Source organism: Pontibacillus sp. ALD_SL1 (assembly GCF_017355605.1).
The window spans coordinates 2823077-2880747 of the sequence record NZ_CP062974.1 but is presented as its reverse complement, the minus strand read 5'-3'; the positions used below and the strand labels follow the sequence as shown (position 1 = coordinate 2880747).

Sequence of the window (57671 nt, the reverse complement as noted above, 5' to 3'; positions counted from 1 at the left end):
CGTAGCGTATTACAAAACAAACCAAAACCGTGATCGTTCAGCTCAAATTATACTACCGCAACCTCACTTGTTTATTGGATTTGCTGAAACGGCTACAGCTTTAGGTCAGTCAGTATTTGAAAACTTTCAAAACGCTCATTATATCCATTCCACAAGAGAAGTGTTAGATGGTGTTGAACCTACTTTTGAATTCCAAGAAGAACATTCTCATGCCACAGATCAAATATGTTACGGGAATGAGGAGTTGTTCCAAAATGATGACCCGATCGTTTTAGTGGATGACGAAATTACGACTGGTAAGACGGCTCTAAATATTATCGAAGCCCTTCATAAGACTTTTCCTCGCAAGGAATATACGGTTCTCGCTATCTTAGACTGGCGCTCTAAAGAACATAGACAACGATTTCTTAATTTAGAAGAAAAATTGGGGATTACCATCCATGTTTTAAGTCTTGTCAGTGGTACGATTGAAGTTAGTGGTGTATCCAACCTAGCATCTATATCAGAAGAGTTTAACCATTTAATTGAAGCCGATGTTCGAACGTTAAAAGTGAAGCCAACTTTTCCATATCAATCTGAAGAGTACACACACGCTATCTCCACAAAAGGGGAAAAAACAGAGCGTTCCTACCTAACTCATTCAGGACGATTTGGGTTAAGTAGTGATGGTCAATATGAACTTGAAAGGTCATTAAAGAGACTAGGAACTTATCTATCAATGGTACGCAAAGGAAGATCGACCTTATGTCTTGGTACGGGGGAGTTTATGTACATTCCTATGAAAGCAGCCTCTTTTATGGGGGAGAATGTTCGTTATCAATCTACCACTAGAAGTCCGATTCATGCACTACCCCGGGAAGGATACGGTGTCCGAAATGCTTACCATTATCCAAGTCCTGATGACGAAAGTATTCCACACCACTTTTATAACATTCCATACAAGCACTATGATGAGATCTTTGTGTTTCTAGAGCATGGATTAAGTGGAAAGAACGATCAAGCCTTCATCGACCAACTAAAGAGAACAGGAGCTTCCGTTATTCATCTTGTCGATTTCAGTTCATAGGAGGAGCAAACATGTCCCAAATCAATAATAGTACCGCCGAAGCATTTGGAAGTTATGCTCGTGAAGATGTGCAGTTTCTTCTTAAAAACTTAAACGGTCAGGTGGAAGAAGAAGGGTTAGAAGTCAGGGAGAAAGCTATACAATCGGGTGTTCATTACTCTGAGATGCTTCCTATAGAGTACAAGCCGACCAAAGCCTATTTGAACTTATACAAACGAGCGTTGGACCATAATAAAGGTAAAGTTGCACATGCGGTTAGCGTTGTGGCTGAGCAAATATTGAAGCGGAACGGAAATGATCTTGTGCTTGTTTCATTAGCTCGTGCAGGAACTCCAATTGGCATACTAGTAAAACGTTATCTCAAGTTATTTCATCGGCTAGATGTTCCTCATTACAGTGTGTCAATCATTCGGGGTAGGGGGATTGATGAAAATGCAATTCATTATATTAGACGAAGTCATCCTGAAGAACAGATACAATTTATAGATGGTTGGACAGGAAAAGGTGCGATCACACAAGAATTACATCATTCGTGTGAAAAATTAAATGAACAAGGTCTTTCTATTAATCCTACCTTAGCGGTATTGGCGGATCCTGGACATTGTTCTCCTCTCTATGGAACGAGAGAAGATTTCTTGATTCCTAATGCATGCTTAAATTCTACGGTATCAGGCCTTGTAAGTAGAACCGTTTTGAACAAAAACTATATTAGCGAAAATGATTTTCATGGAGCGAAGTATTATACAGAGTTATTAGATGATGATCGTTCAAATGAGTATATTGATGTAATCACAAAAGAGTTAGAAATGGTTAAGGGAATAAGTGAGTTTTTGGATAATCAAGAATCAGCTCCATCTTGGCAAGGACTCGAGGAAGTTAGAAGTATTCAAGCCAAACAGGGAATTGAGCAGATCAACCATATAAAACCTGGAGTAGGAGAGACAACAAGAGTGTTGCTTCGAAGAGTTCCGTGGAAGGTACTCGTTAAGGATCAGGAAGACCCTGCACTAGGACATATTCTTCAACTTGCCAAAGAGAATAATGTACCGATTGAGGAATATAAGGAAATGTCTTATGCGTGCTGTGGCTTAATTAAAAAAGTATGAGGGGATTATGATGTTATTTGTAAGTGATTTAGATAGAACCATTATTTTTTCCAGTCGCTTTATGCAATCTGTGCAAGAAGAAAGAAGTTATCAGGTGGTTGAAGTGGTAAACGGGACACATCGATCTTTTATCACGGAAACAGCTCTTCACCTTCTGAATAAAGTTCGTTCTTCTGTCATGTTTGTTCCTGTAACAACTCGTACTAGAGAGCAATATGAAAGGATTCAGTTGTTTCAGGGGAACGGGATCCCACCTTATGCAGTAGTCGGAAACGGTGCTACGATTCTTAGAAATGGAAAAGTGGATCAAGAATGGCATCATCATATCGTAAGAAGATGTAGTCAGGAATGTGTGAGCAGAGAGGCCGTTCGTGATAAACTAAAAGAAAGCTTTCCAAAAGATTGGCTAAAGGAAGAACGAGATGCAGATGGATGGTTCTTCTATTATATTGTTGATCAGGAGAAAACAGATTATGAGGCTCTTTATTCTTTCCAGAAGTGGTGTAGTACACAAGGATGGAAGGCAACTTTACATGGTAGAAAATTTTATCTAATTCCTACCCCCATTAACAAAGGGGATGCCGTGACTTATATACAAGAGAAAGAAGGTCAAACATTCTCTGTTTCAGCAGGTGATTCTTTACTAGATCTTCCCATGCTTAAGGCTACGACGATTGCCTATACCGCAAAGGAGAGTGATCTCGATGTGAGTAAAGAGGACCTTCCCACACTTCGTGTCACTGAAAAGGGCGGTATTCTATCAGCAGAGAGCCTCCTGCTAGAAGTTTTATTACTTAGTTCCTCGAACCTTGATAAACCAGAGATCCTTAGTTCAAAGGCAGCATGTACATTGTGGGGAATTGATTCTTCAACTTTACGTAAGCGAAAAGGTGACTTTCCTCCGGGTACCATCCGGAAATTTGGCTCATCCTATGCTGTTACTGTGAGCGGGATGAAAGCGGTCTTTGGCTCGCCGTTACCATCCACATCTTCAATTGAAAGGAGGGTTACCCTGTGACAGAGTTTCAGAATCTTCATTCTACATTAGTAGAAGGGGTGAAGGAGTATAAATGGAAAGAACCCATACAGCAACTTAATGAAGAGCGGGACGGCTATGGTGTCGAAGAAAAGACACTATATATACCCCAATATGTAGCGCAAGTATTGGGGATTACAGAAGACGAAGATGAGTATTACAATGAAATCTATGATCTTACCCATGACGAAGCCTATTCGCGATTGCATTCGTTGAACGTTGAGTTAAATAAGCAAATTGATTCTGATACGTTAAAATCTTTGCAAGAGTTAATCAAGATGCATCAGCAAAATCCATTAACTCCAAACCGATTCGTAGCCTTCCTAGACGGAAAGAAGATCCTCCCAAGGCTGACGAATACGATTTATAATAAACATATCCGGAAAGTGCTAATGGAAGTATTGTCTCTTTACGGGGATAAACATGCCGGGCAGTTAAAAGACCCTGACTTTCAGCGCGTTATCGTCGATCTAATCAAATGGACCAACAATCATGTTCAGCCGTGGATGGACGAGAGTGTTGGGGAAGGAAACTTACCAAAAGTATTATGGTACGGAGATGCAACAAAGAGTCAAACGTATTTCTTGTATTATTTGTATAGACTAGGGTTTGACTTAGTTCTCTATCATCCTGCTAAATTAAATATCTTTGAACGCTTTGACCTGGATGTCTCAAGGTCGATCGTCGTGGAGAATGCCTACTCGGCAGATCCATTGCCTTTTCCAACTGAGCGTAAGAAACGGAGTTCGACGGTAGCTTACAAGGCATCTAAGCAAATTGAGCGAGCGATTAATCATGATAACTCTCAAATCTACAAACCATGGCAATTTAGAGAGTACATTCCTGCTTCTGTTACAATGAAGACAACATATGATGAAATTTTTATTCTATCTAAAGAAAAAGCATTTGTTCGTCCAAATTTCTACATTGAAGATCAAACAGTCCACATTCCTTCGATCTTTGCGAAGGTAGTGGGCGTAACGGAAAATCGAAACGAATATTGGTCTAGAGTGCAACAATTACTAGAAGAAGAGAACGCACATCTTGTTAAACAGTTTCCATTTACAGATGAAATAAAAGGAAACTATCTCTATCACTATCGAAATTCGTTAAATGGAGAAGGGAAGTTAGATGCATCTAAAATAATGGAGGGAAACTTCTGGCAATACAAGCATTTGCCTGATGGATTGCAACGTGGTATTGCACAAGCGATTATTCGCTTATGTGAACAAAGCAAACTTCTCTCACACAGTGGAGAGAGGGCTGAGGATGTCTCCCTCTATTTGTTTAAGCAAGGCACCCAAATGCCAGATGTGTTTATGCGTCTATTGCAGAAGTTCGATTATTCTCAAGATGTTCCAAAAGTGATCCTTTATAATAACGAATATAACGGAGAGTTAACGAGAAGCGATGCTGTACTCCTGCTTTTGTTACATGAGCTAGGAGTAGACCTTGTTCTCTACAGTCCAACAGGAAACAAAGATTTAGAACAGTATGTCGATGATGATGTATTTGACCTCCATATGCTTGATGATATTGTGTTTGACTTAGAGTTTAAGCAAAGCTTTGGTATAAAAGATAAATTGAAATCAAGATTGCTAAAATTATTAGGAGAGTGATCAGATGGTACAAGGAACTCAAACAGAACAGGACTTACAACCTGTAGAAGAGAAGTTAACGGAAGATAAAGCGAACGAGATTAAGCAAGAGTTATCAAATGATCCACAAGTTCTTCAATTAAAAGAATCCATTGATGAGCGTCAACAGACAGAGCTATTAGCATTTGGTAAAGAACCTGCCGATGAGATCTCAAAGTTCTCTGACCAAATTTTAGGAACGATGAAAAATTCAAGCATGGAAGATTCATCTGAAATGTTAAAGCAGCTTGGTAAAGTGATGGACAAGTTTGATAAGAAAGACTTTGAGGACTCCAAAGGTGGCTTCATTGGAAAGTTCTTCAATCGTAGTAAAAAGATGATTGAAAAAATCTTTGATAAATATCAAACATTAGGTGGCGAAATTGAGAAGATCAATATTGAAATCTCGAAGTACCGTGATGAAATGGTTGATAATACTCATACACTAGAAGATATGTATGAGAAGAACTACGAATTTTACCTTGAATTAGATAAATATATCGTAGCGGGCCAATTGAAAGCAGAAGAATTAAAGAATGAAGTCATGCCAAAGCTTGAGCAGCAAGCGGCTGAAGGTAATCAAAGGGCTTCTATGGAACTTGAAACGGTTCGAAATGGAGTGGAGCTTCTGGACCAACGAATCTATGACTTACAGATGGCTCAGATGGTAGCGTTCCAACAAGCCCCTCAGATTCGTCTTTTACAACGAGGGAATACGAAGCTTGTGAACAAAATTAACTCAGCCTTCGTTACAACGATTCCAATCTTTAAGACGAGTGTCATTCAAGCAGTTGCTGCTAAGCGTCAAAAACTAGTAGCGGACGGCATGAGCGAGCTTGATCGTCGCACAAACGAAATGCTTCAGCGTAATGCTCAAAATGTGGCTCAGCAGAGTACGGAGATTGCCAAGCTGGCTGGTGCACCGAGTATTAAGATCGAAACCATTGAAGAGTCCTTTAATACGATTCTTAAAGGGATGGAAGATACAAAAGCAATCGAAGATGAGAACAAACAGCTTCGTGATCAAGGGCGTCAACGTATACAAGAATTACAGAATACGTACAATAAGAAGAATGATCAACTGAACTCTCCTTCCTAGGTTTTGCTTGCTAGAAGCAGGGAATCATATAGTCATACGAAAAGAAAGATCGTCTCGAGGTCAGAGGCGATCTTTTTTATGATGCATAAGATGCAATATGTTTCCATAATTCTGATTGGTTTAGTATGATTTGAGTAGATCACACCATGGAGGGATCTCAAGTGTTTAAAATCTATGAGCCGTTTATAATAAATGATCGACATGAATACATTTATCAAAAAGCAGCAAAAGTAGCTCATCTTGCTAAGTCCAGGCGAAAGCAAGGAGATGAAGAAGCAGACTTTCAAATAGAAACACTTCAGGATTTAAAAGAGAATGATTATATAACGTTAACACTATCAAAAGAATATGGGGGCGAAGAGGTTTCGTTATATGAGCTTCTTCTTGCACAGGAACGATTGGCTATTGGTGACGGAGCAACAGCACTATCAATTGGTTGGCATTTAGGCGTTATGATGGAATTAAATGACGAACCAATATGGGATGAAGATGTATATGACAAATTAGCGAAAGAAGTATCTACAGAGAAAAAAATTGTGAATCGGGCAGCTTCTGAGCCAGCTACAGGAAGCCCTACAAGAGGTGGTGTCCCTGAAACGAAAGCTGTTCCAACAGAATCTGGATATAAACTGACTGGTCGCAAGACATTTACTTCTATGGCCACTCTCCTCGATTACTATATTGTTTCAGCTTATGTAGAAGACAGAGACGCCGTTGGCTGGTTTTTAATAGATTCTAGCAAAGAAGGTATTGAGGTCGATTACACATGGGACACTGTTGGCATGAGGGGGACAGGTAGCCACGATCTTGTACTCAACGAAGTAATGTTATCATCTAAGAATTTAGTAGAAATGCAAGGTGATAAGAAGGGCGGACCTAAGGGCTGGCTTTTACACATTCCAGCGGTTTACTTGGGTATTGCTATAGCGGCTAGAAACGATGCGATTGAATTTGCCAAAGGATTTCAACCAAATAGTCTAGATCGCCCAATCTCAGAAGTTTCTCATATTCAAGATAAAATCGGAGAAATGGAATTGAAGTTACTTCAGGCTCGGAACTTTATGTATTCTATAGCAGAGCAATGGGATCAATACCCAGAAAGAAGAGAAATATTGGCTTCTTCTCTTGGGGCGGTGAAGACGGTAGCGACCAATACAGCAAATGACGTAGTTGATTTAGCTATGCGTATAGCAGGGGGGAGAGGGTTATCAAAATCCTATCCGTTTGAGCAGTATTACAGGGATGTTCGAGCTGGGCTGCATAATCCGCCCATGGACGACATGGTGATACAAAGTATGGCGGAAGCAGCTATTAAGGAATTATAGTCATAAGACTCTTGGCAAGGATAGGGAACTAGCCTGCTCTTTTGCCCACGGTTAGTCTCGAAGTTTCCAAACCCACATTTTAAGAATTGATTGAAATGGAATCAGGCCGCATATAACTTCGAATGTCTTAAACAAAGCTTAAATGAAAAGAGGGTGTCTCGCTCGTCGCGAGGCACCCTCTTCGTCTATAATAATACTATTGGTATGAATCATAAGCGGCATAAGTGCCGGCAATTCGACCTGTTACAAGCGCTGAGGTAATGTTATACCCGCCCGTATAGCCGTGTATATCTAAAATCTCTCCACTAAAGTATAACCGATCCGTTTTCTTTGAAGCCATCGTATTTGGAACGACTTCTTTTACAGAGACGCCTCCTCCTGTAACGAAAGCTTTTTCGATAGACTGTGAATCTTGAACATGGAAAGTGAACTGTTTAAGGTCTTTTACAAACCCCTGAAGCTTCTCGTTCGACGTATTCGTTGCACGGTCTTCAAGGCCAATGTCGTTTTGAGTTAATAGCAGCTCGAGATATCGTTCTGGGACCCATCCTTTAAATATGTTTTTCACACTCTTCTTTGGGTTGTCATCCATTAACTTCCTTGCTTCTTCAAAGACTACATGTTCCTTCTTATCTGGAAAACAGTCAATTTGCATAGGAACTGGTCGATGCCCTTTTTTAAATTCTTTAACTACGTACTGAGAACAACGTAGCACGGCCGGCCCGCTAATACCGAAGTGTGTAAACAGCATGTCCATTTTGTGTGTTACAATAGTCTTTCCTTTTTGATTCAGGACGGATAGAGCAACGTCACGCAAGGCTAAGCCTTGTAGTTCTTTACTTTGGATAAATGGCTCTTGACTAAGAAGTGGAACTTCTGTTGGATAAAGGTCTGTGATTACATGCCCAGCTTTCTCTGCCCATGCGTACCCATCTCCAGTTGAACCGGTATGAGGGACAGATTTACCTCCGACCGCAATGACAAGAGACTTCGTTTCGATCTCCTCTTTAGAAGCCAAGAGGACTGTGTGGTGACTCTCTCCATAATTTACCGTTTCGACTGGTGTATTTTTCATAATCGTAATATTTAGCTCATCCATGCGGGTTAGAAGGGCATTGACGACATCTTTGGCTTTATTGCTTGCAGGGAACATTCGGCCGTGGTCTTCTTCTTTCAATTCCACCCCTAGATTCTCAAAGAACTCGATGATATCGTAGTTATTAAATGTCGAAAAAGCGCTATACAAGAAGCGTCCGTTACCAGGAATGTGTTTAATAACCTCATCTTGGGGTAAACGATTGGTTACGTTACAACGTCCTCCACCAGATATAGCGAGCTTCTTTCCGAGTTTCTTACCTTTATCAATTAAGAGGGTATTGGCTCCGTATTCGGCAGCGGCAATGGCTGCCATTAAACCGGAAGGGCCTCCCCCTAGTACGGTTACATCATACATATAAGTTCGTCCTTTCTATATACAATCTGATTTTGTAATCAGAATGAAATCGATGTTCACTCTATCTATGATAAAATAGATCCATTGCAAACTACAATAAATGCAGGTGAAAATATGTCAGGATCTACACTTTTACGTGGCACAATGCTTCTTACAGCAGCCACATTTTTATCGAAACTTCTTGGAATGATCTATGTCATTCCCTTCGAAGCGCTTGTTGGGGATACAGGTGGTACCCTTTTAAGCTTCGCTTATATCCCGTACACTATTTTTATAAGTATATCAACGATTGGTGTACCATTAGCTGTTTCGAAGTTCGTCTCAAAATATAATGCTCTTGGTGATTATTATACAGGCCGACGGGTTTTTAAAGCTGGTATGAGCTTAATGGCGATTACCGGAGTTCTTTCTTTTATTATTATGTACTCTAGCGCAGGATTGTTAGCAGAATTATCTATATCCGATGACGCTAAAGGGATTACGAAGGAAGATGTTACTCAGGTTATTCAAATGATTAGCTTTGCTTTGCTTATTATACCTGGTATGAGTATTGTTCGTGGATTTTTCCAAGGTTATGAATACATGGAGCCAACTGCTTTCTCGCAAGTGGTTGAACAACTCGTTCGTATTGCTTTCTTATTGATCTCTGTGTACGTTGTGATGGAATTGGGGTCTGGTGATATTCCGACAGCCGTAAACTTTGCATCCTTTGCTGCCTTTATAGGAGCCATTGCTTCTGTGGCTGTGCTATGGTACTTCTGGCGTAAACAAAGACCAATGCTAGATGAGCGTATTGAACAACAACAAGAAACTGTAGATATTTCGATGCAATCGTTGTTTAAAGAATTATTAACTTATGCAGGTCCGTTTGTTTTAGTTGGGCTTGCGACTCCTCTTTATCAGCAGATCGACAGTCTTACCTTTAATAGGGCGATGGCTGAAGTCGGGAATGGAGAAATTGCAGAGAAATTATTTGGGATTGTAAATTTATATAGCCATAAACTAGTTATAATTCCAGTTACACTTGCTACAGGGTTATCACTAGCCTTGTTGCCAACGATTACAAAATCATTTACAGAAGATCGACGTCAACAATTAAATAATCAGTTGAATCAGGCTTTACAGATTATTGTCGTTTTAATATTTCCAGCTGTCGTAGGGATATCGATACTATCCTATGAAGCATATGGAACATTTTTTGGGGTTACTATAGGTGATAGTGAAACTGTTGGTATAGAGCAACAAGGAGCCTTGCTACGTTGGTATGCACCTGTTGCTATGTTTTATGCTTTATTTACTGTAACCTCTTCCATATTGCAAGGGTTGAACAAACAGCGTTTTGCGGTTATTAGTTTAGGGGCAGGCGTTTTACTGAAATTAATCCTCAACATTCCTTTTATCCACTGGTTCGGGGCTAAAGGGATCATTCTGACCACTGGGATTGCTGCTTTCACAGCTGTTGCTCTAAATTTATGGAAGATCAGATCAGCTGCAAACTTTTCTTATAAACAGGTCTACAAAAGAAGTTTGTTTATTATAATCTTGACAATCCTGATGACAGTCATTGTGCTAGTCGTTAAATGGTTGTTAAGTTTAACTGGTTTAAGTTATGAAAATGGTCGTTTCCAAAGTCTCACTGTGTTACTTATAAGTGCAGGTGTTGGTGGAATATTCTACCTGTGGGTAGCATATCAGACGACCTTATTAGAAAGAGTATTAGGAAACCGTGTTAAAGTGCTTGATCGCTTCTTGAAAAGGAAGTAAGGAGGAAATAGTGTGAGAATTGATAAATTGTTAGCGAATATGGGTTATGGAACCCGTAAAGAAGTAAAGAAAATTCTTAAATCAGGTGTTGTGCGAGTAGACGCTCAACCTGTAAAAGATGCTAAAACGCATGTTGATCCAGAGCAACAGGAAGTGACTGTTTTTGGGGAAGCTGTTGATTATAAGGAATTTATTTATTTGATGATGAACAAGCCTCAAGGGCTTATCTCGGCTACGGAAGACCAGCATGATACGACAGTGATCGATATTCTGCAACCTGAAGACTCCGTATTTGATCCATTTCCTGTGGGGAGATTGGATAAAGACACAGAAGGCCTTCTATTAATCACAAATGATGGAAAACTGACTCATCAGCTTCTTTCTCCTAAGAAAGATGTTGGGAAAAGGTATTATGCTTTAATTGATGGGGAGGTAACAGAAGACGATGTGTTGGCTTTCCAAGCTGGTGTTACGCTAGATGATGGTTATAAAACAAAACCGGCAGAATTGACGATTCTTCAATCAGGAGAAGAGTCCGAAATTGAACTTGTCATTACAGAAGGGAAATTTCATCAGGTAAAGCGTATGTTTCAAAGTGTTGGAAAAACCGTTACCTACCTGAAGCGAATGAGCATGGCAGGCCTTGAACTAGATGAAGATTTAGAGCCAGGTGAATACAGAGAATTAAATGACGAAGAGATTCAATTCTTGTATGAGCAAACTGGTCAAAAGAGTGAATAAGAGATAAAAGAGACCCGGATATACGTTCATCCGGGTCTTCCTTTAGAGAATTATGTTTCCGATTACTGACTATGATATCTTGACTTTTTTTCTCGTTATAGCCCACTTTCCTCGATTCGGACTTTCAACCAATCCATTGTATTGCAAAACGTGCAGGTCGCGTTGGACCGTTCTGTGTGTAATACCAAACTCTTCTGATAAGTCTGTTGTTGATACCGTCCCGTGCTCTCTAATAAATAAATAGACAGCCTTTACTCTACTTAGCATACGGGTAGTTGAACGATTCAAAAAACCACTCCTTAGAGATTGTTTTAGATGTGGTGCCTGTGAATCTTGGAAGTTGACTTAATTTTACTACATTTCGTTATATAATAGCTAGTGTATCAACTTAAATTTACAGAACCTTCACTTTATTAATAAAGTGTAACCAGGGTGTAAAAAAGAGGGAGGTTTCCATGATTTTGATAAGAAGAATTATATTAAAAATGATTAAGATTAATAACCAGCTATTGTTCTTTAGCAGTGTTGCACTTGTGTTTCTCTCGTCTCTCCTAATTAGATGGGTAGAGCCTGAAACGTTTCCGACATTGTTTGATGGATTTTGGTGGGTGATGACAACTGTTACAACAGTAGGGTATGGTGATTTATATCCTGTCACTGTTGGTGGGCGACTGATTGCAATCTTTCTGTACATTGTAGGTATTGGGCTGATTGGTGTCGTCATTGGGAAAGTCGTTGATGGTTTAACAATGTTTAGAAAAATGAGAGAGGATGGAACGATTGTGTACAAGGAAAAAGGTCATTACATTATTATTGGGTGGTCTCAAAAAGCCGCATTTGCAGTAAAAGAAATTTTGGCAACAAAGCCTGACACGGAGGTTGTCATCATTGATACAATGGAAAAAGCACCTCTGTTAGCAGAAACCATTCACTATGTTCGTGGTAACGCTGCTTCCCCTAGTACGCTACATCAAGCAAATATAATGGAAGCGAAAGCGGTCCTTGTATTTGCAGATGATGAGATACATAATTCACAATTAAAAGACGGAAAAACACTGCTAATTTCTTCCACGATTGAATCGTTAAATCCAGACGTACACACTGTAGTAGAAGTGATGGAAGAACATCACATTCGAAACTTCGAGCATGTGAATGTGAATGAGTTTATTTTTTCTCATGAAACGATCTCATCTTTAGCAGTTCGATCTGCATTTATCAAAGGGATATCCGGTGTGTTTAGTCAATTGCTTCATCGTACGCAAGGGGATGATTTGTTTCATATTCCCACCAAGTCTAGTTGGCAGACCTACCGAGATGCATTCCAGGACTTGCTTGGCTACGGTGCCACATTAATTGCAGACCGTCAAAACCTCAGTATCAATCGAATGTTGGATGAACAAATTCCAGGGGATGCAGAATTATATGCCATTTGTGATTCTGAGACGTATAAACAGATTCTTAAGGAGGTTACCGAATGACGATGTATTTTGAGAAAGAACATTTAGAAACGCTACAGCCTTATTTCCTTGAACACTTACAAGAGTTATTAAGATTCCCTAGTATGTATGACCCAACTACGATTCAAACAGGCGCACCATTTGGAGCATCCATACAAGATGCCTTACAGTATATGCTTCAATTGGGTGAATCAGAAGGGTTTGTCACAAAAGATGTAGAAGGATATGCTGGTCATATTGAGTGGGGTCAAGGTGAAGACATCGTAGGAGTTCTAGGACACCTTGATGTCGTACCTCCTGGGGAAGGATGGTCTCATGACCCATTTGATCCTTACTTGAAAGAGGGGAAATTATTCGCACGCGGCACTCAAGACGATAAGGGCCCAGTTATGGCTGCTTTCTTAGCTATGAAGTGGTTGAAGGATATGGGAGTTGAGCCAAGGAAACGAGTTCGTCTTATTCTTGGAACGGATGAAGAAAGAGGCTGGGCATGTATGGATCACTACTTCAGTAAAGAGGAAATGCCTATAGTAGGTTTCTCACCTGATGCTATGTTTCCCGTTATTCATGCAGAGAAGGGACTAATAGACATGGAGGTCACGAAGCAGATTGACGTGGATCATTCCGCTTCTCTTGATCTCGTTCAATTTCATGGGGGGGAACGTTTGAATATGGTTCCTTATAAAGCAACGGCCCGAATAGAAGGTGAATCAGAAGAAGAGATTGATGCTTTATTTGAAGAGTTTCTTCTACAATCCAATTATGATGGTTCGATTGTTGAAGAGGACAACGGCTATTCCCTTACAGTCACAGGTGAATCCGCTCACGCAATGGAACCTAGGAACGGTATAAATGCGATTGTAGGTCTAGCAAAGTTTCTAGAAACACTTCCATTCTCTCAATCAGTATTAGAGCTTATGAATTGGATCGTATATCACTTTGAAGATGGACGGGGAACGGCCTTTTCAATCAACTGCGGTGATCAAATGTCTGGACCATTAACCATGAATTTGGGCACTCTATCATTTGGAGATAGTGTTTGTAATTTAGGACTAAACACGCGCTATCCTGTAGCCGTTCCATTTGATGAATGGTTCCAAGTGTTTACCAAAGCATTAGATAAAGACGGAGCTTCAGTAGATATAAAAGAACACCTCGAACCTATTTATCTACCTAAAGACCATCCGTTTGTCCAAAAGCTGTTAGCGATCTACGAGAAGCATACTGGTGAAAGTGTTGAGCCACTTGCCATTGGTGGAGCAACCTATGCGAGGGCATTGAACCAAGGGGTAGCTTACGGGGCAATGTTCTCTCATAGCCCTGATACGGCCCATAATGCAGATGAACACATTTTTATAGATGATTTACTACAAGCAGCTGTAATTTATGCAGAAGCATTGTATGAACTTGTTACAAGTGATGAAGATTAAAGAAGGGAAATGAAACAACTATGAATGTTACCTCACCAAATCGGACGTATCGATTTTTCCAACTATTCTATGTGCTAGCCTTTTTTGGGTTTGGATCCTTGTTTCCTCTGCTTTCTGTTTACTTAGAAAATGAACAGGGATTAGATCATACCCAAATTGGGCTTATCGTAGCTACTATTCCAATTGTGACCATTTTCATTCAACCGATTTGGGGAATGATCAGCGATATTACAAGGCGTCCTAGATTGCTCTTGTTCATAGCTGTCCTGATGGCAAGCGCAATGTCATTACTTTATACACAAATGGATACTTTTTTAACCTTATTTTTAGGGATTGTAGCCATTGCAGTCTTTCAATCAGCTGTCGTTCCATTATCCGATAGTTTATCTCTCCACTTTGTTCAACAATACAATAAGGAGTATGGCAATATCCGCTTGTGGGGAGCGGTTGGTTTTGCCATTGCAGTCTTTATTGTAGGGCGGGTCACAGATATTACTCAGGATTTAACATGGGTGTTTTATGCGTTTAGCTTTGGATTAGTACTTTCTGCAATAGCTCTTAGTGCCTTTCCAAAGAGAGGTCAACATGTAGGTGTGAGTTTCAGGTCAGGCTTTAAAACATTAGTTAAACAAAAAACGTTTCTTTTATTTCTATTATCCAACTTTTTAATATTTGGCCCTGTACTTGCTAATAATTATTACTTCGGAACGTTCATTCTTACCGTAGGTGGTACTTTGTCTGGTGTTGGGATTGCCTTTTTACTAGCTGCTGGAAGTGAAGCACCTTTTATGAACATGTCCCAAAAAGTCATCAACAAGATGGGGGTTATTCCTGTTATGATGCTTTGTGCTTCTGTTTCAGGAGCAAGGTGGCTATTTTATTTCTTTGAACCTTCGGCAATGTTGGTCTACAGTACAACAATCGTACAGGGGATATCAGTTGGTCTTTACATTCCTGCAGCCTTGTTGTTTGTTCGTCAAACGGCTCCAAAGGATGTACAAGCTACAGCTGTCGGTCTGTATTCAGCTGTTGGAAATGGAATGGGAAACGCGTTCTTTACCTTTATAGGTGGTGTATTACTTGATCGGTGGAATGTATATGGGATGTATGGATTTTTCGCTCTTATGACTATGATTGGGTTACTGATCATATTATTGGTTCGCTCTGAAGTCAATCAAACGGTTTACTCTGCTTCTCAAGCAGGAACATAAGGAGATGATTTATAATGTCAGAAGCTCATTATTTTATCGGCATCCCTTTATCGCCAATGTTGCAACAAAGTCTAAGTTCTATTCAGAATGAGATAGCACCATATGTCTCTTATAAGAAATGGACAAATCATCAAGATTTTCATATTACCCTAACATTTCTTGGAGGGGTAGCCGAAAACAAAATAGAGGAATTAAGAGATCGTATGAGGCATTTGCGACTAGTTCCTTCTGCTTTCTCTCTCCCTTTAAAAGGAGTCGGAACCTTTGGTGAACGAGATCAGCCAAGGGTGTTATGGGCAGGAGTGGAGAAAGTCGAGGCTCTGGTCCAACTCTATACTGATGTAAGCGAAGAGTGTGAGAGGGCGGGGTATCCTAAGGAGAGAAGATCATATTCCCCGCACATTACACTAGCGAAGAAATGGAAAGGTGATCAACAGCTTCATAAACCTTTAGAAGAGGTTGTGGAGTTTGAAGAGACATACTTTGTAGATCACTTTTCATTGTTCCGAATTCATCCAGGTAGAAACCCGATGTATGAAGAAGTTGAGAAATTCATGTTAGAAGAGGAGGCTTGAGACTTTATAGTGGCACAGTTAATTAAACTTCAAGATTATGTATCACGGTATTCGACGGATCCTTATCGATATCCTGGGCAATTTATACGCCTCAAACAAGGGAACTGGAAAAAGTTAAAGTCTTTGTGGGATCGTCGTTTTGAATTAGAAGATACGGATTATCGTGAAGCCTTGAGTTCTTTTATTTACAACGGCAGTATTCCAGACAATGAGCAAGAAGTAAAGCAATATTTTCTTGATGGGTTACTACCATTTCAATTAAAGTGGGCATCCCGATCGTTAACGGAGATGTCTTTTTTAGATGGGATGTACGAGCGGGATGAAACGCTTCGTTATTTTTTACAGCGATTCCCAGACACGTTTCTCCTTTTATATGAACCGATTTTTCGTATTAAGAAAGCGCCTATTGAAACAGACTCAATCATAATCCATCCCCAGGGCATCTATTGTGTGAAGCTCATTAACGAGACGGAGAGTACGACATTGATCCCCGGGGATGAACGTTCATGGTATAAAGAAGAGAGTAATGTTCGAACTCGTTTTTTGAGTCCCTTAATTTCACTAAAAAGGACGTCACGAATCGTGCAAAGTATCTTGAAAGCTCATAGCATTGATTACCCTGTTAAACAACTAGTTCTGTCTCCGGAAAACAAAATAGAGTTTAATCTTGAACCCTATCAGACGGAGTATGTAGGACAAGATGAATACGAGGAATGGTTTGAACAAATGAGATCCTTCAAGTCACCACTAAAGTACCAGCAGATGAAAGTTATGGCGACCTTGCTCCACTATACACAATTTACTTCTGTCAAACGAACAGAATGGAACCAAGAAGACGATATTAGGGAAGAATAAAGGCTTCAACTGGTTGAGGTGATGGCTTTCCAATAAAATAGCCTTGCCCAAGGTGGATTCCTGACTCTTCCAGCCATTTGTATTCATCTTTGGTTTCAATCCCTTCAGCTAGTAAGGTGATTGACAATTCGGAAGCAGTTTTGATTACTGATTTTAAAAATGTTTGTTTGTCATAGTCCTCGTGACAATCTCTGATATATTCCCGGTCAATCTTTACTACGTCTGGCTTTAATAGACTAAGAACTTCTAACGTGCTATAGCCACTACCTACGTCATCTAATGCTACGTGCATGCCTGAAGCTTTGTACGTCGAAAAGATATTATGTAAGTGATCAATGCTGTGAATTCTTTCAGTTTCGACAACTTCAAAGACAAGATCCCCTGGGTCAACGTTGTACTTTTTAACGATGTTAAAAGTATGGCTTAAACAATGTTCAGGGACATAGATTGTAGATGGAAGGAAGTTAATAAAGCATTTTTGACCATCAAAAAGATGTTGAGCTTTGGCTTTTACAGCTTCTTCACGAGCTTTCTGATCCAACATTGAGTGAAGGCCGGCTCTTTTGGCAAAAGAAAATAACTCTCCTGGAGAAACGTTTCTCTCCGTTGATCGCAAAAGGGCTTCGTATCCATAGACCTCCCCTGTATCCATGTGCACAATTGGCTGAAGGTAAGATGTAAAAAGACCTTCTTCAATAATTGTTACAAGCTCAGGATAGGAGAGGCGCTCAAACAGATGTTCAACCTGCATAGGAAAGGACTTGTTTCCAGGTACGTCAGAGAAATGAACCCACTCTTGCTTCATGTCGTGGTCCATTAAAGTTTGTAGACCTTGTAGTAATTCGGATTGGGAGTTGAATTCATACATAAGAAAGCTTTCTTCCTGCTGGCTAACTGGTAGCTGAATAGAATGTTTCCAAGTTTGATTTTTGGTTGTTCGTACGGTCATGTATCCACTAGAAGGCAGTGATACGGAAGTTCCGCACCTTTGGCACTCGATAGACATAATCAACACTCCTTTTTATACTAGTATAATAGAAATAGGACTATTTTCAGAAGTAATAAGGTTTGGAAAAGGGGAATTTTTAATATGTATATCGTTATTGTGAACCCTTTTGCCGGGAGCGGCAAGGCTAAGAAAGTGTTTGAAGAAGTACGTCAATCTCCTATATATAAAGAGGTGGAATGCCGAGCTTTTCTAACACAACATGAAGGACATGCAGAAGCCCTTGTTCAGCAAGTTACAGAAATATACAAAGATAGAATTATATGTTTAATTGTTATAGGGGGAGACGGCACCATTCATGAAGTTTTGAATGGACTTAAACATCACCCTTCCATTCCTCTTGCTTTTATCCCTGGTGGGTCTGGTAATGACTTTGGCAAGGCTACACTTTCGAAGAAAGATCCCATTGCAATATTTAAAGATATCATAGGAAGTGAGCAACAATATTCAGCCTATCGTGTAGGAAGCTACCTGACGGATCATCGTAAGGAAAAAAACACAAGGCTTTTTGCGAACAGTATTGGCTTTGGTTTTGATGGAGAAATTGTAAAGGCAGCAAATAATTCGATCGTAAAGAAATGGCTAAATCACTACAATGTTGGTTTTCTCATCTATTGTTTGGCGCTATTAAGAACGTTACGATCCTTTCATCCAAAAACAATAGAGTTAACAGTAGATGGGGAAAAGCGAATACTAACAAACGTATGGATGGTCACAGTTGGAATACATGGTTACTACGGCGGAGGGATGCGGATACTTCCAAACGCTCGCATACAATCGAACCAAGTGGCGCTTCTCGTCCTTCATAATATTTCAAAATGGAAAGTGCTTGTGATGTTTGTGACCGTTTTTTGGGGTGGCCATGTTCGATTTAAAGAGGTAGAGGTTCTAACTGGATCTAAGGTCTCTGTTAAGAGCGAAGAGGTCTTGTCTTATCATGTTGACGGTGAGTCTGGTTCATGCCAATCTTGTCACATACAAAAGGTATATATACCTAGACCCGTATTTAAAGGAAAGAAATAACGGAATAAGACTTGAATTCGACAGTTGAAATGCGTTAATCTATTGATGTCGTGTCTTTAAAAACAACATGAAAATATTGCTTTAATAGTTAGGCACGTTATGACTCTGTGCGATATTCATAACAATTATACATGCTTACGATTATAAAGAAAACAAACCTGAACAGATTTGAGGAATTGAAGGTGAATTGGTTGGAACAAATACTCGGTAATGATTGGACAATTACCCCAGCAGGCGGCTCCACAGGAGAAGCTTACTATGCACACCGTGAAGGAAAGCGCCTATTTCTTAAACGAAATTCCTCACCTTTTTTAGCTGTGTTATCAGCAGAAGGGATCGTCCCTAAGCTTGTGTGGACGAAACGAATGGAAAATGGTGATGTTATTACCGCTCAACAGTGGTTAGAAGGAAGAGAGCTTAAGCCTGAAGAGATCAAGCATCCTCGAGTAGCCCAACTGTTAAGTAAAATTCATCATTCTTCCGAATTGTTAGATCTGCTTATGCGATTAGGGAAACAACCTTTAGATCCTATCGATTATTTAAATGATTTAAGGAAACAAGAGCAGTGTTCAAGTTTCATAAATACTCAAATAGAAATTCATCAGGCATTGCGCTATCTTGAGCAGCAGCTTCCACACGTTCAAAACCAGAAGAAAGTGGTGTGTCATAGTGACATGAACCACAATAACTGGCTTTTAACAGATGCAGATCAACTGTTTTTAATTGATTGGGACAATGCGATGGTAGCTGATCCTGCTATGGATTTGGGAATGATTTTACATTGGTACATCCCGGAAGAGGAATGGGATGTTTGGCTAGACACTTATGGTATTGAGTTAGATGAACCTTTATTGGTACGCATGCATTGGTACATTGTAGCCCAAACCGTTTCATTTATTCAGTGGCATAAAAGCAGGAATGAAGAATCAGAAGCCGCTCGTTGGCTTGAAGACCTTAAGCGGCTTATGGTGAAGCTGGGGATTATTAATATTTAACATTTCCAATGGACGTTACCCATTCTTCTAATTGAGACTGGTTCGATGTAATATGGCTAGTTAAGTCACCTGAATCTTCTCCGGCTTTTCCATAGTCATAAATGGCCGGTAAGGAACGTAGGACAGTTTCGTCCTGCAATTCTTTTTTAGTAAGAATGGAACGGACTAACCTTTGAATTTGCTGGCACTCAGATACGCTACCGCAGCAGTCTTCTGAATGTTCACTGAGTAAATCATAAAGTACGTTGACTTGATCTTTTACTGTTAATGGCATATAGTCTATCCCCTTTCTATCCGTAGTTTTTACGGATTTAGAGGGAATATGTACACCATTATCAACATTTAAGAACTTAAGCGTCATCACATAGGGTAAAAAAAGAACTTTGGGGTATTCTATCCCAAAGTTCTTTTTTATTGGTTATATGAAATATTTCGCAGTAGTGAATGTGTTGTGTTACGCGTTCGGTGCATATTTAAGCTGATTCGCTTTTACTTCTCTATTTGTTTTCTCATGAAGTTTCTCAAATGGATAAACAAAAGCAGCGTAACCTACAAAGGATATGCCTAGCATAAACAAAACAAACGCTTCTGTACATTTAGATAAGAAAGTTAACATGTGATCACTCCGTTTCCCGTATTTGAACACTTTCTATATCATAAAATAGAAAGCGCTTCCAACCCAACAGCATTTTTACCTTTTTTAGGATGAAATTTCACCTTATTTAGTGATATAAGATCTTAGCAGGTGCTGAGAGTTAAAAAAGCATGCTTATCCTTATGGAAATACGGTTTTGCTTCGTATCGACAAAAACTTTCACTTTTTATTTGTTCGTGATAAGGTATACATTGATTATGGTAAGGAGGAAGGCAAGATGCGACTTCGGAACAAACCGTGGGCCGATGACTTCATGCATGAGAATAACCATGTTGTTGTAGAAGAGCCCTTTTCAAAAAAAGAAAATTGGAAAAATGAGTTTACAGAGGATCAGCCTCTTCATTTAGAAATTGGATCAGGTAAGGGTGCGTTTATATCTGGAATGGGTAAGCAGCATCCTGAGATCAATTTTATAGGTATAGAGAGAGTTAAGAGTGTAATTGTAGGTGCCCTTCGAAAAGTATTAGATGCAGACGTATCCAACGTCCGTCTCCTTAATGTAGACGCAAGTGATCTGAGAGATTTGTTTGGAGATAATGAAGTGGATCAAATTTATCTAAACTTCTCTGATCCATGGCCTAAATCACGCCATGAGAAACGCCGCTTAACGTTCCATACCTTTTTGGAACAATACGAAGCAGTTCTGAAACCAGGTGGTCAAATCGTTATGAAAACCGACAACCAACAGCTTTTTGAATACTCACTTATGAGTTTTTCCCAATATGGTTGTAAAATTGAAGAGGTTAACTTGGATCTTCATACGTTAGAAGACCCTTTGAATGTCATGACAGAATATGAAGAGAAGTTCTCAAATAAGGGGCAACCTATCTATCGTTGTCGTGTACGTTTTCCGGAAAAACTAACGGATTGATAACGTTTACATCAAACATTTCCTCTGTGTTAAACTATTGAAGTATGGAGGGGATGTTATGGAAACGTTACATGTTGGACGCGCAAAATTAACCTGGTTAAATGGTGGCGTGACACATTTAGATGGTGGAGCGATGTTTGGAGTTGTTCCAAAGCCTCTATGGAGCCGGAAATATCCACACAACGAAAAAAATCAAATAGAACTTAGGACAGATCCCATTCTGTTAGAAGTTGACGGAAAGAAGTACCTAATTGATGCTGGAATTGGGAAAGGTAAGATGACGGAAAAACAACTGAGAAATTTTGGTGTAGATGAAGAGTCATCCGTAGAGGATTCCCTTAAAGAATTAGGCTATCATACCAGTGAAATAGATGGAATTTTGATGACACATCTTCATTTTGACCATGCGTGTGGATTAACCAAATGGAAAGAAGATAAGTGGGTTCCTGCTTTCGAGAATGCTTTCATTTATACTTCATCTGTAGAATGGAATGAAATGAGATCTCCTAATATTCGTTCAAAGAATACATATTGGGAAGAGAACTGGAAGCCAATTGAGTCACAAGTTCATCCATTTAATGAATCTGTAGAGATTGCAGAAGGGTTATACATGATTCACACTGGTGGACATAGTGCGGGTCATAGCATCATAAAGTTTGCGGATGAGGAAGAACTTTTTATACATATGGCTGATATTATGCCCACACACGCTCATCAAAACGTGCTATGGGTATTAGCGTATGATGATTATCCTGTTACATCTGTTTATCAGAAGGAAGATTGGATGAAATACGGATATGAGCGTCAGGCTTGGTATACGTTTTATCATGATGCTTACTATAGAGCTATACAGTTTAACTGTGATGGAGAGATAGTGGATAAATTAAAAAGGGATCGTTAAACATGAAAAAGGTATCTCCTGTTTACGGAGATACCTTTTGTGTACGGTTTAGGCTACAACGCTAACGTCTAAAATAGTGCCTGTAACGGCATCCATATAGAATTCGTATTGCTTTGTCTGGCCATCAAGAGAGCGTGAGACTCCTCCGCGATATACTGTATAAGGGAGATCGTCACTTGAGAATTCCTCTGTCTTCATGTGGATCCAAGAGCCGCTAATAGGACCCTGGCGCTTGAAGGATTCCTTCGCGAGCTTAAGAGCCTTCTCAGGAGATAGTTGCTGTTTATCGCTTATCTGTTTCCAAGCAACAACACCGACTACTGTACCGATACCTAAAGCTAACAATGAACGTTTCAATTTCATTCCTAACACCTCTCTACTAAACGATTTATACTTAATAGTATAGACGAAAATGAGCAAAATAGAAAATAATAGGGTTAGATAGGTGGAAACAATTCAGAACATTCGTTAAAATGATGAAGAGATCAAGTGATAAAAAATTGGAGATGAATACATATGAATCAAGAAACGCTAGATTTATTCAAGACTTTAACTGAGCTACAAGGAGCTCCGGGAAATGAACATGCTGTCCGTTCTTTTATGAGAGGAGAGCTTGAGAAATACTCAGATGAGATTATACAAGACCGCTTAGGTGGCGTTTTTGGAGTGAAGAATGGTGATGGACCAAAAGTTATGGTTGCAGGACACATGGACGAGGTTGGCTTTATGGTGTCTCAGATCACTCCAAACGGAATGATTCGCTTTCAAACACTAGGCGGCTGGTGGAGCCAGGTACTATTAGCTCAACGAGTACAGATTATGACAGACAACGGTCCTATTACAGGGGTGATTGGTTCTATCCCTCCACACAACCTTACTCCTGAGCAACGCAAGAAACCTATGGAAATTAAGAATATGATGATTGACATTGGAGCAGACGATGCCGATGATGCTAAACAAATTGGCATTAAGCCAGGACAACAAATTGTGCCAATTTGCCCGTTCACTCCAATGGCGAACGAGAAGAAAATTTTAGCTAAAGCTTGGGATAATCGATATGGTTGCGGGCTTGCTGTGGAGCTTATGAAGGAACTTCAAAATGAAAAGCTTCCGAATCAGTTGTACTCTGGCGCTACGGTACAGGAAGAAGTAGGGTTGCGTGGTGCGCAAGTAGCTGCTAATATGATTCAACCAGATATTTTCTATGCACTTGATGCCTCTCCAGCAAATGATATGTCTGGAGATAAGAAAGAGTTCGGTCAGCTAGGTAAAGGAGCATTGCTTCGTATTTTTGATAGAACGATGGTGACGCATCGAGGAATCCGTGATTTTATTCTTGATACGGCTGAATCCAATGATATTCCGTATCAATACTTTATTTCACAAGGTGGGACAGATGCAGGTCGTGTTCATACTTCGAATGAAGGTGTTCCATCAGCTGTTGTTGGCATTTGTTCACGTTATATTCATACTTCCGCTTCCATGATTCACGTGGATGATTATGCAGCTGCCAAGGAACTGATTACGAAGCTAGTTCGAACAACTGATCAAAATACTCTTGAACAAATCAAACAAAACGGGTAACATGTTCAAAGGTTGTTCTCTTATAATAGATAGAACAACCTTTGATGCGTTAATATGTAGGTTTTTGATCCAAGAAAGGATGTAACGATGAAAATAATCGTTGGCTCTACCAACCCTGCAAAACTTGAAGCTGTGCAACAAATCTTTGATAATGATCAAGTGGACGGGATTGAAGTTTCCTCCAGGGTTTCCTCTCAGCCTTTTTGTGATGAAGAAACACTTGAAGGAGCGGTTAATCGTGCTAGAGAATGCGCCAAGACAGAGAAAGGTGTTGTAGGAATCGGTCTCGAAGGTGGCGTTATGGAGTTAGAGAATGACTTGTACCTATGTAACTGGGGAGCGTTAGTGGACTCTGATGAGAACACATTTGTAGCAGGTGGTGCAAGAATCCCTCTACCCGATTCAATTGCAAATGAGTTAAACAAAGGTAAAGAACTTGGCGAGGTAATAGATGATTATGCTAAGGGTGAAAATGTTCGTCACAATGAAGGGGCAATCGGTGTGTTTACAAACGAACTTGTGAACAGATCAGGTATGTTTGCTCACATTGTTCAACTATTAAAAGGTCAATACGAGTTTTATTATAGTAAAAAGGGCGATGCATAATCGCCCTTTTTTTGTATGTATTGGATTTGGGTATAATCATGCTCAGGTCCGTTCACCTCCCCAAGCATGCCCAAGCACTTACTACCATAACGGACCAGAAAGGTTGGGCCTATTCGAAAATGTACTCGATTACTTCTAAGGCTTGGTCGATGGTTTCGACGGTTACGTTGGCTTTGTTTGATAGTTCTTTGAGTGGATGGTGTAGGGATTCAGGGCGAATCAGTATAGTTGGGATGTCCTGATTGATTGCTGTAGCTGCATCCATTGCTGTATTCCACTGTTTGTATTTTTCTCCAAAAAGTGCAATGACAAGATCGGATTTATTTAGTAGTACTTTTGTTCGTAAGTTGTTAACACTTGAGGCAACGTCATCACGGTAAATGTTTCCTGGTTGTTCGCCTAGGATATCTTCTCCTATAGAATCCGAACGGTCATGGTTGGTTTGAGGACTTACAAACTGTACGGGTAAACCTTTTTCTTCAGCTTTCTTTTCTAAGTCTTTTCTCCAATCATCGTGAATTTGACCTGCTAAATACACGGTTAGTTTCATTAGTCTTTCCCCTCTCATTACTTTTATATATCACTATATAGTGTAGCACAAACGCTTTCATATGACAGTTTGCAAGTCTGAAATCTTTACTTGTCAAATTTGTATTCCATAGTATGATATGTATAGGAACTGTTGCTGAAGGAAGTAACGAGATTATTCAAGGAGAGAGTATGTGTGAAAGCTTTCAACCCTAAATGGCTATTAATGTTCTTGATTGGAATAGCTGTTGTTATTCTGCTAGGTTTGTTTGTTGGAGGTTTCTTTAAGTCAGAAGAAGCTGTCATTCAAGAAGCGAAACAAGCTGCTGAATCTTCATTAACTGTAGATGACTTGTCATTAAATACGGAGCTTGAGAACGTATCCATGTATTTACCAGAATCAATGGAGGTAGTTTCTAATTCTCCTAATAACATCCTCTTAGAATCTGATGAGAGACAGTTTATTCTTTTTTACAATCCTTTTGAAAAGAAAACGAGTAAGACGTTCTATCAGTCAGCAAAAGAAGACCAAAATATTCTTGTTGTCGAAGGATTTGAGAGTGATGAGGTATTTGGTTACATGAAAGTTGCGTCCATTGATGAAGATACCTATGAATTACAAGTTGGAGCAGGCGGCGTTAAGATGACGACCGAAACTGATTTAAATGCAATGGAAGAGGACGCCGGAAAAATGATGAAGGTCGTTCATTCAATTGTTCTATCAACATCAAACTAACGAACGTATGGAAAGGCTGGCCAAGAACATTTGGTCAGCTTTTTTTAACGCGGTCTATGATAAACACTACTATTATGTGCTTCAGTCCAGTCTATACGTTGCTAAACGCCCTTCCGCTTTTTTTTTAAAGCTGAGAGAATGTTTCCGTTTGCTTTAATTGAGTGTAAGGTGGGCCTGGAAACCACTCGCTTTCCTGTGGGGAGCTGGTGAGCCTCCTCAGCCGGCACGCCGGAACTAGACTGGCTCTTCTGCCCACGGGAGTCTCGCAGTTTCCAGGCCCACCTTTGCCATATAAGAGTGAACGAAAACATGCAATATAGGGTGATATCAGACTCCTGATACGAACTGCTGGGCCGTTCACCACATTAAAGCAAGGGCTTGCTCGGGGACTGCGAGACTCCCGCGGGGGAAGGAGCCTAGGGAAGACCCCACAGAGAGCGAAAGCGAACGAGGAGGCTTCCCAGCTCCCCGCAGGAAAGCGAGTTGTCCCCGAGCAAGCCCAACCACTCATCAAGCATAACGGTCCCTCCCAGCTAAAATATCTCAACTTCGAGCATTCCGTATAAGGGGGCTTATATGGAATGAATGAAAAATGAACAGAGCCTTGTTTTTAGTTGCTTTGGTTTTTGTGATTCGGTAAGATGTAAGCGATTGATACTATTGAGAGGCTGATGTGGAGTGAATAAGCTCAAAGCATTTTTGCACAAGAAAGGGGTAAGCCTTTCTTGGAAAGAGTATGTAATTACCGCCCTTAGTTATATGGCACTTGGTTTGTTCTCATCTTTAATTATTGGACTTATTATTAAAACAATTGGTGAACAAGTTGCACTTCCGGGTTCTGCTATGCTTGTGGAGATGGGAACGTTTGCTATGGATACAAAAGTTTGGGGAGGGGCGATTGGCGTCGCAATTGCCTATGGACTTAAAGCACCTCCCCTTGTTATGTTCACGGCTCTCTTTAGCGGTGCATTTGGGGCGAGCCTTGGTGGACCAGCTGGCGCCTATGTGGCCACCCTTTTGTCTGTTGAAGCTGGAAAGCTAATCAATAAAACAACGCGTTTAGACATCATATTAACGCCACTTGTCACGATTTTCGTAGGGTATGGGGTTGCTTCTGTAATTGGCCCCCCCGTAAATACCTTTATGGTAAGCTTTGGTGAGATCATTCAGTGGTCAACGGACCAGCGTCCTTTTATTATGGGAATGATCGTCGCGATTTTAATGGGATGGGCGTTGACAGCACCTATATCAAGCCTTGCGATCGCTCTGATGTTAGACATTAGTGGAATTGCAGCTGGTGCTGCGACAGTTGGATGCGCGGCACAGATGATTGGCTTTGCGACGATGAGTTATAGAGAGAACGGAATGGGCGGTTGGCTAGCTCAAGGGATTGGAACGTCTATGCTTCAAGTTGGGAATGTTTTAAAGAAACCGATTCTTATCCTCCCTCCTACAATTGCAGGAGCCATTTTAGCTCCTATTGCTACAGTGTGGTTGCAATTAGAAAACAATGCTCCAGGAGCTGGTATGGGTACTAGTGGCTTCGTAGGACAAATTATGACTTTTCAAGTATATGGATTTTCTTTTGATATACTAATTCAAATTTTGTTGTTGCATATTGTTGGTCCAGCCCTTATCACTTTGTTATTATCAGAGTGGTTTAGAAAAAAAGGTTGGATCCAATATGGTGATCTGACTATTGAGTACGAATAAGGAGTCGATCGAAATGAAACAATTAGAGTCTATGGAACAATATAAAGAGATTATCCAGGAAGATCAACAAACAATCCTTCTATTTTCTGCAACATGGTGCCCGGATTGTCGTGTTATTGAACCGTTTCTTCCAGAGTTAGAAGAAACGTATACAAATGTTCAGTTCTATTATGTAGACCGAGATGAATTTATTGATTTATGTGCAGACCTTTCTGTTTTTGGTATTCCTAGCTTCGTCGCTTTCAAAAATGGAGAAGAAACAGGTAGATTCGTAAGTAAAGATCGCAAGACCCGTGAGGAAATCGAAACATTTATCCAAGAGTTAGCTAAATAATGAGAGACAGGGCTGTTCTGGAAAACTTTCAGGGCAGCTCTTTCTTTCGAACAGAGCAGACTACATGGGGAAGGATAGAAACTTTTTTCCCTATCGAATTCATGCTAAAATAACAAACGTATATGTTTCCTTCATCATATAAAGGAGGAAGAATAATGAAGATGACGAGTATTAAAATGAAGAAGTTGTTAGAGTCTAGGTTACAGAATCCAGAATGGAAGACTCAATTCAACCGTGATAAAGATACATTCCGTGTAGAGTGGGCAGATACAAAACAAGGAATAGAAATATCTTTACCAGGCATTATTTCTAAGTATGAGCAAAAGAAAGATCAAGCTCTTGATGAACTAGAAGAACACATTCATGAAGCGTTACGCATTATGAATGAGAAACAGCAGTTATCTGGTAAAGAAAAGAGTATTTACCCTGTTGTCCGAGCTGCTTCTTTCCCGACGGAATCCAATGAAGGGGAAAAGCTTGTTACAGATGAACATACAGCAGAGACGCGTATTTATTATGCCTTAGATCTAGGAAAGTCGTACCGTTTAATCGACCATGCTATGTTACAAGAAGAGGGATTAGATCAAGAAAGAATTAGAGAAATCGCGCGCTTTAACCTTCGTTCTCTTGAGACGGGAATGAAACAAGATGAAGTCGCAGGGAACACATTTTATTTCTTATCCTCTAATGATGGCTATGATGCATCACGCATCTTAAATGAATCTTTATTAGAGCAAATGAAAGCTCAAAGTGTGGGAGAACTAGCTGTGGCTGTTCCTCATGGTGATGTGTGTATTTTCGCAGATATTCAGAATGCTTCTGGTTATGACATCTTAGCTCAGATGAATATGAAGTTCTTTGCAGAAGGTCGTGTACCGATCACATCGTTACCATTCCTTTATGAAGATAAAAACCTTGAACCTATCTTCGTTTTAGCTCAAAACAAACCGAAATCAGATTAATGGAATAGAAAGGGAGTCAAGTGAATGCAAGTATTTTATAACCGAGATGGAATTGGTGATGTGTTAATTATCCCAGTAGCACAAGGAGATCGTAATGAGGTTAAGCAAGAGCGCTTTGGCGATGTTGTGAAGATCTCTGATCAGTCAAATGGAAATCTATTAGGGTACAATATCTTTAACGCCTCTTCCTACGTAAATATCAACGAAAAAGGAGCCATCCAACTAACGGAAGAATGGCTTACAGCGATTCATGACATATTCCAAAAGAACGAACTAGCTGAAGAGTTAAACGTAGACCTTTCACCGAAATTCGTAGTTGGATATGTGAAAGAAAAAGAACAACATGAAAATGCTGATAAATTAAGCGTTTGCCAAGTAAACTTAGGGGATGAGACGGTTCAGATCGTGTGCGGAGCTCCAAACGTAGACGCTGGTCAAAAAGTAGTTGTAGCTAAAGTTGGGGCTGTGATGCCAGGTGGCATGGAAATTAAAGATGCTGAGCTTCGTGGTGTTCCATCGAGCGGTATGATTTGCTCTGCAAAAGAACTTGGCCTTCCGGATGCACCGAAAGAAAAAGGGATTCTTGTTCTTGAAGACACGTATGAAGTAGGACAACCTTTCGACTTAACGTGAGTGTTGCTGAAATGAATAGAAGACAAACAAAACGACCAGAGACGATCTCTGGTCGTTTTGTTCATCTGCAATACATGGTAAGGGAAAGTGCTTATGATCTTAGTCTGAAAAAAATGGTTCCATTTGAAAAGGCAGCCATTTCTCCCCCTTGAAAGAGGCTTAGGATACGAATAGTGTAGGGATATGTGCGCCTAAAGTAAGATTTTTAGAATCGGGCATTATGGCGCACTCAAATAGACGAAAAACTGTTAAAATAGGATTAATTCTAAAATTGAAAGAAAGAGTGAGGTTTCATGTGGAATAGAATGAAAAATTGGTTGCAGCAAATGCGACAAGAAGAGCAATCTCCAGGAGATCAACAGCCCCCATTTCCGCAAGAGGATGAAACGAAACATCAGAAGCAGCAAGGTCAACAAAGTCAGCAGCAATTTCAAACTAAGATGGTGTATCAATATCCGAAACAAGGTAATTTTCGCTTTCCTATGATTCCTGATAGCCAACAGAAACGAGAACCGCGGCAACGTAACACGGATTCTAAAAATGAACAGTCCAATCGCACTCAAAGTCAACGATCGAATTATGATTCATATAAATATTCTCAGGCTCAACAAAAGAAAGAATGGAGCAAAAAGGATACATACCAACCATCCTCCTTCGAACAAGGATCTCCATTCACACCAAGTAATGTTCCTTCTCCTATTTACGGGTATGGTAAAAGGGAAGGTCATTTCAGTGAGACGGTATTAGATGATCTGCCTTCTATTATGAAGAAAGCAGACGAAGACGACCGACTCTATGAATCTACATTAGCCAAAGTGTTGCCAGAAACACATCCTTCCAAGTCTATGATCCCTCTTACGCAAGAAGAAGAGGAAGAATTAGTATCTGTATCAGAAGATCAGGTAGCTGAGGAAGTGCAAGAGCCAGAAGAGGATAACGTTATTGGCTTATTCGATCACGATGAGCAGAATGAGAGTACACATGAAGAAGAATCCTTTTCCGAACAAGAACAAGAAGATGAAGATGTACCACCTACAATTATTATGTATGGATCTCGTGATACGGAATCAGACTCTCCAGACGAAGAGATCTTATCAAATGAAAAAGTTACTGACGATTCGGTAGTAGAAAATGAAAAAGGAACTGAAAAAGATACGCCCATAAGCGAATCAAAAAATAGTCATCTTCCTCCTTCCATGTTAGAAATGGATGAATCCTATGAGGAAGAGGGAGTTCCCTTAGTAGATGAAGAATTCGCTTACCAGGACGAGCATGTGCCTGAGGAGAAAGCAGTTAGTGATTCTGAAATAGGAGAGACAACTAGCGGCACGGAGGAAGAAGGAGCGAACGAAGGAATAGCAGAGTATGAAGCTTATTCCGAAGAGCCTGAAACGACATCTGGAGAGCAATTAGACAATAGCTCAGATCTTGATGATGTTTATACAGTTGATGAAACCTTTGATACAGATGAAGTTGAGGAGTCCTTCAATGAAACAGTGACGTTTAAAGACGAAGCTGAAGAGGAGCAACAAAGTGTAGACAACTTTGAATTTGAAACAAATGAGGCACAATCGGTTAATGAAACCCCTAATATGGATGGCCCTGAAGAGATGGTAACGGGTCAAACCCTTGAGGAAGAACCACTGAAACAAACGCAAGAATCATCCTTTGAAGAAAGAGATACTGAGGAAACACAAGAACAACCTACGAATAGCAAGGATGAGAGTGGAGCTGAAGAAGAGGTCGCAGACACCCAGGTTAGTGACAAAGAAAAGGTAGCAAGTGAGCAAACAGAACCAGAACGTCCTAAACGTAGAAGTCGTCCATTCAATGTCATTATGACGCCGCGAGATAAGAGACATCGTGATCAACAAAAGGCGGTCACACCGACTCAACCTAAACAAGTCGAAAAATCTCAGAAACAAGAAGAGGTAGTGGAAGAAGAGGTAGAGGTAAAAGAGAAAGCTCCTACTCAGTCGACAATTCCTCCTTACCACTTATTAAATGATCCGCCGAAGCGTATGGAAAGTGAAGATGAATGGATTGAAGAGCAAATGCAGTTGCTTGAAACAACGCTTCATAATTTTCATGTGAAGGCTAAAGTTGTTAATGCCATGAAGGGCCCGGCCGTGACGCGATTTGAAGTGCAACCTGAGCCGGGTGTGAAGGTAAGTAAGATCACAAACCTTTCTGATGACATTAAAATGAGCTTAGCTGCAAAGGATATAAGAATGGAAGCTCCGATCCCTGGTAAAAATGCGATTGGAATCGAAGTTCCGAACCAGAAGTCAGAAGCAGTTGGGCTTCAAGAAATCCTTGAAAGTGAGGCTTTCCAAGGGGAGTCTTCTCCTCTTTCAGTTGGATTAGGACTTGATATTGAGGGATCACCAATTGTGACAGACTTAAAGAAAATGCCTCACGGTTTAATAGCAGGAGCAACGGGTTCTGGTAAGAGTGTATGTATCAATACAATTTTGCTCAGTCTGTTATATAAGGCAAGCCATGAAGATGTTAAGTTTCTGTTAATCGATCCAAAGATGGTAGAGTTAGCTCCATATAATGAATTGCCACACTTAGTAGCACCTGTTATTACAGATGTGAAAGCAGCAACATCTGCCTTGAAATGGGCAGTAAAAGAGATGGAGCAGCGGTATGAGCGTTTTGTAGAAGAAGGCGTTCGCGATATTGATCGTTATAATGATAAGATAAAAGCCAAAGGCCGACTTAATGACAAAATGCCATATCTTGTTATTGTGATTGATGAGCTTGCCGACTTAATGATGATGTCTCCACAAGACGTTGAAGATGCTATTTGCCGAATCGCACAAAAAGCAAGAGCTTGTGGAATTCACTTATTATTAGCAACCCAAAGACCTTCAGTAGATGTCATTACAGGACTTATTAAAGCGAATATTCCAACACGTGTTGCATTTAGTGTATCCTCTCAAGTGGACTCAAGAACAATAGTTGATTCAGCAGGTGCTGAAAAGCTGTTAGGTCGTGGAGATATGCTATTCTTAGAAAATGGAGCAGGAAAAACAAAACGAATTCAAGGCGCATTTGTATCAGACGAGGAAATTGAGCGGATTACTAACCATGTGAAGAAGATTGCCTCTCCAAACTATTTATTTGAACAAGAAGAGCTGATGCAACAGCCTAACTTTGAAGAAGCTGAAGATGATTTGTTTGAAGAAGCGGTTCAGTTTGTTATTGATCAAAATGGCGCAAGTGCTTCTCTTCTGCAAAGACGTTTCAAAGTAGGTTATAATCGTGCTGCACGCCTAATTGATACGATGGAGGAGAAAGGCATAATCTCTGAATCTAAAGGCAGTAAACCTCGTGACGTTTATATGGATCATGCTGGGTTTGAAGAGTTACGACGTGATCATGAATAAATTCCCAATCTCATATAAAACTTGTCGAAATCCAAGGAATTTTATACTATAAGAAGATGGATGCTATACGAGGAGAATGACCATAAGAGGGGTTACAAAGTTATGAAAGAAATTGAAAAAAAGATGAACGGCGAAATCAAACGTCTTACGAATCATACGTTTAAATTTGACGAACGTATTCGAGAGGGTTGGTTCTCCGCTGTTTACTTTTTAAAAACACGTGATATTGTTGAAAGCACACTTCCAGACAACTATATCACTATGCAGTTTTTCCAAAAAGATGACGCAGTACTATGTGGTACAGACGAAGCCATTGCGCTGATCCATACATTTGCTGACCACCCGGAAGAGTTAGTGATTCATTCATTGAAGGATGGCGACCGTGTGAAGCCTTTTGAAACAGTCTTAACCATTACTGGCCCATATCAGTATTTTGGGTATCTAGAGGGGATCGTTGACGGAATTCTTTCTCGCCGAACGTCGGTATCCACGAACGTATATAACGTGGTAAAAGCTGCGCGTGCTTCAGGCAAGCAAAAGCCTGTTATCTTTATGGGGGATCGTGATGATCACTACACCCAACAGGCTGGAGATGGCTACGCAGCTTATATCGGAGGTTCAACTGCCCAGGCGACTCACGCTATGAATGAGTGGTGGGGGAAAGAAGGTATGGGAACTATGCCTCACGCCTTAATCCAAATGTTCCAAGGTGACATTGTAGCAGCAGCTAAAGCGTATCATAAGCAATTTCCTAATGATGAGCTTACAGCACTCGTGGACTACAACAACGATGTCATTACAGATTCACTTAAAGTCGCAAGGGAGTTCGGAGACGAACTAAAAGGTGTACGAGTAGATACATCTAGAGCTCTTGTCGATAAGTATTTCCTGAGAAATCAACACCTTATGGGTACATTTGACCCAAGAGGCGTGAATCCTGAGTTAATTTTTGCCCTTCGTAAGGCACTAGATGCAGAAGGATTCCAGCATGTGAAGATTGTAGTAAGCGGTGGCTTCACTGAAGAGCGCATTCGTGAATTCGAGAAACTTAAAGTTCCTGTAGATATTTATGGAGTAGGTAGTAGCTTATTGAAAATGAATACATCCTTCACGGGTGATAATGTCATGATCAATGGCAAGCCGGAAGCTAAAGATGGAAGACGATACCGTCCGAACCCACGCTTAGAAAAAGTTGAATATTACAATCCTGAAGACTGACACTTTGTTGTCAGTCTTTTTCTTTGAATTTCTCTATTCCATATAAGAGCCCTCACATAGAATAGAGAAACTGAGACACTTTTGTGTAGATAGGGCCGTTACGTTTGATGAGTGCTTGGGGAAGTTTTTCCCCCTGTTTAGGTTTGTGGGGGCTTAAAGGTGGGAATATAAGAAAGCGGTTCATATGTACTAAGAGAAAAAACTTGGAAACGTTGTGGGGTTTACTAACGGTTTTTGTCGAATTGATTCACGTCTACACACTGTTTTGTTATAATAGGGGGAGACGTGAAAGTTAAAGTAAATTAGGCGCAAGTTGAGCTTGAATACATATACTAAGAAACAGAAATGACTGTAAATTTGTGGAGGTTCTATCTATATGACAACTTACCATTTTGTTGGTATTAAAGGTACCGGGATGAGTGCACTAGCACAAATCCTTCATGATGCGGGGGAGAATGTACAAGGTTCTGATATTGAGAAGCGTTTTTTCACACAAGAAGTGCTTGAAGCGAAGAACATTCCGATTCTGCCTTTTTCAAAAGAAAATATCAAAGACAACTTAACGGTCATTGCCGGAAATGCATTTGGAGATGATCACGAAGAAATCAAGGCAGCGGAAGAATTGGGTTTGCCTTTATTCCGTTATCATGAATTTCTTGGAGAATGGTTACAGAATTACACAAGTATTGCTGTAACAGGTGCGCATGGTAAGACCTCGACTACAGGTTTGCTTGCCCACGTATTAAGCAACATTAAGCCTACGTCGTTCTTAATCGGTGACGGAACAGGAGTGGGTCATGAAGATGGAGAGTACTTTGTATTCGAAGCTTGTGAATACCGCAGGCACTTCTTGGCTTACGAGCCGGATTATGCGATTATGACAAATATTGATTTTGATCATCCGGATTATTTTACAAGCCTTGATGACGTCGTAGATGCCTTTCAGCAAATGGCTTACCAAGTGAAAAAGGGTATCATCGCATGTGGCGATGATGATCAGTTACAAGAGATCCAGGCTAAAGTACCTGTCGTGTACTATGGCTTAGGTGATAGTAACGACTTTCAGGCTTCTAATATTTCTGAAGATGAAAATGGTACTACATTTGACGTTTTTGTTCGTAACACGTATTACAACACATACACGATCCCTGGATACGGGAACCATCATGTATTAAATGCACTCTCAGTTATTGCACTATGCCAATATGAAGGGATTCCTTCAGATGATATTAAGCATATCTCAAACTTTAAAGGTGTTAAGCGTCGCTTTACAGAGAAGAAGCACAATGATCAAGTAGTTATTGATGATTACGCTCACCATCCACGTGAGATCTTAGCAACGATTGAATCAGCGAAGAAGAAATATCCGAAGAAGGACGTTGTAGCGATCTTCCAACCTCACACTTACACGAGAACGCGCATGTTCCTGCAAGAGTTCGCAGATAGCTTAAAAGAAGCTGATTTCGTGTACCTTTGCGACATCTTTGGATCTGCTCGCGAAGAGTCGGGTAATTTATCGATTAACGACCTTCAAGAGAAGATTGAAGCTTCGCGTCTATTGGAATTAAATGAAACAGCTGTTTTAAAAGAGCATGGTGATAGTGTGCTGATCTTCATGGGCGCTGGGGATATTCAGAAATTCCAAGAGGCTTATGAGAATGAATAATATATAATACATTTTGCCTTCTTATTTAAGAGGGCGGGTTTGTTCTAGAAAAGAATAAATACTAGTAAAACGCGTAGGAGAGTCTCCTACGCGTTTTTATGATGATTAGAGCGAATACAAAACTGCTTCTCCGAATTCAACGTAGTTTCGAATGAAAATCAAATAACTACGACTTTAAATTCTCAGGATTTAAAGCCTCTAAATCAGGAACCACAAACCTTCCATCTTTACGAATCAGCACGTCATCAAAATAAATTTCTCCACCACCGTATTCAGTACGCTGGATCATAACCATATCCCAGTGTATGGCTGAGTCGTTACCGTTTGGTGCTTCGTCGTAGCACTGACCTGGGGTGAAGTGGAAGCTTCCATCGATTTTCTCATCAAAGAGGATGTCTTTCATTGGGTGAAGAATATAAGGGTTCACACCAATTGCAAACTCTCCAATATAGCGAGCGCCTTCGTCTGTGTTGAAGATTTCGTTGATTCGTTCCGTATCGTTTGCTGTTGCATCAACGATCTTTCCGTCTTTAAATGTAAGGAACACGTCTTCGAAAGTGAAACCATTGTATGGAGATGGTGTGTTATAGTGAAGGGTTCCGTTAACAGAGTCTTTCACTGGCGCTGTGTAGACTTCCCCATCTGGGAGATTTAAGTGACCGGCACATTTAACATTCGGTATGCCTTTAATAGAGAACTCTAAGTCTGTGTTTGGCCCTGTAATTCGAACGCGGTCTGTTTCTTCCATACGTTTTACTAATGAGTCCATAGCCTGGTCCATCTTTTTGTAATCTAGAGTACAGACATTGAAGTAAAAGTCTTCAAATTGCTCGGTGCTCATGTTTGCTAATTGAGCCATAGAAGCATTTGGGTAGCGGAGCACGCACCACTTCGTCTTTGGGACACGAATTTCTCTATGTACTTTCTGTCCAACTGTTTGGTTGTATAGCTTCATGTTCTCTGCAGGTACATCCGAAAGCTCGGAGATATTCTCGCCAGAGCGTATGGCTACATATGCATCCATTTGGGTCATTAAAGAAGCCTCTTGTTCTGCTTGCAAGTGGAGCTGTTCTTCAGTCGCATTCTTTAATAAAGAACGCTGTACTTTTGGGTCTTTCACGTTCACAAAGGGTTGACCTTCTGCTTTATATGCTTCCTCAATAAGAGAGGAAACCAGCTCTTGTTGAAGGCCTGTATTTTCTATAAGTACTTTTTCACCTTTTTGTAGATCGATAGAGTAATGAATAATTTGTTGTGCTAGTTGTTGCAGTCTTGGATCGCGCATAACAATTCCTCCTTTTCTATTCATATGATACAGAAATTTCTAGCTAAAAAAAAGAAATGAGTTGCAGGAGTTTCTTCAAAAAAAGAGAATACTATAAAATAATCCCAATCTGTAATTCGACACGTTTATACGGACTAGTAAAAGGGAAGACGATTAACTATACTACATTTTAAAGGGGTGAATCAGGGCATTATGATCATCATACTATATATCGCAGCACTAATCTTCGCTATTGCATTTGCTGTTTTAGTTATTTACATATCCAAAACTCTAAAGTCAGCTCGTAAAACGCTAGAAAACGTTGCGTCCACAATGGGCGGCTTAGAGAAGCAAATGGAAGGCATTACAACTGAAACAACATCATTATTACAGAAGACCAATCACCTAGCAGAGGATATTGGAGAAAAGACTCAAAAATTGAATACATTAGTAGACGGCGTCAAGGGGATTGGGGATTCTGTTCATGAGTTTAATCAATCACTGCACACGATGTCGAACAATTTAAAGCATACAGCTGACCAGAATAAAGACAATGCTGCTCAGGCCATGAAGTGGGGTCAGGTCGGTATTGATCTCTATAAAAAGTGGAAAAAAGAAAAACCACAAGATGAAAAAGCAGTACAATAATTTTATTTTATTAGGAGGAATAGAGTATGGCACAAGATCAGAACCAGAACAAAAATCAAAACGAGAACATTAACAGTAAAGATTTCATGATAGGCACACTAATTGGTGGCATCGTAGGAGCTTCTGCAGCCCTTTTATTTGCTCCTAAGTCTGGAAGAGAAGTAAGAGATGATCTAAACCAAAAGTCAGGATACGTTCGTGAACGTGCCGGCGAATGGAAAGATGTCGCGTACCAAAAGGGAACAGAATGGAAAGACCGTGCTGTAGAAACATCTTCTCAGTGGTCTCAAAATGTTTCTGAGAAGTCTCAGGACCTTAGTTCTCGAGTGAAAACGAAAGTCGGCGAATTCCGCAATACAAATGATGAAGCTGAACAAGCTGCTGAGGAAGTAGCTGAAGCCATTGAAGAGGCGGCGGAAGAGCTTGAAAGACAACAAGAAACAACGACGACTACTACCACTTACTAAACAAGGTGGTTAAACGAATAATTTTGGGAAAAAGTTGCTAGTATGCTACATTGATACTAGCAACTTTTTTGTTGTCATGAAGATCCTTTTTCGAGGTGGGTCTTAAATAGAGGAGGATGATTGACGTTGGCTGTAACGCTTTTACAGAACTACAATGAGCTAAAAGAGAAATTAGCCCAACACGAACGAGTGATGTTGTTAAAGCATAGTTTGACTTGTCCTATTAGCTCTGGGGCAAAACAAGCATACGAAAGCTATTCTTCAGAAACGGAAACTCCAATGTTTATGCTAAATATACAAGAATCAAGAGAGTTCTCCAATCAAATAGCAGAAGCATTTGGTGTGAAACATGAGTCTCCGCAGGTACTGTTGTTTAACAGAGACAAAGTAACGTGGAATACTTCTCATTGGCACATTAAAGAAGAAGCGTTGGCAAAAGCTGATCAATAAATGAAGAGACTGATCATATAAGTTCTCTTATTACGAAAACAAGGATGAAACCATTATGGTTTCATCCTTGTTTTTTCAATTCTTTACTTCCCTAAGCCACTGTAATTCGAGTCGATCACCAGAATGGATGGGTTCAAAGAAAGTGGCTTCTTGTTCATTTCGATATATTTTAAAGTTTCTTCCTTTTGTTAGATCGATATCCACATGGCGAAATACATCTTGAAAGATAAAGTTCAAAGAATTAGTTTCTTTTAACTCTAAGTTTTGCCCTGGATAGATAAGGTCACTCGCCTTAAGAGGCTCCTCGTTTTTTGTGAGTATGTTTATAGGTTTGTGAAGTGTCAGTTTTCTGTTGTTAAAGAACACTTCTATAGAATTGTTTGTTGGTGCGTTCAGGTGCTTTAGAAGGGCTTGTGCTTCTATAGGATAATGTTTGCTCGTCGTCAGTTGGTCTCCGTCTTGTAAAGTAGATTCTGGGTGAACCTCTTTCTTGTTTTTTAACATCGTTATTCTATGAGGAGCAATTCTATGTTCTTTGGTGTTAACTGTGATATCAAATGGTTCTGTTTCTTCAAGCATCCATTCTTGGCCAATGGATTGAAGGAAAGACTGAACTGTATGGTGCGTCTCTAATACTACCTGGTCACGGTCTTGAACAATGTAGGTTAGCATCTGCTTCTTTCCGTTTACGTGAAGGGCGGGTTGGATTTGATGATTTTGCCCATTCATGGTTATCGTAAAATGAGGGAGTTCTCCCAGGAGATCTTTTAATGTGACATCTGGAGAGGTCCCATCTTCTCCTTTAGTAACGCTTAGTATATCTCCGTTTTGAATAGTGTCATTCAGAGAACAAGGCTGTTGATTTTTCAATATAACCGGTGCTGTACCATGTTCTCCTTTTAAGGTGAGTTGATTTCCATTTAAAAGGATTAATTTGGCCATACCCGGACGACCGAATAGTTTCTTGATCTCAATACCGGCTGCCAAAAGGCAATCACCGATTGTTAGCGTTTTGATATCAAAGAGGCGAATCGTCCGATCGTTGACGGTGATACTAATGTATTGCACAGGGGTTTGATTGGATGAAATCGCTATACCGATTGGTGTGACATAAGCCGGTCCTGTCGGTAAATTTTCCGTTTTCTTTAAGGACTGAATCGCATCAATTCCTCTAACCGCTACACGGTTTTCTGGGATATCGAGCATACGCGCAAGATTTCTCGGTAAATCAGGTGTTAAGCTACCTCCACCAACTAACATCACAGCTTTAGGAGCTTTATGATTTAAGAGAAGGATTTCATCTCGTATGGCTATACTTAGCTTTTCGATTGCAGGGTCAATGGCTTCTGCTAAATCGTTATAGGTAACAGTCGTTTCAAATCCAAGTATATCTGTAATCGTTGTTTCTTGATGGGTGCTAATATCTCTTTTGGCTTTTTCAGCTAAAGGAAAGTCAAGTAAGTAATGGTCACTAATGGCTTCTGTAATTTCATCCCCCGCTACAGGGACCATACCGTATGCTGTGACGGTTCCTGAGTCAGTAATGGCAATATCACTCGTTCCAGCACCAATGTCCACAAGAGCCACATTTAAGCGCCTCATGGAAGGTGGGATGAGAACATTAATAGCCGCGATCGGCTCTAGTGTGAGAGCTTCCATTTCCAATGCACCTCTATGTAAAGCCGCAATTAACGATTCGACAACAACTTTAGGTAAAAATGTAGCAATAACTTCTACCGTTACTTGTTCTCCTTGTTGATCAATTAGAGAACCTAATTCTTGGCCATCCAGATGATAGCGTAAAACGGAATACCCCACGCAATAGTAATGAGTACTTTGCATTTCGGCTTCTTCTTTCGCTAATTCATATTGAGCCTGTTGCACAGCACTTAATTCTAAATGGGTAACATCTTCATCATCGATAATGGGCTTTCCACTTACAGACTGGTAAATACTTGTCCGTTTCGTCTTTAAAGCTCTACCTGCTGCAGCTACGCATACTTTATGTAAGGGGCCATGCTTTTCCTCTAAAATATATTTAACGGATGCGATCGTTTCTGAGACGGATCGTACATCATGGATTTGACCATCAACCATTGCTCGTTCATTGTGTTCTTTTGAAACAAGATCAATCACTTCGTAGTCATTAGTTGTTTTTTCTAATAGTAATCCAACGACAGATCTTGTTCCAATATCAAGCGCGAAGATGCGTTCTTTCAATTTTCTCGACCCCTTTAACAAAATTCTTCACTAAAAATGTTGAAAATCCCCGTGACAATTAAAATAATATTAGCTATAATGATGTCTAATTATTATGAATTTATCATAATTTCATCTTTCTAAACAAATTGGAGGCGTATGAGTTGAGTAATGAAGAATTAGACCAGTTAAGACAAGAGTTAGACACATTAAATTTAGACATTCTAGATTTAATTAATAAAAGAGCTGAGATCGCGCATCAAATTGGACAGGTGAAGAAAAAACAAGGAATGAATCGTTTTGATCCCGTGCGTGAACGCGCGATGTTAGATGCGATTACGGACCACAATGAAGGTCCTTTCGAACATTCCACAGTTGAGAAATTATTCAAAGAAATCTTCAAAGCAAGCCTTGAGCTTCAAGAAGATGATCACCGTAAAGCGCTTCTTGTTTCACGTAAGAAGAAGCCAGAAGATACGGTTGTTACAGTTCGAGGTGAAGAAATTGGGATTGGTGATCCGTCCTTCATCACGGGGCCTTGTGCAGTTGAGAGCTACGAGCAAGTTGCTAAAGTAGCAGAAGCAGTGAAAGCACAAGGATTGAAGCTACTTCGCGGAGGAGCTTTCAAACCTCGTTCATCCCCTTATGATTTCCAAGGACTTGGGCTTGAAGGTTTGAAAATATTGAAACAAGTTGCCGATGAATATGACTTAGGTGTCGTAAGTGAAATTGTTAATCCAGCCGATATTGAAACGGCGGTTGAGTACATTGATGTCATTCAAATCGGAGCACGTAATATGCAGAACTTTGAACTGCTAAAAGCAGCAGGTTCAGTTGATAAGCCCGTACTACTGAAACGTGGCTTATCCGCAACGATCTCAGAGTTTGTGAACGCTGCTGAATACATCATATCACGAGGTAATGAAAACATCATTCTATGTGAACGAGGTATTCGAACGTACGAGAAAGCGACGCGTAACACGCTTGATATTTCTGCTGTACCGATCTTGAAGCAAGAGACTCACTTGCCTGTAATGGTAGACGTAACACACTCTACAGGACGTCGTGATCTTCTTCTCCCTACAGCAAAAGCAGCGATTGCAGTTGGCGCAGATGGGATAATGGCAGAAGTCCACCCTGACCCGGCGGTAGCATTGTCTGATGCAGCGCAGCAAATGGATATTGAAACATTTAATCAATTTATGAAAGAATTGAAATAGATTCTTGCATAAAAAGACAATTTAATCTATATTTTAAAGAGGAAAAGTACGCCAACAATTTGTTGGCGTATTCTTTTTCTGTAAAAAAATATGTATATAATGTTCACTATTTACTACAACTATTCTGTACATATGAGTTGTTTTTGAATAAATGGTGAATACTGCATATAAAAGCATGAATATGGTCGATTTATTGCGCTCTCATTAGCAGTGTCGTATGATAATGAAGAGAGAGAATGAGGGAAATAAAGATAGAGGCGTAACTTTGAGGAGGTTATAAGGAATGAATGTAACAATATACGATGTGGCACGAGAAGCCAATGTTTCCATGGCTACAGTTTCTCGTGTAGTCAATGGAAATCCAAATGTGAAACCTGCCACAAGGAAGAAAGTTTTAGATGCCATTGAGCGATTAGGATATCGCCCTAATGCGGTGGCTCGAGGCTTAGCTAGTAAAAAGACAACTACAGTAGGTGTAATCATCCCAGATATTTCAAGCATTTTCTTTGCTGAATTAGCTCGAGGTATTGAGGATATTGCGACGATGTATAACTATAACATCATCTTAAGCAACTCAGATCAAAATAAAGAGAAAGAAATTCACCTCATTAACTCAATGTTAGGTAAGCAAGTAGACGGACTTGTATTCATGGGTGGAAAAATTACCGAAGATCACGTAAGAGAGTTCCAAAATGCGTCAGTCCCGGTTGTACTAGCTGCTACTGTAGATGAAACCCAATCTGTCCCATCTGTTAATATTAATTATGAAGAAGCATCGTATGAAGCGACTAAAACGTTATTCGGTAAAGGTAATGAGCATGTAGCCTTCATCTCAGGCCCGCTTGAAACGAATATTAACGATCAGAAACTTTCAGGTTACTACCGTGCAATCGAAGAACAAGGTAAATCTTATGGAGATCGTTATGTCATCCGAGGTGATTACACGTACGATAGTGGTATTGAAGCTCTTGATCAACTGATTAACATGGAAGAGCGCCCAAGTGCCGTGTTCGTAGCATCTGATGAAATGGCGCTTGGTGTCATTCATGGAGCCCAAGATAAAGGACTTCGTGTGCCTGAGGATGTAGAAGTGTTTGGCTTTGATAATACACGATTAGCGACAATGGTACGGCCGACACTATCTACCGTTGTACAACCGATGTATGATATTGGTGCTGTGTCCATGCGTCTATTGACGAAATATATGAATAACGAAAAAGTTGAAGAACAAAATGTAATTCTTCCACACCGAAATATTGAAAGAAACTCAACAAAATCATAAATATGTCGATATAAAAAATAGATCATTAGGTTTTATATTAGGGAGAGAGACAATGAAACGAAATGATTTATTAACTCCAATTGGCATATTTATAGGAATTACGATGATCTTTGTGGGGATCTTTACCACTGGGGGAGTGGGGGACGTTGTGTCCTTTATTCAGATTTCCTCAATGATTATCGTGCTTGGTGGCCTTGCGGCTGCGCTTTTGATAAACTTTACGTTGGACGAGATCAAACTGACAGGAAAGGTATTAAAAGAATCTTTCCAAACAAATGAGCAGAATTTGTCAGGGCTGATCGATCTGTTCGTACGTCTATCAGAAAGAGCGCGTCGTGAAGGCCTTTTGGCATTAGAATCAGAATTAGAAGAGGTTGAAGACCCGTTTATTAAAAAGGGAATCCTTCTTGCTGTGGATGGTATTGAACCAGAAGTTATAAACGATATTATGAATGCTGAAGTTTCAGCTATTGAAGAAAGGCACAGGCGAGGTCGTGCAATTATCGAAAAGGCTGCTGAATATGCCCCGGCTTGGGGGATGATTGGAACTTTAATTGGATTAGTTCTTATGCTTAAGAATCTAACAGACCCAACGACGCTCGGACCAAATATGGCGATTGCCTTGTTAACGACCTTTTATGGATCGGTTCTTGCTAACCTTGTATTCTCGCCTATGGCCGGGAAATTAGCAAACAAAACAGATCAAGAAATCTTTATAAAACAAGTTACCATAGAAGGTGTAATCGGAGTACAATCGGGGCAAAATCCAAAAATTCTAGAAGAAAAGCTAAGTGCTTTCCTTTCTGGAGATGAGCGTCAACGTCAGGAGGAAGAGCCGACTGAAGAAGACGTAATGGAGGGAGCGCCGAATGAAGCTTAAACGGAAAGAACGCATACAAGAAAAAGGCGCTCCAAAGTGGATGGTCACCTTCTCTGATTTAATGACGTTGATTCTCGTTTTCTTCATCCTGCTTTTTTCCATGTCGCAAATCGATAAAGAAAAATTTGAAGCTGTAGCAGAGTCGTTCCGAAGTCGAGCCATCTTTGATTTTAACCCATCTATTGTTGAGTCAGAGCACCCTGCTGATGAAAAGGATGACAACCAACAAGATATAAGTGAGTTTGAGTCAGAGGAAAAAGAAGATGTAAATAAGGATATGGAAACCGGCGCTACAGATACAAAAGATTCGTTAAACAAGCTTGTAACAGAGGTGGAAACGTTTCTTGAGAACAATGATTTGACGGAGAAGATTACAGCAAATCGAACTGAACGAGGTGTGGTTCTTACATTACAAGAGCAGGTATTGTTTAATACGGCTGAAGCTGAGATCATTTCGACGGGTCAGCCTTTTCTTAAAAAAGTCGGTCAGCTCTTAAATAATATTCCTAACTATGTAAAAGTGGAAGGACATACGGATAATCGTCCTATTTCTAACTATCGTTTTCCTTCGAATTGGGAGTTATCAGCAGCAAGGGCAAGTGGTGTCATCCGGTACTTAGCTCAGGAAACAGCAGTAGATTCAGCTCGTTTTACAGCAGTGGGTTACGGAGATACTCGTCCCCTTGTTCCAAATGATTCAGAAGAAAATTGGCGGAAAAACCGACGTGTTGAAATCGTCATCCTAGATCCAAGCTACAACGTGCGAGAAGGAGTTACATCTCCTTAATCAACTATACATAAAGAAGAGTGTTCCAATGGCCTGAGTGGCATTGGAGCACTCTTTTTTAGTAATGGGTGTCACTTCATTATTTCATGAAGTGAATACCTTTTTACTTTGGGAGATTGTGTTTTAGCTCGATGAACTGCATTGCTTTCTCCAAGACTTTTTCATTTTTCTCTGTAATCTCGGCTTTTCTAGGTATATCTTTATACATGCCTTGCTGGTCGTTCCATGAGTTAGGTAGCTGGACAGGTGCTTTGGGTTGCCATTTGTCCAGCCATTCCTTAGGTATTTCCCCCTCAGCAGGCTTGTCGTGAGCCATTACATTCCAGATCTGCGCCCAGGCCCGGGGAACCACTCTCCAAATGTCATATCCTCCCCCGCCTAAAGCAATCCACTTTCCATCACAGTACTCGTGTGCTAGTTTATGAGCTAGCTTTGGTATAAACTCGTAAAGCTTGGATGTGCAACAAAGGTGCGTTAATGGATCTAAAACATGGGCATCTGCACCATTTTGCGTAATAATCACATCAGGCTGAAAATATTCAGTCACTTTACTGAATGCGGTTTCATAAACGTGCATAAAGGACTCGTCTTCTGTAAAGGCATCTACGGGGATATTAAAACTGTATCCATAGCCTTCTTTTATACCACGCTCGTTTACATTTCCTGTCCCAGGGAAGAGGTACCGACCCGTTTCATGTACGGATAATGTACATACATTTGGATCATCGTAAAATGCCCATTGCACACCATCTCCGTGATGAGCATCAGTATCTATATACAAGACTTTAGCTTGGTAATGCTCTCGAATATACTGAATTGCCACTGCACCATCATTATAAATGCAGAAACCAGATGCCTTGCGCTGGAATCCATGATGTAAGCCGCCACCGAGGTTCAGGGCGTGATCAACTTTATTCTGAAGCACCGCATCAACTGCTGATAATGTTCCGCCTACTAGTAGGGAAGATGCTTCGTGCATCCCATTAAACATTGGGGTATCTTCAGTACCTATTCCAAATTCGTACCCTTCCTCTTCACTAAGCTTTCCTGAGCTCGCTTTTTTGATGGCATCAACATATGGCTTCTCATGTACCAAGAGGAGTTCTTCCTCTGTTGCCATCCTTGGAGATATGAGATCTTGGTCCGTAATGTTCCCAATGCTTTGAAGAAGTTCATAAGCTAGGGTGACTCTTAATTGGTTAAAAGGGTGATCGTCTCTAAAGCGGTACGTCCTAAAATCTTCTGAATAGACAAAGGCTGCCTTGCACGTCATTGTTCCATCCCCGGCATGTTTGGCCATAATACGTCATACCCTGCAAGCTTTAAATCTTCAATAACAGGCATCGGATTCATTGTCTGAAGACGGAACACAAGAACTTTATAAGTGGAATCAGGCTGATAAGGATAGATGAGAACAGACGTTATATTTGTCTTGCGTCTACCAAGTACTGCCGTCACCTCAGGTAAGATCCCTGGTTTATCAATCACCTTAATTTCAATTTGAGAGCTTTGAACGGTTACCCCTGTAAGTTGAATCATCGTATATAGCATGTCTTTCTCTGTAATAATCCCAACAAGTTTGTTTGCTTTTGTGACAGGAACACAAGCGATCTCATGCTCGTAAAAAATACTCGCAATTTCTTCAACAAAGTCTAAAGGGTGAGCGGTTATGACTGGAGAACTCATAATAGATTCTAACTTGTTCTTGAGAGCCTCCTTATCTTGCTCGATTTGAAAAACAGACGGACTAGCGTCCCGTACATCCCGATCAGACACAATTCCAATAACGTGATTATGTTCATCCACAATAGGGATGTGGCGGATGTGATGGTCATTCAATAGTTTTAAAGCGGTTTCAATTGTTTCATCAGCTTTTAGTGATATAACTTCTGTTTTCATAACCTCTTCTACTAGCATTTATAGACCTCCTCGGTTCGCGCGATAACTTCGTCTCGCTAAAAACCTCAATTCCTCAAATCGATCGATTGAAGCTTGAGGTACACGACTTCCAATGCGAGCCATTAAACAGTTGGCTGGATGTGAGACGATCTCTGGATCATCTGTGGGATAGGGTGTTAATCCGCCAGCTCCCATCATTCGCTCCATAACATTACGATAATTCCAAATGTTTAACCCTGTTCCTGAAAGATCCCAGTGCCAGTAATATTCTGTTGAAATGACGATGAAATCTTCCATTTCATCGTCCATCATAGACACCTTTAATAGCCATGAGCCAATCCCATATCCTCTGTAATCTTGAATGACTTCTATAGCACCAAGTTCAAGGAGATCCTGCATTTCAAACTTCGACCATCTTTCTAATGGATCAGGATAAAGGTACGTAACATAACCTACAATGGTGTCTGAGGTTCTGGCAATGAGGATTCTGCCTTCTTCAAAATCGGCAATCTTCTTAACAGCTTCAAATTGTTTCGGGGCCGGCCTGAAGGCTTTAAGCCCTTCGTGAAAATGATAGTTTGCTAGTTCCTCTGAAGGGAGAGGCCCTTCAACGGTAATCGTTCCGGTTTTCGTTTCAATCTCTTGGGAATGATATTCTTTTGTATGCTTCATGCCTCCACCACCTAAAGTTACCTATATTTGTTATCTATTATACAGTAAATCTCACTGAAAAAAATCCCTGAGCTGCAATATGTTGAATCTAAGTATTCAAGGGGAGGACAGAAGGGGGGGGATGATCCGTTATGGTAAAAGGTGCTTATATAAAAAAGGCTATCCCTAAGAGTCTGGGTAGACTCTTGGGATAGCCTTATAGAAATTATCCTTCTGAAGAGGATTCGTCATCGGTTGATGAGTCACCACCAGAGTTATCTGTATCTTCAGATCCTCCAGATCCTCCAGATCCTCCGGAGCCGGAGTCACCGGTTGAACCGGAGTTGTCATCGCCTGATGAGCCATCGTTTTCAGTTCCACCGGATGAATTGTCATCGGTGGAACCGTCGTCCGTATTGCCGTTACCTGAGTTGTTATCGTCTGAACCATTGTTGTTATCATTGTTGCCGTTATCGTTATTGCCATCGTTGTTGTTATTTCCGTTGTTATTGTTGGTTCCATCGTTGTCGTTATTGCCGTTATTGCCGTTATTTCCGTTGTTATTGTTGTTGCCAGAATCTTGATCTTGGTCGCTTGGTGGTGGGTCTGGTGTGAAATCTCCGTATTCATAAGCTTGCGATGCTCCAGATTCCATTCCAAAGTAATCCACCGCTCTTACGATATAAACACCTTTACCAGATATGCCAAGGCTATTTGTTGCTGAATTCCCTATTAGTTGGAAGCCTGCTCCTGGTGTTGGGGCGCGATAGATGCGATAGCCAACAACGTCTCTGCTTCCAGAAGGTGACCATTTTAAGACGCCGCCGCTAGCTGATACAGCACCTGGAGCAGCTGGAGCTTGTCCGTCATTTGGTACCTTATCTGTAGATGGCACACGCACGCTTGCCCACTGGCTATTGTTTGGTACGAGCTGATTTAAGCTTGATAATCGGTCATAGTTGTTACGTTCAATGTACTCTGGATTAAAGAAGACGCCTTCGTTAGTAAATTCAGGTGGTGTAGAATCACCTGCTACATAGGCTTTATCTCCAATCTCAACATAACCTGTCGCGATTAAACTATCGTCTCGTTTTGTTGGAGCGTATTTAGCGTAATAAATGTCACTGCTGACAAGTCCCATTTCAGAACAAAGCTGAGATGGAAGCAAGCCTGAAGCGGCACAGTAGGACTGTCTGACAATACCAGATGGTTGTTTGAAACTTTCTTTTGGAACCATTAAGTCTGGATTTAGATCTGATGCTGCGTTTACAATATCCGTCCAAAGTTTTACGTTACGGTTGCTGTATCCTAGGCTACAGTTCCCGCAGTTTCTTAATGTGCTAGGTGTGTCATAGCCCATCCACATCCCCATTGTGACGTTAGGATTTGTTGCAACAAACCAGGTGTCGTGTACATTTTGAGAAGTACCTGTTTTTCCAGCCCAGTCAACTCCTGGATACTTTAAGCGATTACCAGCGTATCGGGCTGTACCGTAATCTAAAACATCTCTCATCATGTCGACAGTTAAATAAGATGCTTGTTCGCTAAATACATCAACGGGTTCAGATTTGTGTTCATAAAGTATGTCTCCGTCTTTTGTTTCAATCTTATCAATCATGTGAGCATCTACAAACTTACCGTTATTGCCGAAAGTGGCGAAGGCGTTTGTATTCTCTTCTACTGTTACACCCTCAAGAAGACTTCCAAGTGAAGTGGATAAGTTAGTCTTATCTTCTTCTAATAGTGTAGTAAAGCCCATTTTGTCTAAATAGGATGCTGGGTTTTGGTTTCTGATATCAGCATATGTTTTAACTGCTGGCACGTTATAAGACATAGCTAATGCTCTTCTTATAGAAGTTAGGCCATGGAAGCTGCCACCATAGTTACCAGGAGTGTATCCTCCCGCAAAAGCTGTTTCTATGTCTGCTACTACAGAACCTGGATTAGCTTCTCCTAGGTCTATAGCTGGGGCGTATACTAGCAATGGTTTCATTGTACTTCCGTTTGAACGTTTCGCGTCGGTAGCATGATTGAGGTTTTCCAGGTCAAAATCACGTCCACCGATAAAGCTGATGATACTCCCGGTTTTATTTTCAATTAACATTCCACCGACTTGAACGGGCTCTTTAATCGTTTTCTCTTCACCTGTTTCCTCGTCTGTTACTGTCCAAGTTCGAACAGGCCCGTAATGGTTATAATTCTTGTGTAATTCTTGCATTTTGTCATAAATCGGTTTATCAATTGTCGTATGAACTTTCAAGCCATTTTGCACTAATGTTCGATCTGCTAGTGTAGCATATTCTTGTTGCAGTGATTCACTGTTAGCCAGATCTTCTTTTGTATACCCATCCTGTTCAGCTAGGATACGTTGAAGAATGTTAGTGGCTCTCTTTTCTACTTCAAATGCGATATAAGGATATGATTGCACTGGTGAAGGTTCTGGTTCTGTAAAGTTCGCAGCAATGTCGTAATTAACTGCTTTATCGTATTCAGCTTGTGTTATCATTTCGGCTTCTAGCATACGTTGAAGAACCGTTCTCATTCGCTCAATCCCTGGGGTGAGTCCTGCTTCAGATTTAACTTCCCCTGTATTTGTAAAAGGTGTATACATATAAGGGCTTTGTGGCATACCTGCAATATAGGCTGCTTGAGGAAGGTTTAATTCTTTGGCGCTCACTCCAAATATACCTTGAGCAGCAGTTTCAATTCCTGCAACGTTTCTCCCGCCGGCGTTTCGACCGAATGGGACAACATTCAGATATGCTTCTAAGATCTCTTCTTTTTCGAAGAATCGCTCCAATCGTAATGCGAGTAGAATTTCTTTCGCTTTACGTTCGAATGAAACGGTGTCTGTTAAAATTTGATTCTTTATTAACTGTTGGGTGAGTGTACTACCACCTGTTTTAACGTTTGCGTTCGTTACTTCTTGGAAGATCGCACGAATTATGGCTTTAGGTACAACTCCATCATGTGTCTCGAAATTCGCATCTTCAGTGGCGATGACAGCATTGACCACATGATCAGATACCTGGTCAAGGGGCACTTCTTCGCGATATAAATCAGACTGGATCTTTCCTAAGTATGTGTCTCCGGCAAAGTACAATTCTGACGTTTCTTCATAATTGTAAATGTCTTTTTGCATTTCGGCTTTAGCGCGGATTGGTTCATCTTTGACGAGCGAGGCGAAATAACCGGCACCTAGCCCGGCAGCAAAGAACACGCCAATTACACCTACAATGAGGAAGAATAAAACGATGTTCCAGATTACATCATAAGAGATACGGAAATATTTTTGGATCTTTCCGTCTTCCCACCATTTGCGAAGCGGGGATCTATCTGGACCATTTGAATGGTTCTGGCTCATATAACGACCTCCTATTTCATACACGCAATATTATACCATATTGCACCATGAGGAGACATGGTTCAACATGAAATGTGTGTTGCTTTTTAAAAAAATATATGCTATAAATTATGACACAGTCACGTACGATAATGAATAGTAAACCGAGAAGGGTTGAAGTAGTAAGTTGTTCCCTGTTCCAGAAAGCTGACGGTCGCTGTGAGTCAGTACAGAGCAAATTACGAATTACGTCCTGGAGTTTTCTTCTGATGAGTTCAGAAGACGGGTGAATCCGTTATAAATTCCTTGAGTGGTGATCAGTTGTCTGGTTACAACAAGGGTGGTACCGCGAGCGAGCCTCGTCCCTTTTTTAGGGGCGGGGTTTTTTGTGTTCTTTAAAGTTCAATGTGGTTCGTAGTATAACCTGAAAAGGGCGCCTTCAGTACGATTATTACGTTTATGTCGTTACTTAATTTGAGAAAAAGAGGAGTGTACAGAGTGGATATTTTACAAGACTTACAAGCAAGAGGATTAATCAATCAAATGACAGATGAAGAAGGTCTAAAGAAGCATTTAGCTTCAGAACAGGTTACTCTTTACTGTGGTTTCGATCCTACAGGTGATAGTCTTCATATAGGTCATTTACTGCCTGTATTAATTCTTAAGAGATTTCAGCAAGCCGGACACCGTCCGATCGCTTTAGTTGGCGGAGGTACTGGTATGATTGGTGATCCAAGTGGTCGTTCTACAGAGCGCCAGCTTAACGATGAGAACACGGTTCGTCACTACAGTGAACAGCTAGCAGGTCAACTCGCTAAGATCTTAAACTTTGATGAAGGAGAAAATGCAGCTGTAGCGCGTAACAACTTAGACTGGCTGAACCAAATGACGATGATTGAATTCTTGCGAGATGTAGGGAAGCACTTTGGCATTAACTACATGCTAGCGAAAGATTCTGTTGAGTCCCGCATTGAAAACGGGATTTCGTTTACAGAATTCAGCTACATGATTCTGCAGTCTTATGACTTTTTGAACTTATTCCGTAAAGAGAACTGTACTTTACAAATTGGCGGAAGTGACCAATGGGGGAATATTACGGCTGGGCTTGAGCTTATTCGTAAGAACTCGACTGAAGGTGAAGAAGCGAAAGCATTCGGACTAACGGTTCCATTAATTACGAAAGCCGATGGAAGTAAGTTTGGTAAAACAGCTGGTGGGGCCATTTGGTTAGACTCTGAAAAGACTACGCCATACGAATTCTACCAGTTCTGGATTAACACAGACGACCGTGATGTTGTGAATTTCCTTCATTACTTTACATTCTTGAGCTTAGACGAAATTGGTGAGCTGACTAAGGAAGTAGAAACGCAACCTGAGAAACGTGTTGCTCAGCGCAGGTTAGCAGAAGAAATGACGAAGATGGTTCATGACGAGAAAGCATTGGAACAGGCTGAAAAGATATCTGAAGCGCTCTTTAGCGGTGATCTTAAGCAGCTAACAGGTGATGAAATTGAACAAGGCTTTAAAGACGTTCCTACTTATAACTTAGAGGAAGAAGAAAAAGGTTTAATTGATCTTTTAGTTGAAGCAAAGATTTCTTCTTCAAAACGTCAGGCCCGTGAAGATATTCAGAATGGTGCGATTTACATTAATGGTGAACGTGAGCAAGACATGAAATATACAGTGGATGCTGAAGATCGCATCGATGGCAAGTTTACAATTATCCGTCGTGGTAAGAAGAAATACTTCTTGGTACGCTTTGAAGGATAATAAAATAGAACAAAATAAAAAGCCGCTTAGAGTTTGAATGACTCTAAGCGGTTTTTTATACATGAATTGCGCTATCCCCCCTCTGTTCTTAGTTACATCAGTCCCTTTTAATGCGAAAGTGCTGAAGTTGATAAGGAAGTAAGCTTTTATATCTTTGTTGAATAAATCGGTCATCAATAAGTACAATTGTACCTGAATCAGTTTCTGTACGAACTAGTCTTCCTGCTGCCTGCAGGACTTTATTCATGCCAGGATACATATAAGCATAGTCAAATCCATTCTTTCCTCGCTCGTCGAAATAACGCTTCATGATGTCTTGTTCATCATTTAATTTCGGTAATCCCACACTAACTACTAGAACCCCGTTTAAACGGTCTCCTCTTAAATCGACCCCTTCTGAGAAAATTCCTCCTAATACCGCAAATCCGATCAATGAATCTTCACGGTCTTCACGGAATTCGGCTAGATATTGTTCACGGTCTTGTTCGGTCATTTGAGGCGTTTGTAGTAGCACGGAAGCTGGATGATCTAGTTCTTGAATTCGTGCATATACCTGCTCCATATATACGTAAGAAGGGAAGAAGACAAGATAGTTTCCTGGTTTCTCTTGTATTAATTTTATTAATGTACCAACGATTGAACCGATAGATTGATCTCGGTCATGGTAACGGGTCGATATGGGTTGAATGTACATCTCAACATTTTGCCTATCAAATGGTGAAGGGATTGAAAAAGTATAGTCCCCTTTTGTCCACCCGAGCATGTCTTTATAGTAATCAAATGGAGCGAATGTCGCTGAGAAGAAAACTGTTGCTCCATATCCCTTAGTTGTTTTGTGTAATAAAGAAGAGGGATCTACACAAAAAAGTTTGAGCTCTACTTCGCTTTTATAACGTCTTATGTAGGTGACATAAGATGCATCATAGAGTTTTGAAATCCGCACAAAACTTAGAGCCATAAAATACGTTTCGATTAATAGAGATTCTGTATTTTCTACGTATGGGATTTCTAGTTCAGCCAGATCAATAAAGCGTTCCACATCCTCAACGATACCTTCAGGAATTTCTGTCATCGTTGTCATGTATTGGTCGTCATCCATTGACTTTTTTAGCGCTAACAAGGACTGGTCGATAAGGTGGACGGATTCATATAAGTGCGGATTCTTTGATTTGTACTCACGCTTAAGTTGCAAAAAAGCTGATTTCATTAGTAGCGCTGAATACATAGACTGGGACCTGTCAACAAGATTATGGGCTTCATCCACAAGCAGTGTTGTCTTCTTTTTTGTTTCATTCCATAAACGTTTGAAAGATACTCTGGGATCAAATACATAATTGTAATCACATATGATGGCGTCAGCGTGATAAGCGGCATCTATCGAAAACTCAAAAGGACAGACTCGATGTTTTCGCGCATAAAGTTCGATTACGTCTCTTGTTATCAAGGTCTCATTTGACAATAAGTCTAGCAGAGCTTCATTGATACGGTCATAATATCCATCAGCAAATGGGCAATAATCTACCTGACATCCTTCATTTGTGAAACACATTTTGTTTTTAGCGGTTACCGTAACGGTATGGAAATTCAACCCTTTCTCTTCCATAAGGGAGAGCGCCTCTTCAGCAGCCTGTCTTGTTATCGTCTTAGCTGTTAAGTAGAAAAATTGTTCTGCCCTTCCTTCCCCAATTGCTTTAATAGTAGGAAATAGAGTGGAGATGGTTTTTCCTGTTCCGGTTGGAGCGTGAGCGAATAGGGTTTTATGATCTGTAATTGTCTTATATACAGCCCCAGCAAACTTTCGCTGGCCAGTTCGAAAAGCAGGGTAAGGGAAAGTGAGGTGTTGAATGCTTTGTTGTCGAGTTATTCTATGCTCAGTCATTAGCTTAGCGTAAGGAATATACTGATCCATCATAATGTGAAACCACTCTGTTAATTCAGTTGAGCTAAACGATTTAACATACTGTTTTCGTTCAGATGAAGGCAAATGAACGTAAGTAAGTTGAACATCAATTTCATCGAGTTCTTGTTGAGTTACGTAAATATATGCATAGCATTTCGCTTGCGCCCAGTGGACGGGATGAGAATCTTCCTCAATGTCATAAATTGACGAAGATGTAGATTTGATTTCATCAATGATCATTTTATTCTCTTTTTGAAGTAATCCATCACAACGTCCTTCAATGTGAATATGTATAGATTCAGCTATATGAGTGTACGCCAGGTGAACTTCCTTTTGATCATGTTCACTGTAATCGTTCTGCACCATTTGATGTGCTTTTGTTCCTTCGGTAAGGGACGTAGTCGTTTTAAAACGTCGATCAAGACTTCCGGAGCGATAGACATATTCAACTAAACCCCTTATAGATGTTCTTAACTCTGTCATGTTATCACCAGATTCTTTTTCATTTTTATCAGATCTAATTCCTGCCGTGTTTAGAGGAACGAATATGAATAATAGGCATTCTATTTTATGCTAGATCTTATATGGTAGTGAAAGTATTGTAACATTGAATAATTGAAGGATGTAGTCTGAAAGGGGGGGGGATATTAAAAAAAGATGACTCTAATGAGGCATCTTTTAGAAGATAAAGATTGCTGAGACAATCGCTGTCAGAATAAAGGTAATCAAATAAATAATAGAGAGAATTCTGATGCTAGAATTCTTTTCATACTTATGGGATCGCTGAAGTTCTGATGCTGGTGCTTCACCCTCCACTTCTCGTTGTTCAATAGATTTGTTCACATTTTTACCGACTAAGAGTGTTCCAATAAAGGCCAGGACGCAAATCCCAATGACGATAGCGATATATAAGGTATACACGTGATCCCCTCCTTTATGCTTCTATTCTTAGTGTATCAGGAAATGGAAATAGATGATAATAAAATCATAAAAAACACCCATCCGCCAAGGATGGGTGTTACAGAGAAGCTATTAACGAGAGTAGAACTCAACGATAAGCGCTTCGTTAATTTCAGAAGGCATTTCAGAACGCTCAGGGAAGCGAACATAAGAACCTTCAAGCTTTTCTGTATCGAATGATACATACTCAGGTACGAAGTTGTTTGCTTCGATTGCATCCTTGATTACGTCAAGGTTAGCAGATTTTTCGCGAACTGCGATTGTTTGACCAGGCTTCACACGGTAAGATGGGATGTTTACGCGTCCACCATCTACAAGAATGTGACCATGGTTAACTAGTTGGCGAGCTTGCGCGCGAGTGCGAGCAAGACCTAAGCGGTAAACGATGTTGTCCAGGCGAGACTCTAGAAGTGTTAAGAAGTTTTCACCGTGGATCCCTTTCATGTTACCTGCTTCTTCGAATAGACGACGGAATTGACGTTCGTTAACTCCGAACATGAAACGAAGTTTTTGCTTCTCTTGAAGCTGTGTACCATATTCTGAAAGCTTTTTACGCTGGTTAGGACCGTGTTGGCCAGGAGCGTAAGGGCGTTTTTCTAACTCTTTACCAGTACCGGATAAAGAAATACCTAAACGACGAGATTTTTTCCAAGTGGAATCTGTGTAACGTGCCATTGGATGATCTCTCCTTTTCTATTTTTATTTTGTATAAAATAAAAACAGGAGTGCCCCGTTCTCGAAGCTCATTTTGTTTTCATGCACCATCGCTCCAGCAGCCGAGAGTTACGCGATACACCTCTTGATGAAAGAGGAACAAAATGATAACAACAGTGGTTCACCTAAGCTGCCTTTTATTTTACACAAACGCTATTATAGAATTTATCCTGTCATAAGTCAAGCACGTTCAATAAGAAGTTTAGAAGGAAATAAGGTATTCACGAATCAGGTTATGATATAATGAGGCAAAAATTTTTTTGTGAGGTTTATACTGAATGAAGTCTAAAGAGGATTATAAAGCAGAAACGAAGCAATCTCAATCTGTTCGCTATGTAATTATTTGCATATTAATAGTGGCTGTTGGGATTGCTATAATGCTACAAAATAATAGGATGAAACATATAAATCAACCATTAGCAACTCAGACTCCACTTCTAGATTCCCGGCAAGTGGGAAATGGGATAGAAGTTACTTTGACAACGTTAAAAGAAGAGCAACCCTATTTAGTGGTCTATAGCGTAGACCGTCAAACGTACTCCTTCACTGCAAATGCCTATAAGAAACTTGATGAACCGATTCAAGAGATTAGATATTCACAAGGCGGGGAATTGTGGATAAGGCGCGATTCGGAATGGATTCTTTTAGATGAAGAACTGAAGCCGATAAGTTCTTCAGCAACCGGTCCGCCCAAATATAAAAAAAGTTTTCCTTCTTTAAAAGAGGTCACTCAAGTTGGGGATACATTCCAAGCTACAGTTGAAGATGGTAATGGAAGCAAATGGTCAAATACCTTTACTAAACGTCCCCTTGAAGTGGAGAGGTTAGTACCTCAAGAAAACGTTTGGGTAGTTCTTTTAGAGGGCTTCTCGGTTAAAATTGTTAAAAAATGAAAAATATTTTGAAAAGTAATAGGAAAAAAAGACTATAAGAAGTATAATGATAGAAAGAATCTTATTATAGAGAACTCCACTGAAATAAGGTGATGTATAGATGATTTCTAATAAAGCAAAGAGTCAATTTCGTTGTCAGTTAAAAGCACATTTTTTTGACTTGATGACGGAGGATGAACAAGGCGATTGGTCACGATTCGTGAAAGATTTACAGGCTATAATCACGGATTCAATTAAAGCCCAAGAGGCCTGCATATACATATACAACAAAGCTGAAGATGCATTTATGTTAATTTATTCCACGTGGAACAATAATCACCTAGCGAGTGAGGTACTTACTTTCAAAGATTGGTTGTGGCTAAGCGAGAACCAAACGATCGTGGGGACTTCTATCATTGCAAGAGAGCACTCAGATCAAGACTATCGTTACTTCATTCCGTTGGTTGATCATGAGGAAGCTTATGGGTATATAAGTATTTCCTATAAATCAGAAGAAAATGTGGTGCTTCGTGATTTAGAAATCGTAGGAGAAGAGGTCTCTAACGTTTATTTAAAAATGAGGTCTTATTACCAATCATTAGATGAAGAGAAACGGCATGAACGTTTGTTTAGGGTTACCGCAAAGTTTCATTCATCAATGAACATGGACGATGTCCTTGCTGAAATCATTGACACTTTACGTCAGTTGTATCCCGTGTTTGATTATTACCTGTTACTCTCTCATGATTATTCTAGTGCTCACAAGCTCCCGATTAGAGAGCTT

The 57671-nt window shown here is 40.3% G+C and carries 54 protein-coding genes and 1 other annotated feature (2 of these 55 running past the window's edge); of the genes, 38 read left to right on the top strand and 16 right to left on the bottom strand.

Annotation, left to right across the window (positions count from 1 at the left end):
- The 6 genes from IMZ31_RS14605 to IMZ31_RS14580 all read left to right on the top strand — a co-directional run.
- Positions 1-1066 carry the 3' portion of a phosphoribosyltransferase family protein gene (locus IMZ31_RS14605; protein ID WP_207528039.1) on the top strand. It extends 302 nt beyond the left edge of the window, so 1066 of the gene's 1368 nt are visible here — the last part of the coding sequence; its start codon lies off the left edge, out of view; the stop codon is at positions 1064-1066.
- Between the two features lie 11 nt (positions 1067-1077).
- Positions 1078-2172 carry a cysteine protease StiP family protein gene (locus tag IMZ31_RS14600; protein ID WP_207528038.1) on the top strand — a complete coding sequence of 365 codons (1095 nt, stop codon included), beginning with the start codon at positions 1078-1080 and terminating at the stop codon, positions 2170-2172.
- A 7-nt stretch (positions 2173-2179) separates the two neighbouring features.
- Positions 2180-3190 carry a helix-turn-helix domain-containing protein gene (locus IMZ31_RS14595; protein ID WP_207528037.1) on the top strand — a complete coding sequence of 337 codons (1011 nt, stop codon included), beginning with the start codon at positions 2180-2182 and terminating at the stop codon, positions 3188-3190.
- Entirely contained in the window at positions 3187-4827 is a 1641-nt protein-coding gene (locus IMZ31_RS14590; protein WP_207528036.1) for a YceG family protein, read from the top strand. The genes IMZ31_RS14595 and IMZ31_RS14590 overlap by 4 nt, the downstream gene beginning before the upstream one ends.
- 4 nt (positions 4828-4831) lie before the next feature.
- On the top strand, positions 4832-5944 hold the full coding sequence (locus tag IMZ31_RS14585) for a toxic anion resistance protein (protein ID WP_207528035.1): 1113 nt from the start codon (positions 4832-4834) through the stop codon (positions 5942-5944).
- Positions 5945-6105: 161 nt separating this feature from the next.
- Positions 6106-7269: an acyl-CoA dehydrogenase family protein gene (locus tag IMZ31_RS14580; RefSeq protein ID WP_242705573.1), complete on the top strand. Its 1164-nt coding sequence runs from the start codon at positions 6106-6108 to the stop codon at positions 7267-7269.
- 196 nt (positions 7270-7465) lie between these two features.
- On the opposite strand, the gene IMZ31_RS14575 is transcribed toward IMZ31_RS14580, so the two are convergent.
- A complete protein-coding gene (locus tag IMZ31_RS14575) occupies positions 7466-8722 on the bottom strand; it encodes a BaiN/RdsA family NAD(P)/FAD-dependent oxidoreductase (RefSeq protein ID WP_207528033.1) in 1257 nt (418 codons plus the stop codon).
- A gap of 114 nt (positions 8723-8836) precedes the next feature.
- Between IMZ31_RS14575 and IMZ31_RS14570 the strand changes: the two genes are divergently transcribed.
- Both IMZ31_RS14570 and IMZ31_RS14565 read left to right on the top strand, forming a co-directional pair.
- Complete coding sequence (locus tag IMZ31_RS14570) at positions 8837-10486, top strand: putative polysaccharide biosynthesis protein (RefSeq protein WP_207528032.1); 1650 nt, start codon at positions 8837-8839, stop codon at positions 10484-10486.
- A 12-nt stretch (positions 10487-10498) separates the two neighbouring features.
- Positions 10499-11227, top strand: coding sequence for a pseudouridine synthase (locus IMZ31_RS14565; protein WP_207528031.1), 729 nt, complete (start codon positions 10499-10501; stop codon positions 11225-11227).
- A 69-nt stretch (positions 11228-11296) separates the two neighbouring features.
- On the opposite strand, the gene IMZ31_RS14560 is transcribed toward IMZ31_RS14565, so the two are convergent.
- A complete protein-coding gene (locus IMZ31_RS14560; protein WP_207528030.1) occupies positions 11297-11515 on the bottom strand; it encodes a DeoR family transcriptional regulator in 219 nt (72 codons plus the stop codon).
- 104 nt (positions 11516-11619) lie between these two features.
- Between IMZ31_RS14560 and IMZ31_RS14555 the strand changes: the two genes are divergently transcribed.
- The 5 genes from IMZ31_RS14555 to IMZ31_RS14535 are packed head-to-tail and all read left to right on the top strand — an operon-like array spanning position 11620 to position 16755.
- Complete coding sequence (locus tag IMZ31_RS14555) at positions 11620-12705, top strand: potassium channel family protein (RefSeq protein WP_371825508.1); 1086 nt, start codon at positions 11620-11622, stop codon at positions 12703-12705.
- Positions 12702-14114, top strand: coding sequence for a dipeptidase PepV (pepV, locus tag IMZ31_RS14550; protein WP_207528028.1), 1413 nt, complete (start codon positions 12702-12704; stop codon positions 14112-14114). The genes IMZ31_RS14555 and pepV overlap by 4 nt, the downstream gene beginning before the upstream one ends.
- 20 nt (positions 14115-14134) lie before the next feature.
- The gene (locus tag IMZ31_RS14545) at positions 14135-15325 is read left to right on the top strand and encodes an MFS transporter (protein WP_207528027.1); all 1191 of its coding nucleotides are present in this window, start codon (positions 14135-14137) and stop codon (positions 15323-15325) included.
- A 14-nt stretch (positions 15326-15339) separates the two neighbouring features.
- Positions 15340-15900 carry an RNA 2',3'-cyclic phosphodiesterase gene (gene thpR, locus IMZ31_RS14540; protein ID WP_207528026.1) on the top strand — a complete coding sequence of 187 codons (561 nt, stop codon included), beginning with the start codon at positions 15340-15342 and terminating at the stop codon, positions 15898-15900.
- Positions 15901-15909: 9 nt separating this feature from the next.
- Entirely contained in the window at positions 15910-16755 is an 846-nt protein-coding gene (locus IMZ31_RS14535; protein ID WP_207528025.1) for a nuclease-related domain-containing protein, read from the top strand.
- Here the strand turns inward: IMZ31_RS14535 and IMZ31_RS14530 are convergent.
- Positions 16742-17761 carry an EAL domain-containing protein gene (locus IMZ31_RS14530; protein ID WP_207528024.1) on the bottom strand — a complete coding sequence of 340 codons (1020 nt, stop codon included), beginning with the start codon at positions 17759-17761 and terminating at the stop codon, positions 16742-16744. The two genes, IMZ31_RS14535 and IMZ31_RS14530, sit on opposite strands and share 14 nt — an antisense overlap.
- A gap of 84 nt (positions 17762-17845) precedes the next feature.
- Here IMZ31_RS14530 and IMZ31_RS14525 point away from each other — a divergent pair, with 84 nt between their 5' ends.
- Together IMZ31_RS14525 and IMZ31_RS14520 are read left to right on the top strand one after the other, a co-directional pair.
- Positions 17846-18784: a diacylglycerol/lipid kinase family protein gene (locus IMZ31_RS14525; RefSeq protein ID WP_207528023.1), complete on the top strand. Its 939-nt coding sequence runs from the start codon at positions 17846-17848 to the stop codon at positions 18782-18784.
- Positions 18785-18975: 191 nt separating this feature from the next.
- Entirely contained in the window at positions 18976-19779 is an 804-nt protein-coding gene (locus IMZ31_RS14520; RefSeq protein WP_207530413.1) for a phosphotransferase family protein, read from the top strand.
- On the opposite strand, the gene IMZ31_RS14515 is transcribed toward IMZ31_RS14520, so the two are convergent.
- Positions 19769-20053 carry a YtzH-like family protein gene (locus IMZ31_RS14515; RefSeq protein WP_207528022.1) on the bottom strand — a complete coding sequence of 95 codons (285 nt, stop codon included), beginning with the start codon at positions 20051-20053 and terminating at the stop codon, positions 19769-19771. The genes IMZ31_RS14520 and IMZ31_RS14515 overlap by 11 nt on opposite strands.
- A 180-nt stretch (positions 20054-20233) precedes the next feature.
- The gene (locus IMZ31_RS14510; protein ID WP_207528021.1) at positions 20234-20395 is read right to left on the bottom strand and encodes a hypothetical protein; all 162 of its coding nucleotides are present in this window, start codon (positions 20393-20395) and stop codon (positions 20234-20236) included.
- A gap of 256 nt (positions 20396-20651) precedes the next feature.
- Between IMZ31_RS14510 and trmB the strand changes: the two genes are divergently transcribed.
- Both trmB and IMZ31_RS14500 read left to right on the top strand, forming a co-directional pair.
- Entirely contained in the window at positions 20652-21305 is a 654-nt protein-coding gene (trmB, locus tag IMZ31_RS14505; protein WP_207528020.1) for a tRNA (guanosine(46)-N7)-methyltransferase TrmB, read from the top strand.
- A gap of 58 nt (positions 21306-21363) precedes the next feature.
- A complete protein-coding gene (locus tag IMZ31_RS14500; RefSeq protein ID WP_207528019.1) occupies positions 21364-22206 on the top strand; it encodes a YtnP family quorum-quenching lactonase in 843 nt (280 codons plus the stop codon).
- Between the two features lie 48 nt (positions 22207-22254).
- Here the strand turns inward: IMZ31_RS14500 and IMZ31_RS14495 are convergent, their stop codons facing one another.
- Complete coding sequence (locus IMZ31_RS14495) at positions 22255-22569, bottom strand: PepSY domain-containing protein (RefSeq protein WP_036786534.1); 315 nt, start codon at positions 22567-22569, stop codon at positions 22255-22257.
- 153 nt (positions 22570-22722) lie between these two features.
- Here IMZ31_RS14495 and IMZ31_RS14490 point away from each other — a divergent pair, with 153 nt between their 5' ends.
- Both IMZ31_RS14490 and IMZ31_RS14485 read left to right on the top strand, forming a co-directional pair.
- Complete coding sequence (locus IMZ31_RS14490) at positions 22723-23790, top strand: M42 family metallopeptidase (RefSeq protein ID WP_207528018.1); 1068 nt, start codon at positions 22723-22725, stop codon at positions 23788-23790.
- Between the two features lie 87 nt (positions 23791-23877).
- Complete coding sequence (locus tag IMZ31_RS14485; RefSeq protein WP_207528017.1) at positions 23878-24396, top strand: DUF84 family protein; 519 nt, start codon at positions 23878-23880, stop codon at positions 24394-24396.
- Positions 24397-24505: 109 nt separating this feature from the next.
- On the opposite strand, the gene IMZ31_RS14480 is transcribed toward IMZ31_RS14485, so the two are convergent.
- A complete protein-coding gene (locus IMZ31_RS14480; protein ID WP_188654502.1) occupies positions 24506-24946 on the bottom strand; it encodes a YtoQ family protein in 441 nt (146 codons plus the stop codon).
- 174 nt (positions 24947-25120) lie between these two features.
- Between IMZ31_RS14480 and IMZ31_RS14475 the strand changes: the two genes are divergently transcribed.
- The 9 genes from IMZ31_RS14475 (at position 25121) to murC (ending at position 35581) form a co-directional block, all read left to right on the top strand.
- Positions 25121-25660, top strand: a complete 540-nt coding sequence (locus tag IMZ31_RS14475; RefSeq protein WP_207528016.1) for a hypothetical protein — start codon at positions 25121-25123, stop codon at positions 25658-25660.
- A 678-nt stretch (positions 25661-26338) separates the two neighbouring features.
- Positions 26339-27373, top strand: a complete 1035-nt coding sequence (locus tag IMZ31_RS14470) for a PTS sugar transporter subunit IIC (protein ID WP_242705572.1) — start codon at positions 26339-26341, stop codon at positions 27371-27373.
- A gap of 13 nt (positions 27374-27386) precedes the next feature.
- Complete coding sequence (locus IMZ31_RS14465) at positions 27387-27707, top strand: thioredoxin family protein (protein WP_207528015.1); 321 nt, start codon at positions 27387-27389, stop codon at positions 27705-27707.
- A gap of 155 nt (positions 27708-27862) precedes the next feature.
- Positions 27863-28669 carry a DUF1444 domain-containing protein gene (locus IMZ31_RS14460; protein WP_036786521.1) on the top strand — a complete coding sequence of 269 codons (807 nt, stop codon included), beginning with the start codon at positions 27863-27865 and terminating at the stop codon, positions 28667-28669.
- Positions 28670-28693: 24 nt separating this feature from the next.
- The gene (gene ytpR, locus IMZ31_RS14455) at positions 28694-29302 is read left to right on the top strand and encodes a YtpR family tRNA-binding protein (RefSeq protein WP_207528014.1); all 609 of its coding nucleotides are present in this window, start codon (positions 28694-28696) and stop codon (positions 29300-29302) included.
- Positions 29303-29313: 11 nt separating this feature from the next.
- The gene (locus IMZ31_RS14450; protein ID WP_207528013.1) at positions 29314-29454 is read left to right on the top strand and encodes a hypothetical protein; all 141 of its coding nucleotides are present in this window, start codon (positions 29314-29316) and stop codon (positions 29452-29454) included.
- 153 nt (positions 29455-29607) lie between these two features.
- Complete coding sequence (locus tag IMZ31_RS14445) at positions 29608-32697, top strand: DNA translocase FtsK (protein WP_242705571.1); 3090 nt, start codon at positions 29608-29610, stop codon at positions 32695-32697.
- A 102-nt stretch (positions 32698-32799) separates the two neighbouring features.
- A complete protein-coding gene (locus IMZ31_RS14440; RefSeq protein ID WP_207528011.1) occupies positions 32800-33915 on the top strand; it encodes a nicotinate phosphoribosyltransferase in 1116 nt (371 codons plus the stop codon).
- 376 nt (positions 33916-34291) lie between these two features.
- Positions 34292-35581 (top strand): UDP-N-acetylmuramate--L-alanine ligase, encoded by a 1290-nt coding sequence (murC, locus tag IMZ31_RS14435; RefSeq protein WP_207528010.1) that lies wholly within the window; start codon positions 34292-34294, stop codon positions 35579-35581.
- 166 nt (positions 35582-35747) lie between these two features.
- On the opposite strand, the gene IMZ31_RS14430 is transcribed toward murC, so the two are convergent.
- Positions 35748-36866 (bottom strand): aminopeptidase, encoded by a 1119-nt coding sequence (locus IMZ31_RS14430; RefSeq protein ID WP_207528009.1) that lies wholly within the window; start codon positions 36864-36866, stop codon positions 35748-35750.
- A gap of 192 nt (positions 36867-37058) precedes the next feature.
- Here IMZ31_RS14430 and IMZ31_RS14425 point away from each other — a divergent pair, with 192 nt between their 5' ends.
- From IMZ31_RS14425 to ytxJ, 3 genes are all read left to right on the top strand, one after another.
- Positions 37059-37493, top strand: a complete 435-nt coding sequence (locus IMZ31_RS14425) for a DUF948 domain-containing protein (protein ID WP_036786511.1) — start codon at positions 37059-37061, stop codon at positions 37491-37493.
- A 26-nt stretch (positions 37494-37519) separates the two neighbouring features.
- A complete protein-coding gene (locus IMZ31_RS14420; protein ID WP_036786509.1) occupies positions 37520-37960 on the top strand; it encodes a YtxH domain-containing protein in 441 nt (146 codons plus the stop codon).
- 126 nt (positions 37961-38086) lie between these two features.
- A complete protein-coding gene (gene ytxJ / locus IMZ31_RS14415) occupies positions 38087-38410 on the top strand; it encodes a bacillithiol system redox-active protein YtxJ (protein WP_207528008.1) in 324 nt (107 codons plus the stop codon).
- A 75-nt stretch (positions 38411-38485) separates the two neighbouring features.
- Here the strand turns inward: ytxJ and IMZ31_RS14410 are convergent, their stop codons facing one another.
- Positions 38486-40630, bottom strand: coding sequence for a cell division protein FtsA (locus IMZ31_RS14410; RefSeq protein ID WP_207528007.1), 2145 nt, complete (start codon positions 40628-40630; stop codon positions 38486-38488).
- A 143-nt stretch (positions 40631-40773) separates the two neighbouring features.
- Here IMZ31_RS14410 and IMZ31_RS14405 point away from each other — a divergent pair, with 143 nt between their 5' ends.
- The 4 genes from IMZ31_RS14405 to motS all read left to right on the top strand — a co-directional run bounded on the left by IMZ31_RS14405 (position 40774) and on the right by motS (position 44778).
- Positions 40774-41829, top strand: coding sequence for a bifunctional 3-deoxy-7-phosphoheptulonate synthase/chorismate mutase (locus IMZ31_RS14405; RefSeq protein WP_036786502.1), 1056 nt, complete (start codon positions 40774-40776; stop codon positions 41827-41829).
- Positions 41830-42112: 283 nt separating this feature from the next.
- Positions 42113-43111: a catabolite control protein A gene (ccpA, locus tag IMZ31_RS14400; protein ID WP_207528006.1), complete on the top strand. Its 999-nt coding sequence runs from the start codon at positions 42113-42115 to the stop codon at positions 43109-43111.
- 52 nt (positions 43112-43163) lie between these two features.
- Positions 43164-43991, top strand: coding sequence for a flagellar motor protein MotP (gene motP, locus IMZ31_RS14395; RefSeq protein ID WP_036786499.1), 828 nt, complete (start codon positions 43164-43166; stop codon positions 43989-43991).
- Positions 43981-44778, top strand: a complete 798-nt coding sequence (gene motS / locus IMZ31_RS14390) for a flagellar motor protein MotS (protein ID WP_207528005.1) — start codon at positions 43981-43983, stop codon at positions 44776-44778. The genes motP and motS overlap by 11 nt, the downstream gene beginning before the upstream one ends.
- Positions 44779-44881: 103 nt before the next feature.
- Here motS and IMZ31_RS14385 read toward each other — a convergent pair whose 3' ends face one another.
- The 4 genes from IMZ31_RS14385 to IMZ31_RS14370 form a co-directional block, all read right to left on the bottom strand.
- Positions 44882-46078, bottom strand: coding sequence for an acetoin utilization protein AcuC (locus IMZ31_RS14385; protein WP_305849392.1), 1197 nt, complete (start codon positions 46076-46078; stop codon positions 44882-44884).
- Entirely contained in the window at positions 46048-46695 is a 648-nt protein-coding gene (locus IMZ31_RS14380; RefSeq protein WP_207528004.1) for an acetoin utilization AcuB family protein, read from the bottom strand. Before IMZ31_RS14380 ends, IMZ31_RS14385 begins: the two co-directional genes overlap by 31 nt.
- A complete protein-coding gene (locus IMZ31_RS14375; RefSeq protein ID WP_207528003.1) occupies positions 46696-47349 on the bottom strand; it encodes a GNAT family N-acetyltransferase in 654 nt (217 codons plus the stop codon).
- Between the two features lie 205 nt (positions 47350-47554).
- A complete protein-coding gene (locus IMZ31_RS14370; RefSeq protein ID WP_207528002.1) occupies positions 47555-50692 on the bottom strand; it encodes a transglycosylase domain-containing protein in 3138 nt (1045 codons plus the stop codon).
- A 136-nt stretch (positions 50693-50828) separates the two neighbouring features.
- Positions 50829-51041: a binding site (T-box leader), on the top strand.
- A 128-nt stretch (positions 51042-51169) separates the two neighbouring features.
- Between IMZ31_RS14370 and tyrS the strand changes: the two genes are divergently transcribed.
- Positions 51170-52441 carry a tyrosine--tRNA ligase gene (gene tyrS / locus IMZ31_RS14365; protein ID WP_207528001.1) on the top strand — a complete coding sequence of 424 codons (1272 nt, stop codon included), beginning with the start codon at positions 51170-51172 and terminating at the stop codon, positions 52439-52441.
- Between the two features lie 97 nt (positions 52442-52538).
- Here the strand turns inward: tyrS and IMZ31_RS14360 are convergent, their stop codons facing one another.
- From IMZ31_RS14360 to rpsD, 3 genes are all read right to left on the bottom strand, one after another.
- Complete coding sequence (locus IMZ31_RS14360; protein ID WP_207528000.1) at positions 52539-54824, bottom strand: ATP-dependent DNA helicase; 2286 nt, start codon at positions 54822-54824, stop codon at positions 52539-52541.
- 195 nt (positions 54825-55019) lie between these two features.
- Positions 55020-55262, bottom strand: a complete 243-nt coding sequence (locus IMZ31_RS14355) for a hypothetical protein (RefSeq protein WP_207527999.1) — start codon at positions 55260-55262, stop codon at positions 55020-55022.
- A gap of 111 nt (positions 55263-55373) precedes the next feature.
- The gene (gene rpsD, locus IMZ31_RS14350; protein ID WP_036786480.1) at positions 55374-55976 is read right to left on the bottom strand and encodes a 30S ribosomal protein S4; all 603 of its coding nucleotides are present in this window, start codon (positions 55974-55976) and stop codon (positions 55374-55376) included.
- 317 nt (positions 55977-56293) lie between these two features.
- Between rpsD and IMZ31_RS14345 the strand changes: the two genes are divergently transcribed.
- Positions 56294-56908 carry a hypothetical protein gene (locus tag IMZ31_RS14345; protein ID WP_207527998.1) on the top strand — a complete coding sequence of 205 codons (615 nt, stop codon included), beginning with the start codon at positions 56294-56296 and terminating at the stop codon, positions 56906-56908.
- 100 nt (positions 56909-57008) lie between these two features.
- Positions 57009-57671 carry the 5' end (the start) of a sensor domain-containing diguanylate cyclase gene (locus IMZ31_RS14340; protein WP_242705570.1) on the top strand. Its footprint extends 1227 nt past the window's final position, so the window shows 663 of its 1890 coding nt (coding positions 1-663); it begins with the start codon at positions 57009-57011; its stop codon lies off the right edge, out of view.

Coding starts and splice junctions, on each gene's coding strand:
- IMZ31_RS14420 (WP_036786509.1), top strand. CDS start 37,520: ATGGCACAAGATCAGAACCAGAACAAAAATCAAAACGAGAACATTAAC.
- motS (WP_207528005.1), top strand. CDS start 43,981: ATGAAGCTTAAACGGAAAGAACGCATACAAGAAAAAGGCGCTCCAAAG.
- IMZ31_RS14450 (WP_207528013.1), top strand. CDS start 29,314: ATGAATAGAAGACAAACAAAACGACCAGAGACGATCTCTGGTCGTTTT.
- IMZ31_RS14430 (WP_207528009.1), bottom strand. CDS start 36,866: ATGCGCGATCCAAGACTGCAACAACTAGCACAACAAATTATTCATTAC.
- IMZ31_RS14595 (WP_207528037.1), top strand. CDS start 2,180: ATGATGTTATTTGTAAGTGATTTAGATAGAACCATTATTTTTTCCAGT.
- IMZ31_RS14515 (WP_207528022.1), bottom strand. CDS start 20,053: ATGCCATTAACAGTAAAAGATCAAGTCAACGTACTTTATGATTTACTC.
- IMZ31_RS14385 (WP_305849392.1), bottom strand. CDS start 46,078: ATGGCCAAACATGCCGGGGATGGAACAATGACGTGCAAGGCAGCCTTT.
- IMZ31_RS14460 (WP_036786521.1), top strand. CDS start 27,863: ATGAAGATGACGAGTATTAAAATGAAGAAGTTGTTAGAGTCTAGGTTA.
- IMZ31_RS14485 (WP_207528017.1), top strand. CDS start 23,878: ATGAAAATAATCGTTGGCTCTACCAACCCTGCAAAACTTGAAGCTGTG.
- IMZ31_RS14575 (WP_207528033.1), bottom strand. CDS start 8,722: ATGTATGATGTAACCGTACTAGGGGGAGGCCCTTCCGGTTTAATGGCA.
- IMZ31_RS14530 (WP_207528024.1), bottom strand. CDS start 17,761: ATGTCTATCGAGTGCCAAAGGTGCGGAACTTCCGTATCACTGCCTTCT.
- murC (WP_207528010.1), top strand. CDS start 34,292: ATGACAACTTACCATTTTGTTGGTATTAAAGGTACCGGGATGAGTGCA.
- IMZ31_RS14500 (WP_207528019.1), top strand. CDS start 21,364: ATGGAAACGTTACATGTTGGACGCGCAAAATTAACCTGGTTAAATGGT.
- IMZ31_RS14525 (WP_207528023.1), top strand. CDS start 17,846: ATGTATATCGTTATTGTGAACCCTTTTGCCGGGAGCGGCAAGGCTAAG.
- IMZ31_RS14445 (WP_242705571.1), top strand. CDS start 29,608: ATGAAAAATTGGTTGCAGCAAATGCGACAAGAAGAGCAATCTCCAGGA.
- IMZ31_RS14370 (WP_207528002.1), bottom strand. CDS start 50,692: ATGAGCCAGAACCATTCAAATGGTCCAGATAGATCCCCGCTTCGCAAA.
- IMZ31_RS14345 (WP_207527998.1), top strand. CDS start 56,294: ATGAAGTCTAAAGAGGATTATAAAGCAGAAACGAAGCAATCTCAATCT.
- IMZ31_RS14510 (WP_207528021.1), bottom strand. CDS start 20,395: ATGTTAACTTTCTTATCTAAATGTACAGAAGCGTTTGTTTTGTTTATG.
- IMZ31_RS14570 (WP_207528032.1), top strand. CDS start 8,837: ATGTCAGGATCTACACTTTTACGTGGCACAATGCTTCTTACAGCAGCC.
- IMZ31_RS14380 (WP_207528004.1), bottom strand. CDS start 46,695: ATGCTAGTAGAAGAGGTTATGAAAACAGAAGTTATATCACTAAAAGCT.
- ccpA (WP_207528006.1), top strand. CDS start 42,113: ATGAATGTAACAATATACGATGTGGCACGAGAAGCCAATGTTTCCATG.
- IMZ31_RS14425 (WP_036786511.1), top strand. CDS start 37,059: ATGATCATCATACTATATATCGCAGCACTAATCTTCGCTATTGCATTT.
- IMZ31_RS14545 (WP_207528027.1), top strand. CDS start 14,135: ATGAATGTTACCTCACCAAATCGGACGTATCGATTTTTCCAACTATTC.
- IMZ31_RS14375 (WP_207528003.1), bottom strand. CDS start 47,349: ATGAAGCATACAAAAGAATATCATTCCCAAGAGATTGAAACGAAAACC.
- trmB (WP_207528020.1), top strand. CDS start 20,652: ATGCGACTTCGGAACAAACCGTGGGCCGATGACTTCATGCATGAGAAT.
- rpsD (WP_036786480.1), bottom strand. CDS start 55,976: ATGGCACGTTACACAGATTCCACTTGGAAAAAATCTCGTCGTTTAGGT.
- IMZ31_RS14585 (WP_207528035.1), top strand. CDS start 4,832: ATGGTACAAGGAACTCAAACAGAACAGGACTTACAACCTGTAGAAGAG.
- ytpR (WP_207528014.1), top strand. CDS start 28,694: ATGCAAGTATTTTATAACCGAGATGGAATTGGTGATGTGTTAATTATC.
- IMZ31_RS14495 (WP_036786534.1), bottom strand. CDS start 22,569: ATGAAATTGAAACGTTCATTGTTAGCTTTAGGTATCGGTACAGTAGTC.
- thpR (WP_207528026.1), top strand. CDS start 15,340: ATGTCAGAAGCTCATTATTTTATCGGCATCCCTTTATCGCCAATGTTG.
- IMZ31_RS14360 (WP_207528000.1), bottom strand. CDS start 54,824: ATGACAGAGTTAAGAACATCTATAAGGGGTTTAGTTGAATATGTCTAT.
- IMZ31_RS14600 (WP_207528038.1), top strand. CDS start 1,078: ATGTCCCAAATCAATAATAGTACCGCCGAAGCATTTGGAAGTTATGCT.
- motP (WP_036786499.1), top strand. CDS start 43,164: ATGAAACGAAATGATTTATTAACTCCAATTGGCATATTTATAGGAATT.
- pepV (WP_207528028.1), top strand. CDS start 12,702: ATGACGATGTATTTTGAGAAAGAACATTTAGAAACGCTACAGCCTTAT.
- IMZ31_RS14440 (WP_207528011.1), top strand. CDS start 32,800: ATGAAAGAAATTGAAAAAAAGATGAACGGCGAAATCAAACGTCTTACG.
- IMZ31_RS14490 (WP_207528018.1), top strand. CDS start 22,723: ATGAATCAAGAAACGCTAGATTTATTCAAGACTTTAACTGAGCTACAA.
- IMZ31_RS14465 (WP_207528015.1), top strand. CDS start 27,387: ATGAAACAATTAGAGTCTATGGAACAATATAAAGAGATTATCCAGGAA.
- IMZ31_RS14480 (WP_188654502.1), bottom strand. CDS start 24,946: ATGAAACTAACCGTGTATTTAGCAGGTCAAATTCACGATGATTGGAGA.